The organism is Actinacidiphila acididurans, assembly GCF_016918855.1.
Taxonomy (GTDB): Bacteria; Actinomycetota; Actinomycetes; order Streptomycetales; family Streptomycetaceae; genus Actinacidiphila; species Actinacidiphila acididurans.
The window spans coordinates 1-57,671 of the sequence record NZ_JADKYB010000004.1; the positions used below are offsets into that span (position 1 = coordinate 1).

Genomic DNA, 57,671 nt, shown 5'->3' on the forward strand with positions numbered 1-57,671 from the left:
ATACACCTACGAACTCGACAGCAACGGCAACCCCTACGTATCCGATCCCGCCAGTCCCCCGCAGCCCCCCGTCTTCGGTGACCCGAACGTCGCGTTCGGCATCGCCGTCCTCATGCAAACGGCCCCCAATTAATCCCCTTGAGGAGGTTGCTGTGGTTGGTCTTGGTCTTGGTCCTGTCCTTGGGGCGCGTACCTTTCGCCGGAAGTCTTTCCGGGGCATGCGGAGCATGCTGGCGGCGAGCCTGGGGCCGGTGCTGACGGTGGGCGGGATGGCGTTGCCCCCGGCCGCGGTGGCTGCCGCCGGCGTGACGGGGGCGGCAGTTGTGGCCGCGGCCAGCGTGGCGGCGGCGCCGCCGGCAAAGGCGTCCACCCCGCCGGGCAAGGCGCTTGTGCTGCTTCAGAACGGCGAGACGACCGCCCCGGAGACGCCCGCGCTCCAGGCGGCGGGGTGGGCGGTGACCCAGGCGACGCCGGCGCAGTGGCTGGCGGACTCCGCGAGCACCTTCGAGTCGTACGCGGTGCTGGTGATCGGCGACCCGTCGACGACGAGTTCCTGTTCGACGCTGACGCCGACAACGGCCACGTCGGGCACGGACGCGATCGGGACAACGTGGCGGTCCGCCGTGACAGGGAACGTCGCGGTGCTGGGAACCGCGCCGGCGGCGGGCACGACGGCGGCGAGCAACCTGGTAGACGCCTCGGTGGGGTACGCGGCGTCCGGGTACTCGTCGGCGGCGGGCACGGGCACCGGCCTGTACGTGTCGTTGAACTGCGAATACAAGACCGCGGCGGCGAAGACGGCGGTGCCGCTGCTCAGCGGCGTGGAGGGCATCGGCACGGCCGGCGGCCTGACCGTCCAGGGGAGCCTGTCGTGCGGCGACCCGGGCACTGTGAACAAGTGGGCGGCAGCGGCAGCGGGCACGTTCGGCGCGGTCACCAACAGCTCGCTGGGGACGGGATCGTGGGCGTCGCCCGGGTGCCCGGTGCAGGAGGCGTTCAACTCCTGGCCCGCGATGTTCACCCCGGTGGCCCTCGACGCCGCCCCGGACGTGACGGCCGACTTCACCGCCTCCGACGGCGTCTCGGGGCAGCCGTACGTGCTGCTCGGGCAGCCGGTGTCGGCCGCGACCACGGCGCTCGCGCCGGGTGCGGGCGGTGAGGTGCTGGCGGGCACCACGGCGGGCAGCGGGAACGCCGCGGCGCCGGGTGTGGTCCAGGCGACGGCGGCCGATCCGGTGAACACCGAGAACGGCGACTTCACGCAGTCGTCCGCCGACTTCTCGGTCCCGGGGTTCGGCCCGGCGCTCGATTTCACCCGGACGTACGACGCGCAGGCCGCCCGGCGGCAGACGGTGGCCGGGCCGCCCGGGCCGCTGGGCTACGGGTGGACGGATGACTGGGCGACGTCGCTGACGCTCCAGCGGCCTGTGCCGGGTGACATCTACACGGTGAACCCGGCCGGGGTATACCCGTTCGAGCCGGTTGACATGGTGTCGGACGCCGCCGGGGACGTGTTCTACGCCGATGCCACGGCCAACGACGTGGTGGAGGTCGCCGCGGCGAGCCACACGCAGTTCGGGATCTCGATGACGGCGGGGCACGCGTACGTGGTCGCGGGCAGTTCCTCGGGGGCGTCCGGCCACTCCGGCGACGGCGGGCCGGCCACCTCGGCGCTGCTGAACGAGCCGTGGAGCCTGACCCTCGACGGCTCGGGCAACCTGTTCATCGCCGACATGCTCAACAACCGGGTCCAGGAGGTCCCGGCGGCGACCGGGACGCAGTTCGGCATCGCGATGACCGTCGATGACATGTACACGGTCGTGGGCAGCGCGAGCGGCACGGCGGGCTCGTCCGGCGACGGCGGTCCGGCCACCTCGGCGAGGCTTGACAACCCCGCCAGCGTGCGGACGGACGGCGAGGGGAACCTGTACATCTCCGACAGCCAGAATTTCCGCGTCCAGGAGGTGCCCGTCGCCACGGGCACCCAGCGGGGGCAGTCGATGACCGCCGGGGACATGTACACGATCGCGGGGAAGGCCGGCACCAGCCAGTATTCGGGGGACGGCGGGCCGGCCACATCCGCCAGGTTCATCTCCCCCTCCGGAATGACGCTGGACGCCGCGGGTGACCTGTACATCGCCGACGACTACGTGAACGTGGTCCGGGAGATCCCTGCGGTGACCGGCACCCAATGGGGCCGGGCCATGACGGCCAGCGACATCTACACGATCGCGGGAAGCTCGTCGGTGGAGGGGACGGGCGGCAGCGCCGGGGATGGCGGTCCCGCTACGTCGGCGGACCTGAACGGGCCGGACGGCGTCGTGACGGACACGGCCGGCGACCTGTACATCAGCGACGGCAACAACAACCGGCTGCAGGAAGTCCCGGTGGCCAGCGGAACCCAGTGGGGCCAGTCGATGACCGCCGGCGACATGTACACGGTCATCGGCTCGTCCATGGCGGCGGGCGACACCGGCGACGGCGGCCCGGCCACCGCGGCCGAGATCAATTCGCCCGGGCCCGTCACCTTCGACACCAGCGGCAGCATGCTGGTCCCTGACCCCATCGACTCCAAGATCCGCGAGGTCTTCGCCACCACCAGCCAGCAGTTCAACACCGGCCCGGCCGGCACCGGGATCACCGTGAACCAGGCCGATGGCTCGAAGGTCACCTTCTACCCGAAAAGCGGCGGCACCTGCACCACCCCCTATGTCGCAGCCAGCGGCAGCACCTACTGCACCCTCCCGCAGAACGTGAACGCCACCCTCACCTACAGCTCCTCGGGCGGCACTTACACCTACACGCCCACCCCCGGCACCAGTTACACCTACTCCGCCAGCACCGGCGCGCTCGTGTCGGAGTCCGACGCCGTGGGCGACACCCTGACGGTGACAGCGGGCAGACCATCGCCCGGCAGCGGGAACTGCCCGTCAGCGGCCGGCTCCTGCACGATGATCACCGCGGCCTCCGGCCGCTCGCTGGTGCTGGGCAGCAACTCCGGCGGCCTGGTCACCTCCGTCACCGACCCCCTCGGCCGCCGGTGGGCCTACGCCTACAATTCGGCCAGCCAGCTTGTCTCGGCCACCGACCCGATGGGCAACGTCACCTCTTACACCTACGGAGCAGGCTCCACCGGCAACCCGCAGCTCGCCAGCGACCTGCTCACGATCACCAGCCCGAACGCCCAGCCCGGCGGCCCGGACGCGGGTGATTCCACCGTCAACGTCTACGACTCCCTGGGCCGGGTGACCTCGCAGACCGACCCGATGGGCTATCAGACCACCTTCAACTACTGTGCCAACGCCGCCACCGGCGACTGCATGAACCCCGCCACCGGCACCGGCATCGTCACCGTGACCGACCCTGACGGCAACTCCACCGTCTACTCCTACCAGCAGGGCACCCTCGCCTCTACGTCCACCTTTACCGGCACCACGCTGACATCGGAGACCGACGAGCAGCCGAATACGACGAGCGGCACGCTGCTCGATGCGACGAGCACTGACGGCGACGGCAACCAGACCACGTACAACTACGACAAGACCGGCGACCTGACGTCATCCACCGATCCGTCCGGGACCACTACGACCAGCACCTACACGGCGCCGGGCGAGAACAACTGCAACACCGAGGGCGCGGCGTCCGCAGCGTGCTCCAGCGACGCGCCGCCGGCAGCGGTGGCACCGGGTGGCCCGATCGGCGCGCCGACTTCCGCCCCGCCAAGGGGTGTCACGTACACCCTGCACGACACCGACGGAAACACGCTGTACACCGATACCGGCGTGTACGAGCCCGGCTCGTCGACGGCGGCCTATCAGCAGGTCACGTACACCCTGTACAAGGGCAACTCCGTCACCGTGGGCGGCACCACGGTGTCCTGCACGGCCACCCCACCGAGCCAGGCCCTACCGTGCGCGAAGATTGACGCCGACGGGGTGGTCACCCAGCTCACGTACAACTCGGCAGGAGACCTGACGTCGTCCTCGACCCCGGACGGCAACGGCTCTGAGGTCGCCATCACCAGCTACGCGTACGACGGGGACGGCGAGCAGACCAACCAGACGCTGCCAGACGGAAACCTGTCCGGAGCGAACGCCGGAAACTACACCACCGTCACCGCCTACAACGCCGACGGCAAGAAGACCTCGGTCTCCGCCGGGGCGGGCAGCGGCGCGACGGTTACCGCCCGCACCACCACCTACGGATACGACGCCGACGGCAACCAGATGTCGGTCAAGGACCCGCGGGGCTACACCACCACGACGGCCTACACCGCCAACGACAAGGCCACGCTGGTCACCGACCCGGACGGCCACGCGACGCTCACCTGCTACGACGGTGCCGGGAACGCCGCCCAGACCGTCCCGGCGACCGGGGTCGCCGCCAATGGCCTGAATGCGGCGTCCTGCCCTACATCGTACCCGGCGGGCTACACCGAGCGTCTGGCATCCGACGCCACCACCACCACCTACAGCGCGGGGGGCGAGAAGACCGCCCAGACAGCCCCTGCCCCGGCGGACCAGTCCGGCACCGAGACCACCACGTACACCTACGACTCAGCCGGCCGCACTACCAAGGTGGTGGCCCCGCCGACCAGCAGCGCCTCCGGCGCGCCCGGCAACGTCACGACCGAGACCTACACCCCCGAAGGAGCCATCGCGACCCAGACGACCGGCTACGGCACGTCCACTGCGGCCACCACTGTCTACTGCTACGACAGCGATGGAAACAGGACGGCTGTGATTCCCGGTGACGGGAACACCTCCGCCGCCACGGCCTGCTCCGGGTCTTCCCCGTTCGCAACGACCTACGCCTACGACTCCGCGGGGGAGAGGGTCTCCCAGGTCACCCCGGACACCAGCGCGGACAGCGCCGGGGGTACCACCACCTGGACCTACGACCCGGCCGGCAACCCGCTCACGACTACTGACCCAGCGGGCGTGACCACCACCTACACCTATACCCCGGCGGGCAAGGAGGCGACGGTCAGCTACTCCGGCTCCGCCGCCCACTCCGTCACCCTTGGCTACGACGCCGACGGCAGCAAGGTCTCGATGGCCGACGCCACCGGGACCACCACCAGTATCTATGACCCGTTCGGCGAGCTGACGTCCACCACCAACGGCCACGGCCAGAACGTGGGCTACGGCTACGACGCCGCTGGCAACACGACCGGCATCACCTACCCGCTGCCGTCCACCGCCACCTGGGCCACGACGCACACGGTGGGCTACGCCTACGACCACGCCGGCAACCTCACCGCGGTCACCGACTTCGCGGGCAATGCCATCGGCGTGACCAACAACGCGGACGGCCTGGCCACCAAGCGGACGCTCGGCGCGACCGGCGACACCATCACCACCGGCTATGACAACTCGAACCGGACCTCCTCGATCTCCCTCGAGAACTCGTCCGGCACCACGCTGCGGTCACTCGCCTACGGCGACGCCCCCGACGGCAGCATCCTCACCGAGACCGACTCCCCGACCAGCGCGGGAACGTCGAAGACCTACGCCTACACCGCGCAGGACCAGCTGTCCTCGGAGGTGAACTCCCAGAGCGTCGGGTACGCATACGACGCCTCCGGCAGCCTGACCGGCCTGCCCGGCAAGGCGACGGGGAGCTACGACAACGCTGGCGAGCTCACCAGCTCGACCAAGTCGGGGACGGTCACCAGCTACACCTACAACGCGGACGGTCAGCGCACCCGCGCCACTACTGGCGGCGCCACCACCGGGGCGGCGAGCTGGAACGGGGCCGGCGAGCTGACCAGCTACACCGACAGCACCGACGCAATGACCGCGGCCGGCTACGACGGTGAGGGCCTCCGCGCTGCCAGCACCGACTCCGCGGGCACTCAGTACTACACCTGGCGGAACACCGGCGCGAGCACGCCGGAGCTCCTGATGGACGGCTCGAACGCCTACGTTTACGGCACCGACGGGTCCCCCGCCGAGCAGGTCGACCTGTCCTCCGGGACGGCCGGCTACCTGATGACGGACTCCCTTGGCTCCGTCCGCAGCACGATCAGCGCCAGCGGCGCCCTCACCGGCAGCGCCACCTACGACGCCTACGGCAACCCCCTGACCCCCGGTGGCCTGACCGCCACCACCCCGTTCGGCTACGCGGGGTACTACACCGACGGAACCGGGCTGGACTACCTCGTCAACCGCTACTACGACCCGGCGACCGGGCAGTTCATGTCCGTGGACCCGCTGACGTCCACCACCAACGCCCCGTACGCGTATGCCGCGGGCAACCCCGCGACCTACACCGACCCCAACGGCCAGAGCGCGGTCAACTGCAATTGGTGGGGCGGTTTCGGCTTCAGCAAGTGGGGCGTCAACATCAGGATCCCCGCCGGACAGCTCTGCTCGGAGATTCACGGCAGCGGGCACTGGGTCAGCTACGTCCGGGGCACCTTCGTGGCGGCGTACGTTATCAGCGCCTTCTCCTACGAGTACCGGTTCGCCCACACGAACAGGTCCGTTTACTGGACGTTCTGGAGCGACCACTACTGCTGCTCCGCCATCTCCAACAACGACGCCTACCACTACACGAACCGGAACCTGTCGGACGGTCCCTTCTGGACCACCTTCTGGGTGGACTGGCGGGCCCGCAATACGGTCACCACCACCAGCAACATCATCGGCTAGCGCATCATCCGCGCTGGCGAGCCGGGTTAAGGGGCTGGGGAGGCCACCACCTCCCCAGCCCCGCCGTACAGAGATCGGCCTGGACACCCGCCATGGGAGTGCCTGATAAACGGCCCTGCGTGTGCACGGCTGTCACTGGCGGATGGTCGCGGACGTGCCGGTCGACGGCCGCTCCGGCGCTGTGCGGGGCGATGCGGGGCGGTGGCACGTAGCGGCTGGCGGCCGAGTGGACCTGCTCGGCCGACCACTCGGGAGGGTCGGCGCGCAGCCGGTCCGCGTACTTCTCGGAGTGCTCCCGTTGCAGCGCGGGCGGCCGGTCCCCCTCGACGAACAGCAGGCGCAGGCCCCGCGGCAGCGCCTCCCGCGCCCGCAGCAGCCGTTCAAGGACACCTTCCCGAAGATGCGCGACGGCACCCGCCGGGTCGTTCTCGCGGCCGTCGACGAGCAACGAGCCGTCGCGGCGGACGTCCACCAGGCTCTCACCGCACTCCACGACGGGTATGGCGGCGACCTTCGGACCCGACATCAGGACGCTCTCACTCATGGCGGCGTCATGCCGCAGCCCGCGCCGGGCCCGGTGCTCGTACGCGCTCCTCGTACGGCCGGGGAGGCGGCCGGAACCGGCTGTCGAAAGTTTCGACATCGCTGTCCGCAAACCCCTTCACCAGGCAGGTCGAGACCCGATCGAAGCCGTTCACCCCATTCCACCTCTCCCCGTCGTGAACTGGATGAACCTGCCTCCCCGAGCCCGCCACGCCGGACCGACTCTTTCGAAATAATTGCCGAAACCGTTGACACTCCATGCGGTCGAACCAACACTGTCGGCATCGACAGACCGCAACCGCTGTCGATACGGGCCGCCACGCGCGGCCCGGTCCTCTGGCCGCCGGGCGCCACGACGACCGGCCAGTCCGGCTGCGCCGTACGATCCGACGCGCCTCCTCGCATCCGGGCCGTGCGGGCACCCGCCCGGTACCCCCCACGCCAGTCTTCAGAGGAGGAATCAGTACATGAACCACGCGCTCGCACATCCCGACCACCGCAGACGGGGCCGCGCCCAAGTCCTGCTCAGCGGCGTCTGCGCCGTGGTGCTGGCCACCCTGGCCGCGCTGCTCCTGCCCGGTACCGCCAGCGCCGACACGGTCGTCAACTCGAACAGCACCGGCACCAACAACGGCTACTTCTACTCCTTCTGGAGCCAGAACAGTGGCCAGGCGTCCATGACCCTGAAAGCCGGTGGCGAGTACAGCACCACGTGGAACAACGTGACCAACTTCGTGGCCGGCAAGGGCTGGAACCCGGGCACGACAGCGCCCGTGACCTACTCGGGCACCTGGAACTGCAACGGCAACTGCTACCTGTCGCTCTACGGCTGGACCACGAACCCGCTCATCGAGTACTACATCGTCGACAACTACGGCAACTACAACCCGAGTTCAGGCACCACCAAGCTGGGCTCGGTCAACAGCGACGGCAGCACGTACGACCTGTACCGGACCCAGCGCGTCAACCAGCCGTCGATCATCGGCACCGCGACGTTCTACCAGTACTGGGCGATCCGCCAGGCGAAGCGCACCGGCGGCACCATCACCGTGGCCAACTTCTTCAACGCGTGGGCGCAAGCGGGCCTGAACCTCGGCACTCCGAACTACGAGATCCTGGCCACTGAGGGCTACGGGTCCTCCGGCAACTCCGACATCACCGTCGGCTCGGCCGGGGGCACGACCGGAGGCACCACGGGCGGGACCACGGGCGGGACCACCGGAGGCACCACGGGCGGGACGACCGGCGGGACCACCGGAGGCACGACCGGCGGCACCGGCTCCGCGTCCTGCACGGTGAGCTTCACCCCGCAGAGCTGGAACGGCGGCTTCACCGCCAACGTGACGGTCGCGAACACCGGTTCCAGCGCCATCGACGGCTGGAACGTCGGCTTCACGCTTCCCTCCGGCGAGGCGGTCACGAACGCCTGGAACGCCACCATCAGTCCGTCCTCGGGCTCGGTGACCGCCACGAACGTGTCCTACAACGCCCAGATCCCAGCGGGCGGAAGCCAGTCCTTCGGCTTCCAGGGCACGGATTCCGGCTCCTTCAGTCCGCCTACGGCCTTCACCCTCAACGGCACGGCCTGCACCACTGGCTGATCCCCGCCTGCCCGGGCGCACCCGCGCCCGGGCACACCGGCCGGCCGACAGCACCGGCGTCGGCCGAGCGGACGCGTGCGGGCGGGCAAACCCGCCCGCACGGACTCGGTGTTCGCGCCGACACCGGTCCCATGACCGCGGCGACGAGGGAACCGCTGCCGGGCGGCGCCCTCGTCCTGGCCGTACCCGCAGGCCGGCCGGGACCGCCCGGCCTGCGCTTCGAGGACGCCACGAGCCGAACACCCGCTGATCCGGGCCCGGTCTGAGGGCGGCTGCTGCTGCCACGACCTCCACCTGCACCGCCTGCCGGGCCACCGCTCGAATAACGACCAGATGATCCGGACGAAACGGCCTAGTCACAACGTGAGGACGCAACTGACGCGTCATCAGTCCCATCCAGCACCGATCCAGCGCTCGTACCCATGACCAGCGATGACGACAGCTGACGAGGTGTCGCCTACACGTTGAACCGGAACGTTGTGGGCAACGCTGCAATCTGCAGCGATGGCCAGAAACGGCGCGCGATCCAGCACGGATCCAGCTATAGGGCTTCATGAAATGCACGGGCCCGTCAAAGGATCAGGGCCGCGATGCAGGTGAGCCCATAAAGGAGCGCGAAGCACACGGGCACCAGCTCCTCCAGCCTCGTGAGAGTGAGATAGCGACTGCCCCATGACGACGACAACAGCCCCCGCTCGGCGTCGGACCAGGCACGAACCGGCAGCAACCGCTCAAGCGCCCCGACAACGCGCCATTTGACGTCGCTCAGTCGTCGATACGCGTGGATGGTGGCCGCCCAGAGGAAGCACTGGATCAGGAGAGCACACGTCAGACTGCCGATCGCCCACGCCGAAGCGTGATGCGCGCCGAGGCCGACGGCCACGTTCACGGCCGCGGTGGCCCCGGTGTTGATGGTCAGAAAGAAGGCGTTGGCGACACCGCGCCGGGCGCTGACACGGTCGGCCATCTCGACATAGAGCTTGTACTGCTCCAGCAGCGCGGCACGGTGGAGCCGCGACGGCCCGTCCGCGTACTGAGCGGGCCCGACCGTGGAATTCGCCAGCATGTGATCCAGCGCGGCAGTGCTGTGGTGCATGGTCGTACTCCCTTCGAGTCAACGGAACCGGCCCCACCGTGGGCGGGGCCGGTGTCGGGCGATCAGGCGGCGGGGGCCAGTTCGGGCGCCTCCGCCGGGTCAGGAACCTCCTCGACGGTCACCCGTCCGCTGCGCGGGTCGGCGGTCAGGACCCGCACGGAGATCAGTTCACCGAGCTGGATCTGGCCGGAGTTCAGGTCCGCGCGCAGTTCCTCGCTCATCGCCGTGCAGTGCAGCAGCACCTTGCGCGGCAAGCCCTTCACGCCGAGGAGGAGGAAGCCGCCGCTGCCCTCGGGCTTGACGCAGGCGACCTCACCGTCGAAAAGGTCTCCCACCCGGGGGAAAGCCGTGGGGGGGTTCTCGGGCCCGGTCGTCGGCCAGGGACCGGCCGTCATGGGCCTGCGCAGGAACCGCAGCGCGATGCGGCGCTGCTGCGCGTCGATCCGGACCACGGCGACGTCGAGCTGCTCGCCCTTGACCAGGTCGCCGGGGAGCTGAGCCGCCGGAACCAGGCCGTTGACGTCGTGGGCGACCCGGACGAACGCGCCGGTGCCGGGTAGCACGTGCTGGACGACGCCGGTGAACTCCCGCCCCTCCGGGTAGGCCGACACCAACGCCGGCCACGGGTTCGTCTCTCCGGCCAGCAGGGTGTAGCGCATGTCGCCCTGGGCGCTGACGTGAAAACTCCCGTTGACCCGTGTTCCCCGGGGGAACTTGGCCGACATGTCGTGGATGATCCGGGCGTAGTCCACGTCCGAGGCCGACAGCACGCCGTGCCGGCCGTCGTCCGTCCTGATCACCGCGTGGTCCTCCGTCGCGGAGACCACCATGCCGGGCGCGGGCGTGGCGCCCGTCGTCGGCATCGGCACGAGCATCATCTCGGCGCTGGGCTCCTCGCGCATCGTCTCGAGGGCGGCGAGCAGTTCGTCGCGCATGCGGTTCATGTCGGCAAAGTTGGAGCTGTACCTGATGGTCCGCAGCCCCCGCACGTCGCTGGGCAGATCGTCCGAGTCCTGCGTGAGGTAGATCATCTTCTTGCCGATCAGGTAGGCCATGGCGAACTCGAGCGAGACGTTCGTCGAGGCCGGGGAGAACACGATGAGCACGATCTCCGCCTGCTGGATGCCGCGCCAGACGGGCTCGATCACGGTGTCGCCGCCGTGCATGGCGTCGGCACGCTGCATCGACATGCCAGCCTGGGCGACCGTGGGCACGAGCACGCCCTGGTACATCTGGTCGTAGTCGAAGGGGCGGCCCTGCGCGTCGGGCTTGACCCCGTACGGCATGACCATGAAGACATTCCCCGGGTTCATGCCGTGCTCCCGGGTGAGACGTTGCGGACTCATGGAGTGCTCCTTCAAGAGACGTGGCCGCATGGCCGTCGGACCGTGGTGGCCAGGGCCGCGACCCCTGCCTGCCGGCGGGCGGACCGGCCACCATTTCTTCGTGAGCCGAGCATCGATCCCGGTCCGCTGACACAGCCAGGCGAACGTGCGATGACATTCCGGCGGGCCGGCGGGTTCCGTCAGCGCCGCCGTCAGCGCCGCCGTCAGCGGCACATCGACGAGCGGAGCGGCATTTTGGGGCACTCGTCCCCAGGAGTCCGGTTGTCGGCCTAGGCTGAGGGGGTGGTGGACAGACCGGACACGGCCTCCGTGAGTGTTCAGGACGACAAGCTGCGGATCGATCTGCTGGGACCCCTGCGGCTGCGGCGCAACGAGCAGGAACTGCGCGTGCCCCCACGTAGCCCCGCGCGGTTGCTGGTCCATCTGGCGCTGATCGACAGACCGGCGGGGACCCGGGAGCTGTGCAAGCTGCTCGGCATCACCCGGGACAACTTGAACAAGCTGGTCGAGCGCTTACGACAGCACGATGTCCCCATGGCCCCCACCACGCACGACGGACTCTACGCACTCGACCGCGACCGGGCCGAAGTGGACGTCTGGCAGTTCGTCGGCGCCTTGGCACCGTCCGCCCCGCTGTTGGCGCCGGACGCTCTGGAGCGCCTGCTGAGCCTGTGGCGGGGTGATCCCAAAGCGACGTATTACGAGGACGTGGCCGAAGTCCACTGGAGTCGCGTGGATGAGGCCCGCGCCCGGATGCTCGACCTCATAGGCCAGTTACCGGTGGAAGGACGGCCGGCGGGGCTGGCGAGATTCGTCGGGTACTTCCCGCTGGACCGTCGTGCGGCCGACCTGTTGCCGGTACGTCAACGACCGGGGTACAAGCGGCTGCTGGTGGTCGACGACACCCACGCCGAGGCGATCAGGGACATCCTCTCCGGGGACTACGACGTCACGACGGTGGATTCGGTCGACGGGTGGCTGAGCCTGCGCGACGGGGGCGAACTCGAACACTTCGACGGAGCCGTGGTCGACCTGTATCTGACCGACAACCTGGGGGGATACGGACACCGCATCGTGGACCACCTGCGAGACCGCACGGACATCCCGTGTGCGCTCATCTCCCGGGATCCGCCCGCCGCCGCGGGCGACCCGAGCGGCAGGTATTTCGCGCAACACCGCGTGCTCTACGCCCTGTCGAAGGGATCCAATGACCGCAACCTCGTCGACGCGCTGCCCGAGATCGCCGACCGGCTGGTCGGCGAGAGCCCCGTAGCGGAGACGGCTCGGTTGCGCTGCTGGCTGAACTGGGCCTGCGAAATGTTCGTGGGGCCGGTGCTGCTCAGCGAGGGCAGCAAGTCGTCTCGCGTGACCGCCGTGTACCAGGCCAAACGAAAGGCGGAGCAGGCACTGGACGAGGGCCGGCTGCCCGAGGCCCGAACGCTGGTGGACTCCTTCTGTCGAAAATACGTCGGGCGTGGCGGCCCCCGCGGCTCCCGTCCGGCGGGCAAAGCGGCACAACCGCGCCGCTCACGCTGAGGGGGGCGGACCGCTCACGGCGTGAGCAGCGGCAGCCAGACCCGTACATGGCCACCGCCCACCCGCTCCGACCGGCCGACCAGTTCGAGCTCACCGCGGTAGTACTCGGCGAGGATCCGCGAAAAGTACACGCCCTCGCCGGTGCCGTTCGGCCGGGTCGTCACCTGCTCACCACGGCGCAGCCGCTCCAGCACCTCCACGTCGAAGCCGACGCCGCTGTCCTCGACATCGACAACGCACCACGGCCGCTCGTCACCGGCGCGTCCCTGCACCTTGTGCACGGTCAGCCACACGAAGTCCCGCTCATGCGGCCGCGCGTGTATGGCATGACGCGCGTTCTCCAGGAGATTCCAGAAAAGCTGGAACAGCAGCCACTCGTTGGCGAACACCGTCAGGCCCTCGGCCCCGGTGAGCCGAAGGTCGTCCGCCTGGCGGAATTCCTGTTCGTACACGGCGAGCGCCGCCCGCAGCGTGTCGTCGAGCGAGAGGCGGGTGTTCGGGCGCTGGGCCCGTTCGACCATCTCGGTGAGATTGCCGAGCTGTTGTTGCAGCTCCGAGAAGCGCGCGAAGATCGATGCCCGCTCGTCGTCCGGCGCGTCGACCATGGCCTGGACGAGTTGGTTGGCCCGGCTCTGCCGGTTGCGATTGAAGTGGTCGACGATGCCGGCGATGTGCCTGGCGATGTCGAGCAACGTGCCCGCATGGGCTCGTTCCTGCAGCCGGCGGCGGGCCGACACGGCTGCCCAGATGAGTTCGTGCAGTTCGGACTCGGTCAGGTCGACAAAGAGGATCAGCAGTCCGTAGGCCGCGAGACCGTACAGGCCGCCGTCGTGTGCGCGCAGCAGCCGCGTGGCCACCAGACGGGACAGGGTGTCCTCGACCTCGACCAGCGTCGCCAGATCGGCGCTGTCGATGTCCTGACCCTGAGCGCGTGCGATCTCCGCCAGGGCGGCCACCAGGTCGTCGCCGTCGAACGTACGCCGGTGGTCGCCATTGCTCAGCCAGACCGCCGTGTACAGCACTGCCAGATCGGCCGCGTTCGGCTCGTACGGCTGGAGCACCATGTCCCGGGTGCGCTGCCGCCAGCCACGGTTGAGCCAGAGGTCGTGCAGACCCGCCGGGGTGGGCTCGACCGTACCCGCGCGCCGGACGGGCGGGCACAGGGCCGTGATCACCTCGCGGAGCAGAATCGGATGGGCACCCGTCTCGTAGAGCAACTGTTCGAGGAATACCTGGTCCGGTGCCTCGCCGATCAGATCGAACACCCAGCTCAGGGTCAGGGCCGGCGCCTGTCGTCCGGACAGGTCGAGCCCGGCGGACGACTGCTCACCCGGTCCGCGCAGCAGATGATCGGCTCCCAGCTGGTGTCCGATCAGCCGCAGGAGCCCGATCCGCCGCACCGCGGTCGCCTGGGCGGGCAGCACCCCGGTGGGCGCGGCCAGCCGCAGCAGGTCCTCGACGGTCAGCCGGACGCATCCGTTCGGCCCGGCCTCGGTGACCGTGCGCTCCGGCACGACCCAGAGGAACGGCCGGTCCAGTTCGTCGGGCGGAAGGTGGTCGGCAGGCGCCACCCACATCGGGGTGTGAGTGCGTTCCAGCAGGCCGAACGCCGGGAAGCGGCTGTCACCGGGCCATCGGAGCTTCACGACGACGCCGCCGGGACGCGTCGCGGCCACCGCGGGTTCGTCCGCCGTGCCGATGCATTCGTGCAGCGCGTCGACCAACGCCTTGGCGGCCGACTCGTTCTCGCGCGGACCGGGCGACGTGGCGTCCTCGTCCGTCGCCGGGGGCGCCACCAACGCGCGTAGCGCCTCCACCAGGTGCCAGGCGGGGACGTCGTCCCGCTCGGGCAGCCAGCCGGCCAGTCGGGGGACGGTCCGTCCGACCACCGGCGACTCCCGTTCGTACCATTCGAGCACTTCGGCTGCCGGAATGCCCGGGCGTGGCAGGGGTGCGACAAGACCGGGCACCGACTGCGGCCCCGCGTTCTCGGGCGGACTGGGCCGGCCGCTCTCGATGAGGTGCTCGGCGGTGTCGAACTGGCCGGCGGTCAGGCAGTCACGGATCTGCTGCGCAAACGTCGCCGAGACGGAGCCATCCAGCCGTGCCGTGTCGAGCCGTTGGAGAATGCGCCGGGATCGTTCGTTCTCCTCTGCGTCGGCATCACGCTCCCAGCCGCGTATCAGTTCGGTGGCCTGTTCCGGCTCGTCCGCCAGCAGCATGTCGAGGAGTTCTCGCTCCGTATCATCGCGGTCGGGCCACGCCACGACCCCCAACCGCCGGGCACGCAACTCCAGGGTGGTCAGCACTCGCCCGTGCGCCATCCGCAGATCACGCCTCGCGGCGTCGATGGCCCGGGAAAGGAGGTCGGCGTCGTCGCCACCGAGCCGGCTGTCGGCGCGAATGCGGTCGGCGAGCGCGAACTCCCCTTCGGCCAGCAACGACTCAGCCGTCTGAACCGGGGTGTGCGGCTCGGCCAGGCCTCGCGTGACCAGTTCGGCGAGCACGTCCGGCGCCACGGCCCCGGCTTCGGACAGCGTCCGGGCCCGGTCCGGATGGGACCACCGCCCTGCCCAGTCGGCGGCCGCCTGGTCCAGCAGCCGGTCCGCGGCCGTCATTCCGGTCCCCCCTGCCAGGCATCCTGCGCCGCCTGCCCGTCCAGGAGATCGGCGCCGGGACCCGGCCCCGTGTTCGGGGAGGGCTCGGGCGCGAAGCCGAAGTCGTCGTCCAGGTACTCCCGCACGGCCCGGATCACTCTCTCCTCGACATGACCGGTCGAGCCGGCGGCCGACTGCTCGCGACGCGCCTGCTGGTAAGCAGTGCGCAGGGTTGCCGTCAGCTCGCGCTCCTCGTCACTGAGTCCGGAGCGCGTGCGATCGCGCTCGTCCTGCGCGGCGTACAGCGCATGGCATGCCTGGACCGCCTGCTCCAGCCGCCCCAGGTACTTCGGCCGTGGCTTCCCGAACAACTGGGCGTCCTGGTGGCTGCCCCTGACCTGGTCCCAGACCTCGTCCACCAGCCGCTCGACTTCGGCCGCACACGGCTCGCCCAACGGAAACCGCTCCTCGGTCAGCGCCCGCAAGGTGGCCGGGTCGCGAAGGCGGGCGGCGGCCACGATCCGGCCGAACTCACCGTTCGGGCCGAACAGCAGGCCGTGGGCGCGTACGGCCTTCCCGACGTACTTCGCCTGTTGCCCGGCGAGCCGCAGCGCGTCGTCCAGCGTGTTCCACGCGTCTTCGAGGCCGCGAGCGTAACGGTCGTTGTGGGTTGCGCGGCGCACGACCGGTTCGAGGGCCCTTTGATGGGAGTCGCGCCAAGCAGTGAGCAACGCCTCGCCGAATGCCTGCCACCCCGCAGTAGCCGCACTCGCCACTTCCGTGACTACGGCTGCCGAGTCCGCGTCGCCGGAGCGCAGCAGCTCGGCCACCGCGATCGCGTGCACGGCAGCCCGCTCGTCGGGTCGCAGTTCGGCCTCCACGAGGACCTCGGTCAGCGCGGCGCCGGTCAACGGTCCGCCGAAGGCGGCGGCGATCGCCGCCAAGTGCGGCGTCGGACGAGAGTCGGGAGAGGGATCGAGCCGACGCAGCGCTGCCGCCGCGAAGAAGTCGCCTGCCTGCCAGCGCAGTTCCATGAGCCGGTGACGCCAGATCGGCAGGGCCTGCGGATCGGCCCGGTCGGCGTGGTCGATGAGACACTGCGCGACAGCGGCCTCGCGCAGCGCGTCGTCGGTCGCCGCGTAGATGCTCTCGAGCAGCGCCCACGGGTCGGCCGCCCGGGCCAGTTCGGCACGCACGTGCCGGCTGCCTTCCTGCCCGGGACGGAACTGTTCGACGAGTCGCTGCCTGGCGAGCAGGACGTCGATGTCACCGCCGGACGTCTGGAGCGGGTCGCTCTGCGGCGAAGCGACCAGTGGTCGACGCGAGAGCGGGGCGGGGCGGTCCGTCTGTGCGGGTCCGGCCGCAGCGGCGGTACGGAAGTGCTCGCAGACTTCGTCGGCCAGCCGCGCGTCCTTCATCCGCAGGCCGAGTTCGGCCTGTCGGCGGTGGCGCGGCCGGGATGCCTCACGGCGTCCCCGTTGCAAGAAGTCGAAGCTGCCGACGACGACCTCGTCGTCCCGGACCAGCACACGTCCGGCGATCCGGGACAGTACGAGCCTGCCGGGGTTGGCCCGGGACAGCCGGTGCAGTTCCTCGGCGGGACCTCCTCTGTCCGGCGCCAGGGACGGACTGGAAACGGTGACGTGGACCCCCTCGTTCAGGCGCTCTGTGAGATACGCCAGGAACCGTTCGTCCACGACCTTCTCGTCCAGCCGCTCCGTGGCGACCAGCAGCCGGTGCTCGGCGCCGCGAGCGGCCTGCCAGAGCAGATCGCTGTGCGCGGCGTCCTCCACCAGCTCGGCGGACGGGTGCGACCGGGACCGCAGCCGCAGCGCCAGCGCCGCCGCGTACCCCTGCCAGGCCTCGTACCAGGCGCGGACCTTCTGGCCGGAAGCGGTCTGCTCGTCCGGGGCAAGCGGCAGTGCCAGCGGATTCGGGAGAGCGGACTTGTGCCCCTTCGCGGCGAACTCGTCCTCACTGATCAGCACGAGGCGGCTCGTCCACCCGTCCGGCACGGTACGGCCCACCCACGACAGTAGATCACGCACGGCCGCAGACCCGTGACCGTCGGTGCTCCGTATCGTGATCGCCGGTGCGTGCTCGGCTCGCGACGGCATGAGCACCGGCCGCGAGGTCAGCAGCGCGGCACGATCGTCGGCGACGACCACCCCGACCCGGACGGAGGCCGAGGTCTCCGGCAGCAGGAACAGGCCGGCTCCCTCCCGCCGTACCAGCCGCATCATGGCGGTGTGCACGTGCTTGGGCAGGCTGTCCTGCTGATTCGCCCCCCAGAGCACCAGGACCTGTACTCCCTTGTCCAGGAGATGCTCCACCGTCTCCTCCACCCGGCTCCATTCCAGGTGTCCCAGGCTCGGGGTGCACAGCACCAGTTGCCGCTCGGCGGAGGCGATCACCTCCATCACGTGATCGAGTTGACGGTCACCGGTCACGAGTTCCGCGGACACCTCCGTACGGATCCGATTGTCCGCCATCGCGGCGCACAGCCGTGCGTCGTCGCACAGTTCCAGGTGCCGCTGGAGACGCCGGCCGGCCGGGACGGTCGGCAGTTTGTGCACCGCGGCGGTGAGGTCCGCGAGCAGGGTGTCCAGGGCCAGCGGGTTCACCATGGCGCGCCGAGCGGTGCCCCGCAGTATTCCGGCGACCTTCGACGCGGGTTGCTCGGCGATGAGCTGGGTGAGCCGTACTCCCGCCGCGGCGCGGTGGGCCGACGGGTATTCGCGGTCGATCACGGTCACCGCGACCGCGCCGTTGTCGGCGTCCTCCTCCACTGTGACGTCGAGCGGGATCCACCGCTGCTCGCCGATCGGCGCTGCCCCGCCCTTGCCCAGCCGATAGGACTGGACCCGGGGCCGACGGTCCACCGCCTTCGGATGCAGGTTCGCGGGTCCCGACGGCTGCATGAGCGAGGCGTCCTCAATGGCACTGCCCCCCTGCCGCTCGCGGTTTCGCCGATGGAGCACGCGTTCGAGCGAGGCCACCAGTTCGGAGCCCGGCACCCGCGCGATCAGGCCGTCGTCCTGTTCCACCTCGACCGCGTAGCCGGGCAGCAAGGGCCGCGGGCTGCCGCCCTGCGGCCAGACCGCGCCGGTGAGCCGGTCGACCATCAGCTCGACCGAGTCCTCCCCCAGTTCCGCTCCCGGGAGCGAGCCCAGGGTGCCCTTGAGGATCGCATCGGCCACCTTGGCGGTGGTGAGCACCTCGCCGGACTCGAAATCGAGGACCACGTACTGTTTGCGCCACAGGTCGTGCAGCAGATCGAGGGTCACGCGCAGGCCGAGACCGAGAATCTGCGCCAGGCGCTCCGCCGACGTGATGCCCCCGTCGTGGCCATGGGCCGAGCGTTCCCTGCGGTCGCGGGCCAGGGCGTCGATGACGCGCAGCGCGATCTGCTCCATGGCGGACAGACCGTCACCGAATCCCACCCTGACCTCGACGGTGATGCAGTCGCACGGGACGTACAGCGTCACCGCGGAGTTGTGCCGGTCGGGCATCAAGCACCGCCCCGCCAGGGGTAGAGGTCAGCGGCCTTCACCACATCGCCGTGGGCCGCGAATGCCGAGCAGACATCGGGCCAGAAGGCCCCGCGCGTGTCCTGACCGGGCTCCACAGCCCGTGACCGTGGCGTGGGAAGCCGTGCCGGGCGAGCCGGAGCCAGCCCGGCCAGAACCGCGGGTGTGGGCACCGGCGACTTCGGGGACCCGGCGACGGACGTCGGGGAGGCCATCGCGGCCGGCTGCGCGATCGATGAGAAGTGCGTGAAGTTGCCGACTACCACGAGGAGTTGACGAGCCCGGGAGAGCAGGACATTGGTGAGCTGCGCGCTGCTCAGATGCCCCAGACCGGCCCAGGGCGCGGTGCGCGTCTCACGGCGGGAACGGTCCCGGACGAGCGAGACCACGATGATGTCCGCCTCCCGGCCCTGGAACGCGTGGATCGTGTGGAGAACCGGACTCACTCCGTCGAACCGCTGCAGCAACTCGTTCTGCCGACGGTAGGGGCTGAGGACGGCCAGGCCAGGAGGCGCGACGCCATGCGGGGTCCGAAGGGCACCGGTGATGTCCGCGACGAGGTCGCGGACGATCCTGGCCTCCCCGGGGTTGCGCCATTGCGGCTCGTCACCACAGTCCGCGACCCCGTCCGTGTCGAGCCACACGAGCGACCGGCCGGACAGCCAATGGGAGGGGTCGATCGGCGCCTCGGGAATACTCCGCCCTGTGCTGAGCATGCCGGGCCGAAGACCGGTTCCGTCCGGCTGGGCGCCCGGGCGCGGGTAGAACACCCGCCCCACGACCTCGCAGATCTGGGGACGCATGCGGTACTGGGTCCGCAACGTCGCGAGCGGGCGATTGACCGCCGACGGCGGCTTGGTGAGGTCGGCGCCCTCGTCTCCGGACTCCCGGAACAGGGTGCGGAACAGATTGAACGCGCGCAGGTACTCGTCGCGGTCCTTGGCCGACACCGCCACATTGGGATCGGGGTCGGCGATGCAGCTGTCGAGGAACCGCTCTACATCGTCGTGCCGGTGAGCCGGCAACTGGTTGTGGTCCCCGATCAGTGTCCACCGCGCCCCCCGGCACAGCGGTACGGCGAGCTCGGTCGGCCATGCCTTCGCCGCTTCCTCCACGACCACCCAGTCCACCGAGCTGCGGCTCCCGGACGGTGTCACCCGTTCGGCCGTGGCCATGGAGCAGGTCGCGAAGACCAGGTTCGCCGCGCGCCGCAGACGGTCGCCCAGTTCGGGGAGCACACTCTCTTCGGCGGTTTCGCGCAGCATGTTGTGCCAGTCCTTCAGGACCGCCTGCGTGCGCGCACCTACGTCGCGTCCCGTGGGGGGACGGTTGCGGATCTGCCGGGCCCGTCGGTCGGCAAGCCGGTCGCCGGTCCAATCCCGCATCACCGGGTCGAGACGTTCGGTCTCGCTCGGAGAGATCCGCAGGGCCACCCCGTCCCAGTCCTTCGTCGAGTTCCCGTCCGGGTGGATGGCGCCGACCCGTTCCAGGATCCGCCGCGCAAGGTTGTCCAGGGCGTAGTTGGACTGTGCCGAGACCAATACCCGAGCGCCGGGATTGACCTGGAGATAGTGGGCGACCGCCTCGGCCGCCACGGTCGTCTTGCCGGTACCCGGCGGCCCCTGGAGGGCGAAGAAGGGCTCGTGGGTCAGGATCGAGCGCACCGCCTCCTTCGCGTCGTCGCCGGACAGGCCGGCACCGGCCCGCCGCCAGCGGTCGGGGAGCATACGGATCGACATGGGCCGCCGGAGCTGCGCCAGCAGCGGCCTGTTGTCGAACAGGTCCCACCGCCCGTCAGCCTGCCGCCGCAGCGCGACCGTCGTTCCGCGGTCGTCGCCAGGACTGATCCAACATTCCTCGGGCACCGGCGCTCCCGGGTCACGCAGCCGGAGCCGCACCCGGTCGGGGCCTGCCAGTCCGTCCACCCAGGCGCGGATGCCGGGTGCGTTGCGCGAAGGACGCCCGCGGTCGTCGGGCACCAGGCGTACCTCGGTGCCTCCCTCCTCGTTCAACGACGCGAAGAAATCGCCGAGTTGGGGACGCAGACGCGAATTGCCGTTGAACTTGCCGAGCATGGGCGACTGCGCGGAGTACCTCCCGTCCCGTGCCGGGTCGAAGACCACGGTGAGCATGGTCGGCGTACGGTCCACCGCTGTGCAGGCGTACGTCCGGGAACGGAGCTCGACGCCCTGGTACTCGAGCAGCCAGTTGATCGCCTGTTCGTACTTGAGCTCCTGCTCGGTGACGGTACGCCCGACTGTGATCGGCTCGAACTGTTCACTCCACGACTGCCCGTCGGCGACCTCGGCCTGGAGCCATTCGGGATCCGTGTCGGTCGCCACGGCCACGATGTGCCGCAGCGACGCGGGCTGGTAGCTGCGGAACAGGTCGTCGAGGCGGTCACGCACTGCCTGGCGTTCCAGCGGCGCCACGTATTTGATGACGACCAACTGGTCCATGGGCGGACCGAATCGTCCGCCAAGGCCGGTCCGGAGCCGGAACGGTGTACAGAACCAGGCGGCTCGCTTGCCCAACAGCAGATGTTTGGCGTCCCGCAGCAGTTCCGGATCCACGTCCCGGATGAACGGCTCGGCCCCGTGCGGCGAGTAATAGAGCTTGGCGTCGCGCAGGTCGGTCTCGATCAGGGACCGGAGTTCCTCCCGGCCGGTTCGCTCGGTGGGCGGATGGTCCAACCAGTTCCACTGATAGATCGTCGCCGTGGACTCGGCCGGCATGAACGCCACGTACATCGGGCCGCCGCTCGTGTCCGGCCGCCAGTGGGCGAGGATACGCGCGTACTCACGGGTCAGCTCGTGCAGTACCTCGGAGGCCGATAACCGGTGCTCCGGATTCTCCTCCAGCATGCCGCGCAACAGCGCCGTGAGCTGTCGCGGCAAATGCCGGGCCGGACTTCCGAACGCGGCGTCCAGGTGCTTTCGGAGCTGATCGTACTGATCGCCGATGCTGACGGGCGCGCTACGGTCCGGGATCAGGTCCTCGGGGAGCGGACCGCAGAACCATTCCCAGACGATGACGCCCAGACTGTAGACGTCGGCCTTCTCGTTCTCCGGAACCTTGGCCAAACCGGTCTCCGGAAAGAGGAACGGGATCCGCTCCGGTGGGCAGTACGCGAAGGAACGTAACGGCTGCTGTTCGTACACCGAGCGCAGTACGTTGCCGCCGTCCCGGTCAAGCGCGTCATTGTTGACCAGGTTGGCCAGCAGGGCGCTCATCTCGAAGCGGGCGATGCGCAGTTCGAGGCCCTGGTCGTCCTTGGCGTTGATGGTGCCGGGCCACAGGTTCCGGTGCCACACTCCAAGGTCGTGCAAGACCGCGAGCGCTTTGGTCAGCACCATGAACTGCCTGAGCGCTTCGCGGCGGCGGGACGGCTCCGCCATGTATTCCGTGTTGCCCTCGGACGCGAGACTGGAACTCGATCCGCGCGTGGCGACGAACGCCACGCCCGGGGCACCGCGTGTGGGTAGTACACGATCCACACTTCGGTGGTCCTGGAAGCCGCCGCCCAGGATCTCCGGCAGTCCGGGGTGACCGCCCATCGCCACCTTGAGCAGCACCCTTATCTCCTGCTCCCACAACTGGCCACCCAGTCCGACGATGCCGGTGTAGATCTGGAGATCCACCGGCAACCCCTCGGTGTCCACCAGTCGGTAGCGGTAGAGGCTGCCCGGAATGAGTTCGGTATGTACAAGCCTCCCGGTGCCGTCCCCGACGAGCGGCCGGTACGGCCCATACTGCGCGGTGCTTGGATTGATGCAGAAGTAGCGCACCAGTTCGTCGACGTCCACGGATGCGAATGCCACGCGTTCCCCCAGCGATGTCTCCCCGCCCCTGCACATCAGAGTGCCACACAGGCGGAGCAGCGTCAGGGAATCAGCGACTCCGGCAGCATGAGAGGCCGTACCTCGCCCGCCCAGCTTCCGATGTGACGGCTGTGCACGCCGCCTGGAACCCGCCCGTCGCAGGGGTGCCGCCGGGGCAGTGAAAGACGGAGGTATGCGACGGCTCGCGCCGCAGGAGCCGCAGCGGCAACGACCTCGAACGCCGCCCCCGTAGATCGACCCACACATTGAGGCAGAATTCCTGCGAGGGTGCCACGACTTGCAGTGATCTACGGCGCAGCCTGCAATTCAGCACAACTGTAGCGAGGAGAAACCATATCCGGAACATGAATGCCAGCACACACGCAACTCCAGCCCCCGCGGTTGTCACCATGTACGGCGCCCCGCCCAAACACCCGCCTCGGACGGTGAATACGTTCAATAGGGCATCACCACGTTCCGGCCCGCGAGGTCAGGCGAGCGCACAAAGTTGACAGTTTCCAGATTGTTGCGGACCACGTCGGCTGGCTCGGCCGATTCCTGGCACGTACCGGGGCGGCCGGTCTGGCCGCCTTCTCAGGAGGCGGGCAGAGCGCGGCCCCCTACCTCACCTGCCAAGAACGAGAACGCTACGAAGTGCCCGCCTTCTCCGTCGCATGGGGCGGAAACCCCGAAGCCGGCGGGTGGAGCGGGCCCATCCCCAACCATACCGACGGCACCGTCATGGTCTTGAGAATTCTGCCCGTCCGCAAAAGACGCACCCCCTGAATCCTCCGACGGACCCCCCAGTTCGGCGCAACGGCTGCGCAGGCTCCGGACTCTCTGCCGGTTTCGAACCGTTCGCGAAGCACGCGCCGCACTTCCTTGGAGACGCCAGTCGAATACTGGCCGTCACCCACTATCGGAACCAGTCGGGCGTCCATCCGCCCGTCGCCATCCGACCGACCGACCAGGCGGGCGGGCGGGCGGGCCAAGCGCCTGACGGTACGTCAGGAAATTCAGCACCGATCCAGCACCCGCAAAGCCCGCCCAGATTCAACTACTGATGGCCGACGAGCTGACCTGCGCAAACGCAATCCCCACTCGCGTTGGATGAGCAATCCGACGTTCCCCCAGAACGCACGAAAACCAACGTCACTCACAGCTAGAAACGCCCCCTGACCTGCATCAATACCAGCCCAGGGGGACACGCCCAAATAACTAAACGTTGAAGCGGAATTCCACCACGTCGCCGTCCTGCATGACGTATTCCTTGCCCTCCATGCGGGCCTTGCCGCGGGCGCGGGCTTCGGGGACGGAGCCGGCGGAGACGAGGTCGGCGAAGGAGATGACCTCGGCTTTGATGAAGCCGCGCTGGAAGTCGGTGTGGATGACGCCCGCGGCCTCGGGGGCGGTGGCGCCGCGCTTGATGGTCCAGGCGCGGGCTTCCTTGGGGCCGGCCGTGAGGTAGGTCTGCAGGCCGAGAGTTTCGAAGCCGACGCGCGCCAGCGTGGCCAGGCCCGGCTCGTCCTGGCCCACCGACTGGAGGAGTTCCAGCGCTTCGTCGTCGTCGAGCTCGGCGAGGTCCTGCTCCAGCTTGGCGTTGAGGAAGATCGCCTCCGCCGGGGCCACCAGGGCCCGCTGCTCGTTCTTGAAGTCCTCGTCGACCAGCTCGTCCTCGTCCACATTGAAGACGTAGAGGAACGGCTTCGTGGTCAGCAAGTGCAGGTCGTGCAGCAGCACACCCTGGTCCGTGCCCTTGGTGATGCCGTGCGAGAAGAGAGTGTCCCCCGCCGACAGGATCGCCTGCGCCGACTCCACCGCGGCCAGCACGGCCACCTTCTCCTTCTGGAGCCGCGCCTCCTTGGTCAGCCGCGGCAGCACCTTCTCGATCGTCTGCAGGTCCGCCAGGATCAGCTCGGTGTTGATCGTCTCGATGTCGTCCTTCGGCGACACCTTGCCGTCCACATGGACCACGTTCTCGTCCTTGAAGGCCCGGATGACCTGGCAGATCGCGTCCGACTCCCGGATGTTCGCCAGGAACTTGTTGCCCAGCCCCTCACCCTCCGACGCCCCGCGCACGATGCCCGCGATGTCCACGAAGTCCACCGTCGCCGGCAGCACCCGCGCCGACCCGAAGACCTCCGCCAGCTTGGCCAGCCGCGGGTCGGGCACCCCCACCACGCCCACATTGGGCTCGATCGTGGCGAACGGGTAATTGGCCGCCAGCACGTCGTTCTTGGTCAGGGCGTTGAAGAGCGTCGACTTGCCGACATTGGGCAGACCGACGATTCCGATGGTGAGCGACACGTGACGTCTTTCCCGCGCTTCGATGAGAGGACGGGCCCCAGTCTACGGCCCGCCTCCCCGCGCCCGGGCCCCCGTACGAACCCCGCCGCACGTCCCCGCCGTACCCACCCATCCCCCCAAAGGGGCGCAATCCGCGTGTCCCACCCCTATTCGCCCCACTCCGGGCGCCTACGTTACGCAGGTGGACCAGCACAGTGCGCCTCCGGGGCCGGGCCCCGCCCCCGCCTCGCCCGCGCCCGCTCCCGGCGGAGAAGCCGCCGCAGGGGTGTACCGCGGCCCGAGAACCGCCGGCCCGCCGCCCACCAATCCCGTCGCCGTCGCCGTGCGCCGCCTGCGCGCCGTCAAATGGCCCCGGGCCCGCCTCACGGGCCTGGGCACCGGCCTGCTCACCACCGTCGTCACCGTGCTCGGCGGGGCCGTCGACTCCTTCCTCTTCGACGGCCCCGGCGTGCTCTTCGGCGTGGTCTTCGTCGCCGTCAGCATCGTCGGCGCGGTGTACGTGCGCCCGTACGACCTGGTGGCCGCCCCGGTCGCCGCGCCCATCGCCTTCGCCGCCGGGATCGCCCTGACCGCCGACGACGGCAACGGGGGCCTGGCCGGGCACCTGATCGGCGTGTTCACCGGGCTCGCGCTGATGACCGGCTGGCTCTACACCGGCACCGTACTGGCCGCGCTGATCGTCGCGGTCAGAGCTTTGCTGCGGCCATCGCGGCGCCGACGATCCCGGCGTTGTTCTGCAGCTCCGCGGGGACGATCCGGGCGGTGATCCCGTCGATCAGCGGCAGGAACTTCTCCGCCTTGCGGCTGACGCCGCCGCCGATCACGAACAGGTCCGGCGAGAACAGCATCTCCACGTGGGCCAGGTACTTCTTCAGCCGGTGCGCCCAGTGCTCCCAGGTCAGGTCGCCGTCCTCGCGGGCCTTGGCCGAGGCGCGCTTCTCCGCGTCGTGGCCGTTCAGCTCCAGGTGGCCGAGTTCGGTGTTGGGCACCAGGCGGCCGTCGACGAAGAGCGCGCTGCCGATGCCGGTGCCCAGCGTCAGCAGGATCGTCGTACCGCCCTGGCCGCGCCCGGCGCCGTAGGTCATCTCGGCCACCCCGGCGGCGTCCGCGTCGTTGAGCACCACCACGGGCGCGCCGAGCCGCTCACTGATCAGCCGGCGCGCGTCCAGCCCGATCCAGCCGGGGTCGACGTTCGCGGCGGTACGGGTCACGCCGTCCACCACGACCCCGGGGAAGGTCACCCCCAGCGGCCCGGTCCAGCCGAACTTGGTGACGACCTCGTGCACCGCGTCGATCACCTTCTCCGGGGTCCCCGGATGCGGCGTGGGCACCTTGTACCGCTCCTCGGACAGCTCGCCCCGGTCCAGGTCCACCGGAGCGCCCTTGATGCCCGTACCGCCGATGTCCACACCGAACACGCCTACGCCCTCCAGGTCCCGCGAACCGACGAACCGACCTCTGACCGAACCGCCGCCCGGGCCTCCGACCGAAGCCGTAGCCCTGACGACTCAGTGACCGAAAAACGTCACCTCTTTGCCGATTCCCCGGTGGCCAGCTCCGCACGCAGATCACGGCGCAGTTCCTTGGGCAGGGAGAACTGGATGGACTCCTGCGCGGACCGGACCACCTCGACGTCCCCGAAGCCGCGCTCGGCCAGCCACTCCAGCACGCCCTCGACCAGGATCTCCGGGACCGAGGCGCCGGAGGTGACGCCGACCGTGCCGACGCCCTCCAGCCAGGCGTCCTGGCACTCCTCGGCGAAGTCCACCAGGTACGAGGCGCCGGCGCCGGCCTGGAGGGCGACCTCGACCAGCCGGATGGAGTTCGAGGAGTTCTTCGAGCCGACCACGATCACCAGGTCCGCCTCGGGGGCGAGCTGCTTGACCGCGACCTGGCGGTTCTGCGTGGCGTAGCAGATGTCGTCGCTGGGCGGGGAGACCAGCTGAGGGAAGCGGGTCTTGAGCGCGTCCACGGTCTCCATGGTCTCGTCCACCGACAGGGTGGTCTGGGACAGCCACACCACCTTGGACTCGTCGCGGACCGTCACCTTCTCCGCGTCGGCGGGGCCGTCGACCAGGTGGATGCGCTCGGGCGCCTCGCCCATGGTGCCGATGACCTCCTCGTGGCCGTCGTGGCCGATGAGCAGGATGTCGTAGTCCTCGCGGGCGAACCGGACCGCTTCCTTGTGCACCTTGGTGACCAGCGGGCAGGTCGCGTCGATGGAGGCGAGCCGGCGCTCGGCGGCCTCCTCGTGGACCACGGGGGCCACGCCGTGCGCCGAGAAGATCACGATGGAGTCCTCCGGCACCTCCTCGGTCTCGTCCACGAAGACCGCGCCCTTCTTCTCCAGGGTCTGGACCACGTACTTGTTGTGGACGATCTGCTTGCGCACGTAGACCGGGGCGCCGTACTGCTCCAGCGCCTTCTCGACGGTGATCACGGCACGGTCCACGCCCGCGCAGTACCCCCGGGGGGCGGCGAGGAGGACGCGGCGGGAGGTCTCAGCAGTCATGGCCCCATCGTACGGGCAGCGCCCGGCGCCCTTGCGGGGCGCACTAGGGTGCGGGTATGGCTCTGAACACCTCGGCGGAAGCGCCCATTCCGGTCGGTCAGGTGTCCCGGCTGATCGGGGACTGGATCGACCGGCTGGGCGCGGTGTGGGTCGAGGGGCAGATCACCCAGATCAGCCGCCGGCCGGGCACGTCGGTGGTGTTTCTGACCCTGCGCGATCCGGCGCACGACATCTCGATCGGCGTGACCTGCTTCCGTACCGTGTTCGAGGCGGTCGCGGACGTGGTCGGGGAGGGCGCGCGGGTCGTGGTGCACGCCCGGCCCGAGTGGTACGCGCCCCGCGGCCAGCTCTCGCTGCGGGCCCGGGAGATCAAGCCGGTCGGGGTCGGCGAACTGTTGGCCCGCCTCGAGCAGTTGAAGCGGACGCTGGCCGCCGAGGGGCTGTTCGCGGTGGACCGCAAGAAGCCGCTGCCCTTCCTGCCCGGGCTGATCGGCCTGGTCACCGGCCGTGCGTCGGCGGCCGAGCGGGACGTACGGGAGAACGCGCGGCTGCGCTGGCCCGCGGTCCGCTTCGAGGTGCGCAACGTGCCGGTGCAGGGCGCGACCGCGGTGCCGCGGGTGGTGGAGGCGATCCGGGCGCTGGACGCGCACCCCGAAGTGGACGTGATCATCGTGGCGCGCGGCGGCGGCAGCGTGGAGGACCTGCTGCCGTTCTCCGACGAGCGGCTGGTGCGGGCGGTCGCGGACTGCCGCACTCCGGTCGTCTCGGCGATCGGGCACGAGCCGGACTCGCCGCTGCTTGACCTGGTCGCCGACCTGCGCGCCTCCACCCCGACCGACGCGGCCAAGCGGGTCGTGCCGGACGTCCGCGAGGAACTGGCCCGGGTGGCGGCAGTACGGGACCGGGCGCTGCGGGTGATGCGCGGGCTGCTGGAACGCGAGGAGCAGGGGCTGCGGGCGGCACTGAGCCGGCCGTCGATGGCGGCGCCGTACCGGATGGTGGACGAGCGGGCGGCCGAGGTCGCGGACCGGCTCGACCGCGGACGGCGGGCCCTGAAGCACGCGCTGGACCGGGCGGACGCCGACCTGGCGCACACCCTGGCCCGGGTGGTCGCCCTCTCCCCGGCCGCGACGCTGCGGCGCGGCTACGCGGTGCTCCAGCGCGCGGACGGCGCGGCGGTACGGGCCCCGGCGGAGGTCCACCCCGGCGACGACCTGCGGGCCCGGGTCGCCGAGGGCGAGTTCCCGGTACGGGTGCTGGGGTCGGCGGGGCCCGGGGAGCAGGAGTGAGCCGGGCCGCCGGTACGCGGTGACCAGCACTGTCCTTCCGCCCGCCTAGGCTGGCCCCCATGGCAGAGCAGAACTCCACGATGGGCTACGAGCAGGCCCGCGACGAACTCATCGACGTAGTGCGCCGGCTGGAGGCGGGCGGGGCCACCCTGGAGGAGTCCCTCGCGCTGTGGGAGCGCGGGGAGGAGCTGGCCCGGGTCTGCCGGAACTGGCTGGAGGGCGCGCGGGCCCGGCTGGACGCGGCGCTGGCCGCCGAGGAGGCGGAGGAGCTGGCCGCGGGTGAGGCGGAGCAGGCGGCGGTGGACGCCGAGGAGGCCCGGCGCGGGCGGGCGGGCGACGAGCGCTGACCCTGCGCGCGGTCACCGGCAGCTGATCACATAAGGTCGGAAACCCCAGGTCAGAGGCGTGGGTACTCGTGACTCCAGTCACAGTTGAAGAGGGAATGATTGAACTCTCACCCACGTTGTGAGGGGTGTTTCACGGGCGCCACCCCCCGGGGCGCCCACGTATGACCCTTTGTGACCGGAAGAGGTTCCCATGACTCTCGCCCTCGACTCCGCCGCCCAGGACCTGCTGTTCCGCGAGGCCCGGACCGCGAACACGTTCACCGACGAGCCCGTCACCGACGGACAGGTGCAGGCGATCTACGACCTGGTGAAGTACGCCCCGACCGCCTTCAACCAGCAGCCGCTGCGGGTCGTGCTGGTCCGCTCGGCCGAGGCCCGCGAGCGCCTGGTGGGGCACATGGCCGAGGGCAACCGGCCCAAGACCGCCACCGCGCCGCTGGTCGCCATCCTGGCGGCGGACAACGAGTTCCACGAGGAGCTGCCGACCCAGTTCCCGCACTTCCCGCAGGCCAAGGACGTGTTCTTCGGCGAGCGCCCGGTGCGCGAGAAGTCGGCCGCCCTGAACGCGTCCCTCCAGGTCGGCTACTTCATCATCGGCATCCGCGCGGCCGGCCTGGCCGCGGGCCCGATGACCGGCTTCGACGCGGACGGCATCAACAAGGAGTTCTTCCCCGAGGGCGACCACTCCGTCCTGGCCGTCGTCAACATCGGCAAGCCCGGCACCGACGCCTGGTTCCCGCGCTCGCCCCGCCTGACCTACGACGAGGTCGTCACGACCGTCTGACCACGACTCGACGGGGGCACGCCCTCCGCCGGACGGAGTCCGGATGGCCGACCGAAGCCGGTGAGGCCCGCCAGGGCCGAGCGGTGCGAGGACGGCAGAAAAAACTCAGTGGCCGCCGCGCAGCTTCAGCGCGGCGGCCATTTGCGTGAGCTGGGAGTCGGGAGCCGTGCCCATGACGACGGTGGTGACGTGGGGCTGGCGGTTGACGAGGGCGGTGTAGCGGCCGCCGGTCCACCGCTCCCAGGTCAGGCCGCCGGCCTGGACCGTACGCGTGCCGTCGCGGTGGGAGTCCAGGGTGACCGACGCGACGAACGGGTCGGTGCGGGTGTTGCCCTGCTCGACCGCGACGTACTGCTGCTCGGGGTCGACGAAGCCGATGTGCCAGGTCGTGTCGGCCGGGTCGGCGCCGTTGAAGGTGACCGAGGTGGACCGCCAGTCGGCGCTCAGCCCCTCGGGCCCGGCGACCGGGAAGGGCGCGACCCGCCGCGCCTGGCCGAGCTCGACGTTGTACGGCACCACCTTCACCGGGTCCGCGTGCGAGTCGTGGGGCACGAAGAGGTAGATCACGAACACCACGAACCCGAGGACCACCAGCGACAGCAGGAGGTCCCGCACCGTCTTGTTGCCACGTTTGTCTGCTGCCACGCCCCTATCGTCCCCCATGCCCCGCCCGGCCCCCGCCGCCGGGGTGCCGCCGCGCGGGGCCGCGGTACGGGTCGCGGCGCGTACGACCACCCGTCCGCTCATGTGACGTACACCCTGCTCATCTTCGCGGGTAACAGTTATGGTCACAACACCCTCATCTACGGCCGTCCTCGTACAGAAAGGTGCGCTGCGATGACCGAACAACAGCACTTGCCGCCCGCTCTTGAAGTAAAGCCCGAAGCCCCCGACCGCAACCTCGCCCTGGAGCTCGTCCGGGTGACCGAGGCCGCCGCGATGGCCGCCGGGCGGTGGGTCGGCCGCGGCGACAAGAACGGCGCGGACGGCGCGGCCGTCCAGGCGATGCGCACGCTGGTGCACACCGTGTCCATGAACGGCGTGGTGGTCATCGGCGAAGGCGAGAAGGACGAGGCGCCGATGCTCTTCAACGGCGAGCGGGTGGGCGACGGCACCGGTGCGGAGTGCGACGTCGCGGTGGACCCGGTGGACGGCACCACGCTGACCGCCAAGGGCATGCCCAACGCCGTGTCGGTGCTCGCGGTGGCCGAGCGCGGCACCATGTACGACCCGTCGGCCGTCTTCTACATGGACAAGCTGGTGGTGGGCCCGGAGGCGGCCGAGTTCGTCGACATCGACGCGCCGACCGAGGTCAACATCCGCCGGGTCGCCAAGGCGAAGGGCAGCGTCCCCGAGCACGTCACGGTGGTGGTGCTGGACCGGCCACGGCACGAAACACTGGTGCGGGAGATCCGGGAGACCGGCGCGCGGATCAAGTTCATCTCCGACGGCGACGTGGCCGGCGCGATCATGGCGGTCCGCGAGAACACCGGCGTGGACATGCTGATGGGCATCGGCGGCACCCCGGAAGGCATCATCTCGGCCTGCGCCATCGCGTGCCTGGGCGGCGTGATCCAGGGCAAGCTGTGGCCCAAGGACGCGGACGAGCGCCGCCGGGCGCTGGACGCGGGCCACGACCTGGACCGGGTGCTGCACACCGGCGACCTGGTCTCGGGCGAGAACGTGTTCTTCGCCGCGACCGGCATCACGGACGGCGAGCTGCTGCCGGGCGTGCGGTTCCGCGGCGAGACGGCGTCGACGTCCTCACTGGTGATGCGGTCGAAGTCCGGCACGATCCGCCGGGTCGACTCGGTGCACCAGCTCTCCAAGCTGCGCGCGTACAGCTCGATCGACTTCGACCGCGGGTCGCACTGAGCCTGCCGCCGAGGCCGCGGTACGGACCCGCGGCCTCGGCGTGCGCGCGTACGCGCATGCGCCGGCCGCGGGTGCACCTGTACGTGCGTACGCGCCTGCGTGACGGCCGTGCGGATCCCTACCGGCCCCGCCGGGTGAACCGCCGGCCGTACGGACGGCACGTGCCGCGGTACGTACGTCGCCAACCGCCCGGACCGCGGGTGCGCACGTACCCGGCACGCCGTGACCGGCACGCCTGCCGCCGGGCCCCCAACCCGGACTGCCGGTGGCGTGCGCCATCGCCGGCCGAACCGCTCGCCGTCCCTCCGCGCCGGCCGCGAACCCGGGGCCCCGTCACCCAGGGGCGCGGCCGGAGGCCGGAGGGACGGCGCGGTCAGCCGGCCGCGGCTATCTGCGGCGCGGGCCGCTGCAGTTCGACTTCGCGGCGGCGCCGGCGGGCGAGGACCACCCGGCGCTCCGCCGCGGTCATGCCGCCCCACACTCCGTACGGTTCCGGCTGGAGCAGGGCGTGTTCACGGCATTCGAGCATCACCGGGCAGCGGGCGCACAGACGTTTGGCCGCCTCCTCCCGGGACAGTCGAGCCGCTGTGGGCTCCTTGGAGGGCGCGAAGAACAGCCCCGCCTCGTCACTGCGGCAGGCGGCCTCCGAGTGCCAAGGACCGCCCAGATACCGGGGGTGGCCCGGTGGGAGGGCGGGGTCCACGACGGGCTCGATCGGTTGAAGCACGGGAAACTCCTGACGACGGCTTGGCGATTGCCATGCTTTGCCCGTCGCCGACGGCTTGCGGGCAGGGGGTGCCGTGCGGCCGTGCGGCGGCGTGCTCGAACCCCTACCCGCTGTGCGCAAGTTCATGCGCACCGTGTCCGGCACCGAGTGCCCAGCGGCACCCCTTCCGACCTGCGGTTGGCGTGAACACGCAACACCACTGGCGCACACACGCACCATGCGCCGATCACTGGCCCGCGTTCAGCGATTCGACTCTTTACCACCCGCTCGGCTTCATCCGTCGCTGGCCGTACATTCACCGCGGGGCCCGCCGGCGACCGGTTTCCCCGGGTCCGCCCGTGTTCAGGAACCGAAGACGCTTCAGCCCTCGACGGCCTTCTTCGTCCAGTCCTTGACCTTTTTGCCGCGCTTGGCCTTGGCCTCCACGCCGCCCCAGATCGCCAGGCCGTTCACCCGGACCACCGGGGCGCCGGGGTCCTCCGACTCGAACGCCTTGATGTCCGAGCCGCCCATGATCCCGACCACGCCGCCGCCGCGGAGCGTCACGTTCTCCGGCAGCCTGATGCTGATGCCGCCCATGATCGCGGTGCAGTGGATGACCAGTTCCGGGGCGGTGAAGGTGGCCTCGGTCAGGTCGATCTCCACGCCGCCCACGATCGCCACGGCGTTGATCCGACTGCCCACCCGCCAACGGCCCTTGCGCTCGGCGCCGCCGATGATGCCGACCAGGTTCGGGTTCTCGCCGGTCAGCCCGTAGTCCTGGCCGCGCCCGGCGGCCGGGCCGGCGCCGGCCGCCCGGCCCGCCGGCAAGTCCCGGACCAGCGGCTCCAGTTCGCCCATCGTCTTGGCCGCGTACGTACGGTCCAGCCGCTCGGCGTGCTCGCTCGCGTCCAGCCGCCCCTCGGCGAGGGCGTCCCGCAGGATCTCGGCGATCCGGTCGCGGTCCGCGTCCGACGCGCGCAGGTCCTTTTCCGACGCCCTCAGGTCCGTGTCCCCGTTGCCCTGCGGGCGCTTTTGGAGCTCCTTCTCATCCACAGGTGTCACGGTACCCAATCGCGATAGATCGCAATACCCTGAAACCTTTCGCTTCGTCCCCTAGGGGACCGTCCTCCGGGCCCCGGCCCGGGACCGGGATTACGCGGGTTTTCCGGGATGCGGCTCCCGGCGTCCGGCTCGGGCCGCCTGCGCCGTTGCCGACTGCCGGCCCGTTGTGGTTCTCGCGCAGTTCCCCGCGCCCCTTGGGTACTCCGGGCGCGCCCCCGGACGCCCCCTTCGGCCAGGGGGCGGAGAAGCGCAGTCAGGTGCGGGTCTTACCCTGAAGACGCTTCCCGGAGCCCCTCAGAGTCGAAGGAAAACCATGCCCGAGTTCGCGTATACCGATTTGTTGCCGCTCGGTGAGGACACGACGCCGTACAGGTTGGTGACGAAGGAGGGCGTGGGGACGTTCGAGGCGGGGGGCCGGACGTTCCTGACCGTGGAGCCGGAGGCGCTGCGGTTGCTGGCAGCGGAGGCGATGCATGACATCTCGCACTATCTGCGGCCGGCGCACCTGGCGCAGTTGCGGCGGATCATGGAGGACCCGGAGGCGAGCCCGAACGACCGGTTCGTCGCACTGGACCTGCTGAAGAACGCGAACATCGCGGCGGCGGGGGTGCTGCCGATGTGCCAGGACACCGGGACCGCGATCGTGATGGGCAAGCGCGGCCAGCAGGTGCTGACGGAGGGCGGTGACGAGGAGGCGCTGGCGCACGGCATCTACGACGCGTACACCAAGCTCAACCTGCGGTACTCCCAGATGGCCCCGCTGACCATGTGGGAGGAGAAGAACACCGGCTCCAACCTGCCGGCCCAGATCGAGCTGTACGCCACGGACGGGGGCGCGTACAAGTTCCTGTTCATGGCCAAGGGCGGCGGCAGCGCCAACAAGTCGTTCCTGTACCAGGAGACGAAGGCGGTGCTGAACGAGGCCTCCATGATGCGGTTCCTGGAGGAGAAGATCCGCTCGCTGGGCACGGCGGCCTGCCCGCCGTACCACCTGGCGATCGTGGTCGGCGGCACCAGCGCGGAGTTCGCCCTGAAGACGGCGAAGTACGCCTCGGCGCACTACCTGGACGCGCTGCCGGCGGAGGGCTCGCCGACCGGGCACGGCTTCCGCGACAAGGAACTGGAGCAGAAGGTCTTCGAGCTCACGCAGAAGATCGGGATCGGGGCGCAGTTCGGCGGCAAGTACTTCTGCCACGACGTACGGGTGGTGCGGCTGCCCCGGCACGGCGCGTCCCTGCCGGTGGCGATCGCGGTGTCCTGCTCGGCCGACCGCCAGGCGCTGGCGAAGATCACCGCCGAGGGCGTGTTCCTGGAGCAGCTGGAGACCGACCCGGCCCGCTTCCTGCCGGAGACCACCGACGAGCACCTGACCGACGACGTGGTGCGGATCGACCTGAACCGGCCGATGGCCGAGATCCGCGCGGAGCTGACCAAGTACCCGGTCAAGACCCGGCTGTCGCTGTCCGGGCCGCTGGTGGTCGCCCGCGACATCGCGCACGCGAAGATCAAGGAGCGGCTGGACGCGGGTGAGCCGATGCCGCAGTACCTGCGCGACCACGCGGTCTACTACGCCGGCCCGGCCAAGACGCCCGAGGGCTACGCCTCCGGCTCCTTCGGGCCCACCACGGCGGGCCGCATGGACGCGTACGTGGAGCAGTTCCAGGCGGCCGGCGGCTCCATGGTGATGCTCGCCAAGGGGAACCGCTCCCGCCAGGTCACCGAGGCGTGCGCGTCCCACGGCGGCTTCTACCTCGGCTCCATCGGCGGCCCCGCGGCCCGCCTCGCCCAGGACTGCATCAAAAAGGTCGAGGTCATCGAATACGCCGAGCTCGGCATGGAAGCGGTCTGGCGCATCGAGGTCGTCGACTTCCCCGCCTTCGTTGTAGTGGACGACAAGGGGAACGACTTCTTCACCGACCCGGCGCCCGCCCCGACCTTCACCTCGATCCCCCTGCGCCCGGGGGCCTGACGCCTGCCGGCGGCAACCGTCCGCCGGACGGAGTCCGGCGCGGCCGCCCGAAGCCTGTGAGGCCCCCCGGGGCCGAGCAGTGCGAGGGCGGCCATCGAAAATGGTGTCAAGGGGAACGACTTCTTCACGGACCCGGCACCCGCTCCGACCTTCACCTCGATCCCCCTGCGCCCGGGGGCCTGACGCCCGTCGGTCGGCAATCGGTCGTGGGTGAGCCGATCTCCCTTCAAAAAAAACTTTGGCACCCTCGAAGCATGAGCGATGACTTCCGGATCGAGCACGATTCGATGGGTGAGGTACGGGTGCCCGCCACCGCGAAGTGGCGGGCCCAGACGCAGCGGGCGGTGGAGAACTTCCCGATCTCCGGGCAGCGCATCGAGCGGGCGCACATCGAGGCGCTGGCGCGGATCAAGGCGGCCGCGGCGAAGGTGAACGCCGAGCTGGGGGTGCTGGACAAGGACGTGGCGGAGGCGATCCAGGAGGCGGCCGGGGAGGTGGCGGCCGGGAAGTGGGACGAGCACTTCCCGATCGACGTCTTCCAGACCGGCTCCGGGACCTCGTCGAACATGAATACGAACGAGGTGATCGCGACCCTGGCCACCGAGCGGCTGGGCCGCGACGTGCACCCCAACGACCACGTCAACGCCTCGCAGTCGTCGAACGACGTGTTCCCCTCCTCCATCCACATCGCCGCCACCGCCGCGGTGACCGGGGACCTGATCCCGGCGCTCACCCATCTGGCGCAGTCGCTGGAGGCGAAGGCGGCGGAGTTCGCCGACGTGGTGAAGTCCGGCCGCACCCATTTGATGGACGCCACCCCGGTGACCCTCGGCCAGGAGTTCGGCGGATACGCGGCGCAGGTCCGCTACGGCGTGGAGCGGCTGGAGGGGACGCTGCCGCGGCTGGCCGAGCTGCCGTTGGGCGGGACCGCGGTGGGCACCGGGATCAACACCCCCAAGGGCTTCCCGCAGGCGGTGATCGCGGAGGTGGCGCGGGCCACCGGGCTGCCGCTGACCGAGGCGCGTGACCACTTCGAGGCGCAGGGCGCGCGGGACGCGATCGTGGAGACGTCGGGGCAGCTCAGGACCATCGCGGTGGGCCTGACGAAGATCGCCAACGATCTGCGGTGGATGTCCTCGGGGCCGCGCACGGGCCTGGCCGAGATCGCCCTACCGGACCTCCAGCCGGGCTCGTCGATCATGCCGGGCAAGGTCAACCCGGTGATCCCCGAGGCGACCTTGATGGTGGCCGCGCAGGTGACGGGCAACGACACGGCGATCACCGTGGCCGGCGCGGCGGGCAACTTCGAGCTGAACGTGATGCTGCCGGTGATCGCCCGCAACATCCTGGAGTCGGTGCGGCTGCTGGCCAATGTCAGCCGGCTGCTGGCGGACCGGACGGTGGACGGCATCACCGCGAACGTCGAGCGGGCCCGGGAGTACGCCGAGTCCTCGCCGTCCGTGGTCACCCCGCTGAACCGCTGGATCGGCTACGAGGAGGCCGCGAAGGTGGCCAAGAGGTCGCTGGCCGAGCGCAAGACCATCCGGCAGGTGGTGATCGAGGGCGGTTACGTCGAGCGCGGCCTGCTCACCGAGGCGCAGTTGGACGAGGCGCTGGACGTACTGCGCATGACCAAGCCGTAACCGGCACGTCCGCGGCCGGCCGTCTCGTAAGCGACCCCGCCGTAACAGTCGGTCCGTAAGCTCTGTTCATGACAGCCGACATCGTCACCTCGATCCCGAACGGTCACGACTCTCCCGGAACTCCCGGATCTCCCGGTACCGCCGGTTCGCCCGGACCGAACGGGCACCGTCGGCGCGGCGGTTTCTGGGCCCCCGGCGAGCAGGTGCTGTGGCGCTACCGCGGCAACGGCACGCAGCGGGTGCACATCTGCCGGCCGGTGACCGTGGTGCGCGACGACGAGGAACTGCTGGCGGTGTGGACGGCACCGGGCACGCCCTGTGTGCGCCCGGTGCTGGCCGACGGCACGCCGGTCCACCGCGAGCCGCTGGCCAGCCGGTACGTCAAGCCGCGGGTGCTGCAGGTGCTGCCGTGGCGGGGAACAGGCGTACTCAAACTCGCCCGTCCGGGTGAACCGTGGTCCGTATGGCTGTTCTGGGAGCCCGGCTGGCGGTTCAAGAACTGGTATGTGAACCTTGAGGAACCGCTGCGTCGCTGGTCGGGCGGGGTGGACTCGGAGGATCACTTCCTGGACATCTCGGTCGCGCCGGACCGGCGCTGGCAGTGGCTGGACGAGGACGAATTCGCGCAGGCGCAGGCCGACGGCCTGATGACGGCCGAGCTCGCGGCCCGGGTGCGGCAGGCCGGGCAGCGGGCGGTGGCCGCCATCGCGGCCTGGGACGCGCCGTTCCGGGACGGCTGGCCGGACTGGCGTCCGGACCCGTCGTGGCCGGTCCCGGCACTGCCGGCCGACTGGGACCGGCCGGGGGTCTGAGGTAACCGCGGGTACGGCCGAGCCCCTTGTTGCGTCCCTGACCGGCAACCGTAGGATCGTGCCCCGGAACGCTGCACGATTGCCCACTGGGGCCTAGAGTTTGACGCTACGTCATGAACCCGTGATCCGCCGACGCCTCCGCCGTGGCGTCGCCTACGCCCGGCCGAGCAGTCAGGGAGGCTCAGAGCAGTGGAAACCGGCGACCATCAGTACACGGGCGGGCCTCCTGGTGCCCGGGACCGGACCGGCCAGGCGGAGGCGTTCGACGCCATCGGCGACCGGTACGACGAGGCGTTCCCGCACAAGGAGGGCCAGATCACGGCCGGCGCCTGGCTGGCGGCCTCCCTGGAGCCCGGCTCGCGGGTGCTCGACCTCGGCTGCGGCACCGGACTGCCGACCGCCCGCCAGTTGGTGACGGCGAAGATGCGGGTCACCGGAGTGGACCTGTCGTCCGGGATGCTGGCCCTGGCCCGGCGCAATGTGCCCGAGGCGGACCTGATCCGGGCCGACATCGCCGACCTGGTCGACGGCGGGCCGCTGGCCACCGGCAGTTTCGACGGGGTGACCGCCTTCTTCTCGCTGCTGATGCTGCCCCGGCCGGAGATCCCGTTCGCCCTGGGCGCGATCCGCGACCTGCTGCGGCCGGGCGGGCTGCTGGCGCTGTCCATGGTCGAGGCCGACGTGGACGACATGATGATTCCGTTCATCGGTCACACAATCCGGGTATCCGGTTATCTACGGGACGAGCTGCACCATGTGGTGTCGGACGCGGGATTCGACGTGATCAAGGAGGATTCCTACGCGTACGCGCCGGCGACCATCGATGTGCCGCCGGAGGAGCAGATCTTCCTCTACTGCCGACGTGCCTGACCTGACCAGGCCCGAGCGCGGCCGGACCGCTGCGGCCGGCGGCGTACCGACGGATGGAACGACACGCGTGACCAGCGACCCTCCACGACCGCCCCGCCCTCCCGCCGCGCCGCCCCCGGACCCGCGCGGCGCAGTCACCGTGCCCGCCGACGAGCCGCCCGGGCCGGGCGGCGACCCGGCCGGCGAACGGCCGCCGGTCGTCGCGCCCACGGCCCGAACGGACGGACCGCCGCCGGACGGGGACGACGGGCACGGCCTCCACGAGGACCACGAGGGCAACCACCCGCACGCCGGACCCGGTGGCGGCCCGCGCTCGCACGAGGAGCCGTACGGGGACGGGTACGGGGAGTCGTACGAACCGGGTCCGGGGCCGTACGGTGGACCGCACACACGCGACGGGGCGGGTGGGCCGGCGGATCCGGAGCAGGGCGGTCCGGACCAACCGGAGCCTCCCTACCCGCCGCAGCCGCAGTCCGGGCCGCAGTACGCACCGCCTTACACCGAGCAGCCGTTCGGACCGCCGTACGAACCGCCGTACGGGCAGCCGTACGACATGGGGGCGCTGCCGCCGATCCCGGCGCACGGGACCGGCTGGGTACCGGGAGAGGGGAGCGAGACCTTGGCGTCGTTCGTGAGCACGCCGCCGCGCGGCACCCCGCCGGCTGCGGCCGGGCACCCGGGGGACGAGGACTCCACGGGGTTGCGCATCCCGATGCCCGTGCAGACCGGTCCGGAGGCGGACCGGCTGCGCTACGTGGGGGCCGCCACCCGGCGGATCGCCCGCGGCCTCGACCTGGACGAGATCCTGCTGGGCCTGTGCCGCTCGGCGGTGCCGGCCTTCGCCGACGCGATCCTGGTGTATCTGCGCGACCCGCTGCCGGTGGGCGACGAACGGCCGTCGGGCCCGCTGCGGTTGCGGCTGCGCCGCGCGGACGGCGGGCTTGACGGGCCGTCGGACCCGCCCGAGGACGCGCCGGTGGGCGTCGGCCCGGTACTGCCCGCGCTGGAGGCCGGATACGGCGCCGAGAGCATCGCTGTGCTGCTGGACGGGCCGCTGGCGGAGGTGCTGCGCGGGGTGCGGCCGGTGTTCGCGGACTCCCCGCGCGCCGCCGACGCGATCGCGGAACTGCTGGGCCGTTCGGAGACCCCGCTGCCGACCGGGCGGCGCGCGCTGCTGGCGCCGCTGCGCGGCCGGAGGCGGGTGATCGGCGCCGCCGTGCTGCTGCGCCGCACCGACCGCCCGGCGTTCGAGACCGACGACCTGCTGGTGGCCGCCCAGCTCGCCACGCACACCGCGCTCGGGGTGGACAAGGCGGTGCTGTACGGGCGCGAGGCGTACATCGCCGACGCCCTCCAGCGCGAGATGCTGCCCGACTCGCTGCCGCAGCCCACCGGCGTGCAGTTGGCCAGCCGCTACCTGCCGGCCGCCGAGTCGGCGCGGGTCGGCGGCGACTGGTACGACGCGATCCCGCTGCCCGGCAGCCGGGTGGCGCTGGTGGTCGGCGACGTGATGGGCCACTCCATGACGTCGGCGGCGATCATGGGCCAGCTGCGCACCACCGTGCAGACCCTGGCGGGCCTGGACCTGGCGCCGCAGGAAGTGCTCTACCACCTGGACGAGCAGGCCCAGCGGCTCGGCCAGGACCGGATGGCGACCTGCGTGTACGCGGTCTACGACCCGATCGCGCACCGCCTGGTGGTGGCCAACGCCGGTCATCCGCCGCCGGTGCTGCTGCACGCCGACGGTCTCGCGGAGGTGCTGCGGGTGCCGCCGGGCGCGCCGATCGGCGTGGGCGGGGTGCCGTTCGAGGCGGTGGAGCTGCCGGCGCCGGCCGGGGCGACCCTGCTGCTGTACACCGACGGCCTGGTGGAATCGCGCAGCCGCGACGTGTGGGGCGGCATCGAGTTGCTGCGGGAGCGGCTGCACGACGCGGCCGGCGTGGTCTCCCCGCCGCCGCTGGAGCCGCTGTGCGACGAGGTGCTGGAGATCCTCGGCCCCGGCGACCGGGACGACGACATCGCGCTGCTGGCCGCCCGGTTCGACGGGATCGCGCCGAGCGACGTCGCGTACTGGTTCCTGGAGCCGCAGGCGCAGACCGCCGGCCGGGCCCGCCGCCTGGTCCGGCAGGCGCTGCGCCGCTGGGACCTGGAGGACCAGCTCGACGCGGCCGAACTGCTGGTCAGCGAGATCGTCACCAACGCGGTGCGGTACGCCGAGCGGCCCATCACCCTGCGGCTGCTGCGCACCGACGTGCTGCGCTGCGAGGTCGGTGACGACGCGCCCCTGCTGCCCCGGATGCGCCATGCGGCGCCCGAGGAGGAGGGCGGCCGCGGGCTGTATCTGGTCAACCGCATGGCTCAGCGCTGGGGCGCCACCCGGCTGGGCGCGGGCAAGGTCGTCTGGTTCGAGCTGCCGCTGTAATCGACCGGAATCGTTTCCCGGGACGGCCCGCACACGGTGTGTGCGGGCCGTCCCGTGTCACCACCCGGGTGGGCGAGGGCGGGGGCGCAGGCGGGTGGTTCCGCGGATGCCGGGCCGTGAGTCCGGTGCGAGTGTGGGTAGCAGCCATCCCGACGCGACATCGCAACGTGCCCGGCGCACCGCCGGACGGGAGGACCCACCCGATGAGCACACCGAACTTCCAGCACACCACGAACAACGCCGGAATCCCCGTGGAGAGCGACGAGCACTCGCTGACCGTGGGCCCGGACGGCCCGATCCTGCTCCAGGACCACTATCTGATCGAGAAGATGGCCCAGTTCAACCGGGAGCGGGTCCCCGAGCGGGTGGTGCACGCCAAGGGCAGCGGCGCGTACGGCCGCTTCGAGGTGACCAACGACGTCAGCGACTTCACCAAGGCCGACATGTTCCAGCCCGGTCGCAGCACCCGGATGCTGGCCCGCTTCTCCACCGTGGCCGGCGAGCAGGGCAGCCCGGACACCTGGCGCGACCCGCGCGGCTTCGCGCTGAAGTTCTACACCGAGCACGGCAACTACGACCTGGTCGGCAACAACACCCCGGTCTTCTTCGTGCGGGACACCATCAAGTTCCAGGACTTCATCCGCAGCCAGAAGCGCCGCCCGGACAACGGCCTGCGCGACAACGACATGCAGTGGGACTTCTGGACCCTCTCCCCCGAGTCGGCCCACCAGGTCACCTGGCTGATGGGCGACCGCGGGATCCCCCGCACGTACCGGAACATGAACGGCTACGGCTCGCACACGTACATGTGGATCAACGGCGCCGGCACCAGGTTCTGGGTGAAGTACCACTTCAAGACCGACCAGGGCATCGACTACCTGACCCAGGAACAGGCCGACGAGACGGCCGGGCAGAACCCGGACGCGCACCGGCAGGACCTGTGGCAGGCGATCGACCGCGGCGACCACCCGTCGTGGACGCTGTGGGTGCAGATCATGCCGTTCGAGGACGCGGCGGACTACCGGTTCAACCCGTTCGACCTGACCAAGGTGTGGCCGCACGGCGACTACCCGCTGATCGAGGTCGGCCGGATGACGCTGGACACCAACCCCGAGGACTACTTCGTCCACATCGAGCAGGCCGCGTTCGAGCCGGCCAACATGGTGCCCGGCATCGGCCCGTCGCCGGACAAGATGCTGCTGGGGCGGCTGTTCTCGTACCCGGACACGCACCGCTACCGGATCGGCCCCAACTACGCCCAGCTCCCGCCGAACCGCCCGCACGTGCCGGTGCACTCCTACGCCAAGGACGGCCCGATGCGGTACGAGCCGAACCGGGTGGGGGCGCCGTACGCGCCGAACTCCTACGGCGGCCCGGCCGCCTCTCCGCAGGCCTACGGGGACATCACCGGCTGGCAGACCGCCGGTGAGATGGTCCGCGAGGCGTACACCATGCACCGCGAGGACGACGACTTCGGCCAGCCGGGCACGATGGTGCGCGAGGTGCTGGACGACGCGGCCCGCGACCGGCTGGTCTCCAACGTGGCCGGGCACCTCATGCAGGGCGTGAGCACGCCGGTGCTGGAGCGGGCGCTGGAGTACTGGCGGCTGATCGACGCCAAGATCGGCGACCGGATCGCCGAGGCCGTCTCGCCCCGCTGAGCGGAACCGGGCCGCCGCGCCCGGCCCGACAGGCGCAGCCCCGGGGCACGTGAGGTTGTCCCGTCCCCCGGGGCTGCATGTCCGGCCCCGGGAGGACCTGTGCGGGGTGCTGTGCGGGTTCGCGGGCACTCCCCGCTGCGCGTATACACGCGGTGTATACCCATGGTGTAGTGTCCTCGGCATGTCAATCGGCCACACCCTGCTCGGACTTCTGGAGTCCGGGCCGCGCCACGGTTACGACCTCAAGCGCGCCTTCGACGAACGCTTCGGACACGACCGGCCGCTCGCCTACGGCCAGGTCTACGCCACGATGGCCAGGCTGCTGAAGAACGGCCTGGTCGAGGTGGAGGGCATCGAGCCCGGCGGCGGCCCGGAACGCAAGCGGTACGCCATCACCGAGGCCGGCGTCACCGACGTCGAGAGCTGGCTCGCGCAGGCGGAGAAGCCCGAGCCGTATCTCCAGACCACCCTTTACACCAAGGTGGTACTCGCCCTGCTCACCGGCCGTTCGGCGGCCGAGCTGCTGGACACCCAGCGCGCCGAACACCTGCGGCTGATGCGCGAGCTGACCCGGCGCAAGGCCGGTGGCGACTTGGCCGACCAACTCATCTGCGACCACGCGCTGTTCCACCTGGAGGCGGACCTGCGCTGGCTGGAACTGACCGCGGCCCGGCTGGACGAGCTCGCCGCGGAGGTGACCGCGTGAACGAGGCCACCGACACCGACCTGCTGGTCGGCACCGGCGTGCGCAAGACGTACGGCCACACCGCCGCCCTCGACGGCGCGAACCTGCGCATACGGCCCGGCGAAGTGGTGGCCGTGATGGGCCCGTCCGGCTCGGGGAAGTCCACCCTCCTGCACTGCCTGGCCGGGATCGTCCCGGTCGACGGCGGCCAGGTCCGCTACCGCGGCCGGGACCTGGCGGCGATGTCCGACGCCGAACGCAGCGCCCTGCGCCGCACCGAGTTCGGCTTCGTCTTCCAGTTCGGCCGCCTGGTGCCGGAACTGACCTGCCTGGAGAACGTGGCGATACCCCTGCGGCTGGCCGGCACCCGCCGCCGCGCCGCCGAGGCCGAGGCCGCCGCGTGGCTGGACCGCCTGGAGGTCGCCGACGTGGCCGGCCAGCGCCCCGGCGACATCTCCGGCGGCCAGGGCCAGCGTGTCGCCGTGGCCCGCGCGCTGGTCGGCGGCCCCCGGGTGATCTTCGCCGACGAACCGACCGGCGCCCTGGACTCCCTGAACGGCGAGCGCGTGATGCGCCTGCTGACCGACGCGGCCCGCGACACCGGCGCCGCGGTCGTCCTGGTCACCCACGAGGCCCGGGTCGCCGCCTACTCCGACCGGGAAATCGTCGTGCGGGACGGGAAGACGCGCGACATGGCGAACGCGTCATGAGGGCGGAACACGAGCCCGGGGGCGGCTCGGGGGGTGGCCGCGGGGGGTACGGGGGCCGTGGCGGTCACGACGACAGCGGCGATCGCGCGGGACACGGCGGACACGCGGGCCGCGGCGGCCAGAGCGACCCCGGCGTCCACGGCGGTCACACCCGCGAGGCCGCCCGGCCGTCAACCGGGGTGCGGGCCTGGGGCCGGGACCTGTCGCTGGGGGCGCGGTTCGCGGCCGGGGGCGGGCGCGAGGGCTGGATCCGGACGGTCCTCACGGCCGTCGGGGTCGGGCTCGGCGTCGCGCTGCTGCTGCTGGCCGCGGCGGTTCCGGCCATGCTGAACACCCGGCAGGATCGGGAGGAGGCCCGCGACGTCTTCCTCGGCGCGCCTGTGACCGCGGCCACCAGCCGTACGCTGCTGGCCGCCGACGGCTCCACCACGTACCACGGCAAGGACATCGCGGGGGTGCTGCTGCTCGCCGAGGGGGCGCAGGCCCCGCACCCGCCGGGCACCCGGGCGGTGCCCGCGCCCGGGCAGATGGTGGTCTCCCCCGCGCTGAAGAAGCTGCTGGCGGCCTCGCCGCTGCTGCGGGCCCGCCTGCCGTACAGGATCACCGGCACCATCTTGCACGCCGGGCTGGCGGGCCCGGCCGAGCTGTACTACTACGCGGGCAGCGACCAGTTGGTGGCCCGCGACGCCCATGGCCGGGGCAACGCCCAGCGGGTGGACGCCTTCCGGAACACGAACGGCCCGGAGATGCTGGGCCCCACCTTCCAGCTGCTGCTGGTGACCATGCTGGTCGTCCTGCTGCTGCCGGTCGCGGTGTTCATCGGCACCGCGGTACGCCTGGGCGGCGAGCGGCGCGACGCCCGGCTGGCCGCACTGCGGCTGGTCGGCGCCGACATCGCGGCGACCCGGCGCATCGCGGCCGGCGAGGCGCTGGCCGGGGCGCTGGGCGGCCTGCTGCTCGGCGCGCTGTTCTTCCTGGCCGGCCGTCAGCTCGCGGCGCACGTCACCATCCACGGCATCTCCGCCTATCCCGCCGACATCCGGCCCGGCGCCGCGCTGACCGTGCTGGTGGTGCTGGCGGTGCCGGCCGCCGCGGTGGCGGTGACCATGCTGACCCTGCGCGGCACGGTGGTCGAACCGCTCGGCGTGGTACGGCAGAGCGCCGTACGCCGCCGCGCCCTGTGGTGGCGGCTGACGGTCCCGGCGCTCGGCCTGCTGCTGCTGGCCCCGCTGTTCGGCACGGTCGGCACCTCGGGAAGCGGCCCGGGAAACGTGAGCACCTACCAGATCGCGGCCGGCACGGTGCTGCTGCTGTGCGGGGTGACCGCGCTGCTCCCGTGGCTGGTGGAGACCGTGGTGGGCCGGCTGCGCGGCGGCCCGGTCGCCTGGCAGCTCGCCACCCGCAGGCTCCAGCTGAGCAGCAACGCCTCGGCCCGCCTGGTCAGCGGCGTCACCGTCGCGGTGGCCGGGGCGATCGCCCTGCAGATGCTGTTCGCCGGGGTGGGCGACGACTTCGTCCACGACACCGGCGCCGACCCCGCCCGCGCCCAGACGATGGTCTCGGCCGACATCGCCGACGGCGGCCGGGCACGAACCGTCACCGAGGCAGTCGCGCACACCACCGGGGTCACCCGGTCGTACGGCTGGATCACCGCCGACGCCACCGGGGCGGACGCCCGGCGCTCCCCCGAGAACGCCCTCTACGTGCCGCTCGCGGTCGCCGACTGCTCGATCCTGACCCAGCTGGCCACCATCGGCTCCTGCGCTCCCGGCGGCGTCTACGCCGTCCCGATGCCCGGGGGCGAGGGGCCGGCCATGCCCTCCTACGCCCGGGCGGGCACGCGGCTCGACCTCAACCTGCCGGAGGGCGACACGTACACCGGCCAACCCCGGCCGTGGACCGTCCCGGCCGGCGTCCGCCCGGCGACCACCCGCGCCGACTTCTTCGGCAACCGCTTCCGGGGCCTGCTCGTCACCCCGCAGGCGATCGACGTCCGCGCCCTGACCGAGCCGACCGTCCAGGTCGCGGTCCGCCTCGCCCCGGGCAGGCCCGACGCCGTCGAGTACCTGCGCAACACCGCCGCGCGCCTGGGCGTCGGCACCCGGGTGGCGCCCATCAGCATCACGGTCACCAAGCGCAGCTACGTCCAGTTGCGCAGCGGCCTGTTCGCCGGCGCGGCACTGGTGATGGCCCTCATCGGGGCGAGCCTCCTGGTCACCATGCTGGAGCAGTTGCGGGACCGCAGGAAACTGCTGGCCGTCCTGGTGGCCTTCGGCACGAAGCGGACGGTCCTCGCCTGGTCCGTGCTCTGGCAGACCGCGCTTCCCGTGTTCCTCGGCCTCGTCCTCGCCTGCGCCGGCGGCCTCGGCCTCGGCGGCGCGCTTCTCGCCCTCGCCGGACGCCCCTTCCACGTGGACTGGGGCAGCGTCCTCGGCATGTCGGCGATCGGCTCCGCCGTGGTTCTCGGGGTGACCTTGCTCAGCCTTCCGCCTCTGTGGAGGTTGATGCGGGCGGACGGTTTGCGGACGGAGTAGCTCTTCCCTTGCTACCGACCCGGAGGGGCAGTTGCTGCCGTCTCCGGGTCGTCGGTCGTGGTCGGTTGCTCGCGCTCACGCGGCGCCAGCCGCACATCAGACTCAGCCTCGCGCCCCTGGGGTGCCGGCTCCGCCGGCGGTTCGACCGCTTGGGCACCGTAGATCTCCTCGGCAGCCCTCGCGGCGGCGAGTTGCTTGGAGTAGGCCCGCAGGTAGGAGACGACCGTGTTGCCGACGGCCACCAGGGGGACGGCGGTCACCGCGCCGCCGATGCCCGCGACGAGCGAACCCGCGGCGACGGAGAGGACGACCGCGAGGGGGTGGACACGGACCGCGCGGCCGAGGATGAAGGGCTGGAGGATGTGGCCCTCGATCTGCTGGACCGCGAGGACGACGCCGAGGACCATGAGGGCGCTGACCGGGCCCTCGGTGACCAGGGCGACGACGACCGCTATGGCACCGGAGGTCACCGCGCCGACGAGGGGCACGAAGGAGCACAGGAAGATCAGGACGGCGAGCGGCACCGCCATGGGGACGCCGAGGAAGAAGATGCCGATGCCGATGCAGATGGCGTCGATGAGGGCGACCAGGACCGTGCCGCGCACGTAGTGGGTGAGGGTGTTCCAGGCGCGGGGGCCTGCGCCGCCCAGCCCCTCGCGGGCGTTCTCGGGGAACAGCCGCAGCACCCAGTTCCAGATGTTGGGGCCGTCGTAGAGCAGGAACAGCGTGCTGAACATCGTCAGCAGCATGCCGGTGATGAAGTCGACGAGGAAGGTGACGCCCTGCAGCCCGGCGTCGGTGAGCTGCTTGGTGTTGTGACTCAGCGCGTTGCTGAGGTTGTTGGCGACCTGGTTGATCTGGTCCTCGGTCACGTGGAAGGGGCTGTTGAGCAGCCACTTCTTGCCCTCGGCGATACCGTCCTGGAGGCTGCTGGACAGGTTGTCGACGTTGTCCATGACCTGCCAGACAACGAACCAGCCGACCAGGCCGATGATGACGAAGCCGCTGATGCAGACGATCGCGGTGGCCAGCCCGGCCGGAACCCCGGACCGTTTGAGCCGGGCCACGAACGGCTGGAGCAGGGCGGTGATGAGCAGCGCGGCGGCGAAGGACAGGACCACCAGCCGGATCGCGCCGATCACCCGCATCAGCACCCAGACGGTGCCGGCCAGGATCAGCAGCCGCCAGCCGATCTCGGCGGCGACGCGCATGCTCCACGGGACCACGGACACCGGGTCGGTGACCGGTCCGGTGCGCTGGGCGGGCAGCGAGACCCTGGGCGGGGCGGTGAACGGGCCGGCGTCGACCGGGGCCTCGGCGGCCGGGTCGGCGGCGGCGTTGTCCTTGGTGCGAGCGTTGTCCTTGGCGCGCGGGGAGTCCGGAGTTGCTGGTGCCGGAACGGGCTCGGCGGTCGCCTCCGGTACGGGTACCGGTGCGGCGACCGCCGATGCGGCTGCGGATGGTGCCGGGTCGAGGTGCGGCTCGCGCTCCTCGGCGTCCCGCGCGGTGATCCTGGCGTGCCGTTCCTCCAGCCGTCCGGCCAGATTGGCCAGTCCGGCGGCGAGCGCGGCGCTCCAGTGACGCTTGTCCGGCATTCCCCGCTCCCCTGTCCCCTTCGGCCGCCTGTGGCACTGCTGTGAGAGACGACGTTACCCGGGGCGAGGGTTGCTCAGGCCGAGGGCAGGGCACCCGGCCTGTGGATCGGCCTAGTAGTAGTGGTTGGCCTGCCAGAACGACCAGGCGCCGCAGGGGCTGCCGTACCGGCTGTTCATGTAGTTCAGGCCCCACTTTATCTGGGTGGCCGGATTGGTGCGCCAGTCGGCCCCGACCGAGGACATCTTGGAGCCGGGCAGTGCCTGGACCAGTCCGTAGGCGCCGGAAGCCGCGTTGGTGGCCGTGTAGTTCCAGCCGCTCTCGCGCGTCACGATGTTGGAGAAGCAGGTGAACTGGCCGGAGCCGACGATCTGCTGGGCCATCGCCTGGACCTGCGAGATGCTGTAGGACGCCTGGACGGCGAAGCTGGCCGACGGGTCGCCGGTGCTGGCGGCCAGTGCCTTGGCCTTCGCCTCCGCGGCGGCCTTGGCAGCCGCCTCGTCCGCCGCCTTCTTCTTGGCAGCGGCGTCCTTGGCTGCCTGCATACGGGCGGCCTGCTCGGCATTCTGCCGGGCCGTCGCGTCAGCGGCGTCGGACTGAGCCTGTACCTGCTCGGTCAGCGATGCCTGCTGAACCTGCTGTCCCTCGGGGATTTCCGCGAGGAGGGTGGTCGTGCCGGCCGCTTCGACGGGCTCGCTCGTGCCGCCCTTTTCCGCACCCGACGCGACGCCTACGACGGCGCCCACAGTGGTGACCGCGGTGGCCGAAGCCACTGCGAGTCCCCGGACCGAGATCCGGCTCACACGGTTTCCTTCCGGAAGCGCCCGCTCGGTGACCGCACGGACGCAATCGTGCCCCTGGCACTGACCCCAAGGACCGGTCCGCCGTACGGGCCGGTCGGTCACGGGGGTACTGGCCCGGTGCGAAGTCCCTCGCGGGGTCCGCGTGATGCTCGGGCGGCTCATGGCGTCGCTGTGTACTTGTGTGGTGAAGCCGAACCCGGGTCCACAAGGGACACGGGAGTGCCATGAGCGGGGCCTGACAGCCCCACACCCTGCCGTACGCAGACGCGTCGCGGCAATTTCCGGTTGAGTGGCAAAGTTCACATGCTGCGGACGAAGGCAAATACCTGCGACCCGGAGCCGGAAACGCTAAGCTGCTGCGCCCTCTTGGCAGGACGCAGCAGCTTTTCGGCGTTTTTCCGGGTACTCAAATCATACGAGGAGGGGGCAGACTACCCAACAGTCACCCCGCGGCGGGCCCTCGTTCAGCCCACACCGTCCTCCAGCATCTCCGTGACGAGCGCGGCGATCGGGGACCGCTCGGAACGGGTGAGCGTCACGTGGGCGAACAGCGGATGGCCTTTCAGCTTCTCGACCACCGCGACCACTCCGTCGTACCGCCCCACCCGCAGGTTGTCGCGCTGGGCCACGTCGTGGGTGAGCACCACCCGGGAGCCGGCGCCGATGCGGGACAGCACGGTCAGCAGGACGTTGCGCTCCAGCGACTGGGCCTCGTCGACGATCACGAAGGCGTCGTGCAGCGAACGGCCGCGGATGTGGGTCAGCGGCAGCACCTCGAGCATGCCGCGGGCCACCACTTCCTCGATGACCTCCTTGGTGGTCACCGCGGACAGCGTGTCGAAGACGGCCTGCGCCCACGGGCTCATCTTCTCCGCCTCGGTGCCCGGCAGGTAGCCGAGTTCCTGGCCGCCGACCGCGTACAGCGGCCGGAAGACCATCACCTTGCGGTGCTGGCGGCGCTCCAGGACGGCCTCCAGGCCCGCGCACAGCGCGAGCGCGGACTTGCCCGTGCCCGCGCGGCCGCCCATGGAGACGATGCCGACGTCCGGGTCGAGCAACAGGTCCAGGGCGACGCGCTGTTCGGCGCTGCGGCCGTGGATGCCGAACGCCTCGCGGTCGCCGCGCACCAGCCGCACCCGGCCGTCGGCGGTGACCCGGCCCAGCGCCTTGCCGCGCTCGGACTGGAGCACCAGGCCGGTGTGCACCGGGAGTTCGCGGGCCTCGGGCAGGTCCACCACGTCCTCGGCGAACAGCGTGTCCACGTCCTCGGCGGAGACCAGCAGGTCCGCCATGCCCGTCCAGCCCGAGGTGATGGCCAGTTCCGCCCGGTACTCCTCGGCGAGCAGGCCGACCGAGGACGCCTTCACCCGCAGCGGCAGGTCCTTGGATACGACCGTGACGTCGTACCCCTCGGCCTGCAGGTTCCTGGCGACGGCCAGGATCCGCGAGTCGTTGTCGCCGAGCCGGAAGCCCGCCGGCAGCAGGGCCGGGTCCGAGTGGTTGAGTTCCACCCGGAGCGTGCCGCCGAGGTCCCCGAGCGGGATGGGCGCGTCGAGCCGGCCGTGCCGGATCCGGAGCTCGTCGAGCAGCCGGAGGGCCTGGCGGGCGAAGTAGCCCAGTTCGGGGTGGTGGCGCTTGGCCTCCAACTCCGTGACCACGACGACCGGGAGCACGACCTCGTGCTCCTCGAAGCGGGTGACGGCGTTCGGGTCGGCGAGCAGCACGCTGGTGTCGAGTACGTACGTACGCCGGTCGTGATCACGGCGATTTTTGCTGGTCACCACGTGTGGACGAACCCCCTCGGGTGAGGTGAGTCTGCGGGGCCGACAGCCGTGGCCGGCTGCCGGTCTGCCAGTGATATGCCCTGGAAATCCCGCACCCATGCGAATGCATATGACAGTCATCCGACGGTCATCGGGTGCTCACCGACTGCTCACCGCGGTTTCGGTGCGGGCCTGGCCCACCGTAACTCCGCAGGCAGGAAGGTTGCGAGACCTTTTTGTCCGTGCTACCGCGCGGTCACGCGCCGTAACGCCGGTGCCGGGCGGCGTAGTCCCGCAGCGCCCGCAGGAAGTCCACCTTGCGGAAGGCGGGCCAGAAGACCTCGCAGAAGTAGTACTCGGAGTGCGCGCTCTGCCAGAGCATGAACCCGGACAGCCGCTGCTCGCCGGAGGTGCGGATCACCAGATCCGGGTCGGGCTGGCCGCGGGTGTAGAGGTGCTCGGCGATGTGCTCGACGTCCAGGATCTCGGCCAGGTCCTCGATCGAGGTGCCGCGGCCGGCGTGCTCGTGCAGCAGCGACCGCACGGCGTCGGCGATCTCCTGCCGGCCGCCGTAGCCGACCGCCACGTTGACCAGGATGCCGGTGACGCCGACGGTGGCCTGCTCGGCCTCCTTGAGCACCCGCTGGGTCTGGCCGGGCAGCATGTCCATGGTGCCCACGTGGTGCACCCGCCAGCGGCCGGTCGCGGCCAGCTCGGTGACCGCGTCCTCGATGATGCCCAGCAGCGGGACGAGTTCCTCGGCCGGCCGGTCCAGGTTGTCGGTGGACAGCAGCCACAGGGTGACGACCTCGACGCCGGTCTCCTCGCACCAGCCCAGCATCTCGGCGATCTTGTCGGCCCCGGCCCGGTGGCCCTGCACGGTGGTGCCGCCGGCCGCCTTGGCCCAGCGCCGGTTGCCGTCGAGGATCACGCCGATGTGCTTGGGGGCCCGGTCCACGTCGAGTCTGCGTTCCACCCTGCGGGAGTACAGCCCGTACACCAGGTCGCGCAGATTCATCGCCTACCAGCCCCTCCTCGGCTCGGCGCCCGGCGGCCACACTACTGCGGAATCGGCCGCATGGACGAACCGGGAGAACGGGGGGCGGCGGCGGCCGGTCCGTAACCGGTTCAAGCGCGCGTGATAAGCAAGGTCTGTGAACATCCGTACCCTTTACCGCGCCTCCGACGAGCGCTACGACTCGATGGAGTACCGCCGCACCGGCCGCTCCGGCCTCAAGCTCCCGGCCGTCTCGCTCGGTCTGTGGCACAACTTCGGCGACGACCGCACCCTGGACTCGCAGCGGGCCATCCTGCGCCGCGCGTTCGACCTCGGCGTCACGCACTTCGACCTGGCCAACAACTACGGCCCGCCGTACGGCGCCGCGGAGGCCAACTTCGGCACGCTCTTCGCCCAGGATTTCCGGGCATATCGGGATGAACTGGTCATCTCCACCAAGGCCGGGTACGACATGTGGCCGGGCCCGTACGGCGAATGGGGCTCCCGCAAGTACCTGCTGGCCAGCCTCGACCAGTCGCTGTCCCGGATGGGCCTGGACTACGTCGACATCTTCTACTCGCACCGCTTCGACCCGGAGACGCCGCTGGAGGAGACCATGGGCGCGCTCGCGTCCGCGGTCCAGCAGGGCAAGGCGCTCTACGTCGGCATCTCCTCCTACGGGCCGGACCGCACCCGCGAGGCCGCGCGCATCCTGCGCGAGATGGGGGTGCCCGCGCTCATCCACCAGCCCTCGTACTCCATGATCAACCGGTGGATCGAGGACGAGGGTCTGCTCGACGTCCTGGCCGAGGAGGGCATGGGCTGCATCGGCTTCGTGCCGCTGGCCCAGGGCCTGCTGACGGACCGCTACCTCAACGGTGTCCCGTCCGACTCGCGGGCCGCGCAGGGCAAGTCCCTGGACCCGGCCCTGGTCAACGACGAGACGATCGCCCGGCTGCGCGCCCTCAACGAGGTCGCCCGCTCGCGCGGCCAGTCCCTGGCGCAGCTCGCCCTGTCCTGGGTGCTGCGCGATCAGCGCGTGACCTCCGCGCTGATCGGGGCTTCCTCGGTGGCCCAGCTCGAGGCGAACGTCGCCGCGGTGGGGGCCGCGCCGCTCACGGAGGAGGAGCTGGCGGAGATCGATCGTCACGCCGTTGAGCCCGAAGGGGTCAACCTCTGGTCGGTCAGTAGCGAGGCCTGATTCCGGGTCGGGGCCGGGAGGGCGGGACTCCGCGGTTGGGGGTCCGTTCCTTCCGGCCTCGGCTTTTGTCCTCAATCGCCGGACGGGCTTGATTTTGTGCGGCTCGGGTGACTTGCGGATTCCGCTCGGGCCGTTCGTCCCCTTGCGCTCAAACGCCGCGCGGGCTTGATTTGGTGCGGCCTTGCGGGTCAGGTACGCGCCGCGTGGAGGAGAGCCGTGAGGGCGCCGAGGAGGAGGAAGGGGCCGAAGGGGTAGGGGGTGGTGCGGGTGGAGCGGCCGGTGAGAAGGAGGGCGAGGCCGGCCAGAGCGCCGAGGGCGAGGGCGGCGAAGGTGCCGAGAAAGGCGGCGGGCCAGCCGTACCAACCAAGGGCGAGGCCGAGGGTGGGGGCGAGCTTGACGTCGCCCAGGCCGAGGCCGGCCGGGTTGAAGAGGTGCAGGACCAGGTAGAAGGCGCCGGTGGCCAGGGCGACCAGGAGGGCGCGGGGCCAGGAGCCGTGGTGGGCCGGGAGAAGGGCGGCCAGGCCCAGAAGGGCGGCGGTGCCGACCAGGGCGGGCAGCGTGAGGACGTCGGGCAGGCGGAATTCGACCAGGTCGACCCGGGCGAGAACGATGCCGACGGGGACCAGCAGCAGCCAGACCGCCAGCTCGGGGTGCGGGCCCACCTCGTACGCGAGCGCGCCCGACGCCAGGGCGGCGGCGAGCGCGGTGGCCCGGGTGGGGGCGTACCAGGCGTCGTACGCGGGGGGTGCCTGCGTGCACGCCGGGCAGCGCGAGGGGCCGAGCCAGCCCCGTATCGGATGACCGGCCGGGCACGCCGCGGCCCACGGCTCCTCCGGGGGAACGGCCAGCCGGTAGGCGGCCCGCGGCACCAGGAGCAGCCCCGCCGCGAAACCCCATACGGCGGCGCCCGCGATCAGATAGACATGCACCGGCCGACCGTACACGCGGATCGTGGCCGAAGAGCAGGACCGGCGGCGGTCGGGGCTTGCCCGTGGAATCCGGCTCCCCCGGGCGGCGCGGGACGGGCGGGACGGGCAGGCACCGTCCGGGGAGGGCAGGGCGTATGGGCCGCCGCCGGTCGGGTCCCGCCTCTGGGGTCGGGCGTTCCTTCGGGCGCTACGGGCCGGACGGGATGTGGCAGGCACGATCGGGAGGGCAGGGCGTATGGGCCGGCGCCGGTCGGGTCCCGCCTCTGGAGTCGGGCGTTCCTTCGGGCGCTACGGGCCGGACGGGACGTGGCAGGCACGATCGGGAGGGCAGGGCGTATGGGCCGGCGGTGGCGGGACGGGGACGGGACGCTGCGGGCGCCGCGGGCGGAGGTGCCGCTGCGGGTCGCGGCGTCCTATCGGGCCCGTACGCGGGGGCTTTTGGGGCGCGACGGCTTCACCGGCGCCCTGCTGCTCACCCCTGCCTCCAGCGTGCACACCATCGGGATGCGCTTCCCGATCGACGTCGCCTACCTCGACCGGCGGCTGCGGGTCCTGGCCGTCCGCACGATGCCGCCCGGCCGGATCGGCCGCCCGCGCCTGCGCGCCCGGCATGTCCTCGAAGCGGAGGCGGGCGCTCTCGCGGGGTGGGGCGTCGCCAAGGGGGTCCGCCTGGAGGCGGTCCTGACGATGGGTGGGCCGGAGGGGTAGCCGTCCCTACCGCTGCGGGGCGAATTGGATGCTGTTGACGATTTCGCGGAGCAGGGAGGGATCGTCGGCGGTGCCGTCGACGGCCCAGGCGCGGATGAGGACCGGGTGGCCGTGGGGGTCGGTGGTGCGGACCTCGATGTGGCCGGCCGGGCGGCCGTCGGCGGCGGGCTGGGCGTAGCTGAGGATCTGGGACGGGCGGCCGTCGATGCGCAGGGCCTCGCGGCGGACGTAGCCGGGGGCGGGGACACCGGCGGGCTGGTCCAGGACCTCGGCCTTGCGCGCGGCGGTCTTGGGGTTCCCGCCCGCCGGCACCGTCTCGGCGTTGCCGGCCCCGCCGCCCGCGGTCACGGAGAAGGCCGCGTCGGTCCGCCCGTGCCTGCCGTGCAGCACCGCCCCGTCCCGGGTCTCCCGCCAGGTCTTCGGGTGGGCGACCTCGACCGCGCCCGTGGTCATGTACCGCCACCCGTCGGGCGAGCCCTGGCCGACCGAGCACCCCGCGGCGGCCACGAGCCCCGCGACGAATGCCCCGATACGTACCGCTTTGCTCCGCATGTCGGCAATCTACGACGCCCGGGGAAAAGAAAACGGGCCGGCTCGCAGGGGGGGAGAGCGAACCGGCCCGAGGGGGGGAGTTACACCGTACCGCGTCTGAGCGGCTGCTCAGTACGTTACGCGGCAGGTGGCGTAAAAGTGATCTCGACCCGGCGGTTCTGACGGCGGCCGGATTCGGTGGAATTGTCCGCGATTGGGTAGTCCTCGCCGTAGCCCCGGACCTGGAATGTGTGGGATGCGTCACCAAGCCTTCCCAGTTCCTCCGCCAGGATGGCGTACACCGCCTGGGCGCGCTGCTTGGACAGCACCAGACCGTGTTCGCTGCTGCCCAAATCGTCGGTGAACCCGAAGACACGGATGGGTGACGTCACGTGTCGCGCGTTGATGTCGGCCGCGATCGCCCTGATCCGGCCGCCCGCGGCCGGTGCCAGTACCGCGCTGTCCTTGCCGAACAGCACCTCGGCCTGGAGCGCGTAGGTGACCGTCGAGTTCGACGTCTCCTGCCGCTGCTCTGGCTGGCTGGCGGCCACCGAGCTCTCGTCGGAGACCGAGACGATGTCGAGCACCTTGGGCGGGGCCAGCGTGGCCCCGGGGGGCAGTTTCAAGCCAGGTGCGGTCGGGTTCACCGAGACCGGCGCGCTGGGCGTGTCCACGGTCGGCGAGGGCCCCGGCGCGCCGTCCGCGACCGCCGGCCCCCCGGCCGCCGTGGCGGCGGCCAGCACCAGCACGAGCGCGGCCGGCACAGTGACGGCCGCGCGGCGGGAGGGGCGAAGGGGGCGCCGGCGCCCCGGCCGCGAGGCGGGCTGCTCGCTGCCGCTCTCGGGCGGCTCAGTGTGCTGTGGGTTCACCTCGCGCTCACCCCTGGGAGATGGTGATCTTGGCGGGGGGCATGGTGGGGAGCTCGAAGTCCACTTGTGTGGTGCCGGCCGGGGGGGCCGGGAACTGGGCGAAGAAGGGGCGGGACTCCTGGGGCTGGATCAGGAGCAGGCCGGTCGTGCACAGGCAGGTGCCGTCCGTATCGCGCAGCACGTAGTAGCGCTTCTTGCCGGCCTCGTCGACCAGCACCGCGCCGGCGACGGACGGCCCGGAGGGCACCAGGGCCATTTCGGTGCCACGCCAATAGGACGCGGTGAACGGCTGGTCGCCCTGGTTGGTCAGGGTGCCCTGCACGGTCACGAAACCGCCGGAGTCACGTACGGCGGAGTTGATCACCACCTCCATGCCGCTGTCGCCCTTGATCTGGGCGAGGACCTGGGTCGGGGTGGCGGACGGCGTGGCGCCGGCGGTGTCGGTCGCGGCCGGTGCGGAACTGCCGGCGGGTGCAGACGGGGTGGCGCCGGCCTTGTCGGTGCCACCGCTTCCCCCGCCGCTGCCGCCACCGCAGCCGGTCAGCGTGAAGACGGCCGCGGCGGCGCAGGCCGCCAGAGTCGTCACTGTGCGTCGCATCGTTCCCCGTTCCCTCATCGGTTCGGCCCGCCCGTCAGTTCGTCAGGTGGACGGCGTAGAAGTCGGACAGTTGCAGGGTGAAGCCGGGCGCGGTGGGGTCGAGCGTCAGGGAACCGTCGTCGCAGGTGATGTCGAGGCCGTGTGCGCCGTCCTTCGCCACCCCGCCGCCGCACCGCGGCTCCACCACGGCGGTTGCTGTGGCCACGGAATGGATGTCCTCGGTCCCGTGCACCACGGAGCGCCCGACCGAATCGTTGGCCTGCACCTGGACGGTGAAGGAATTCCCGTTCACCTGGACGGAGCCCTGGAGCGTGGCGCCGTTGGCGGCCGCGTAGTTGCTCGCCGCCGTCTGCGCGGCGCCGCCGTCGTCCTGGCCGATCAGCGTGAGCAGGTGCTGCAACTCGGTCAGGTCGCCGGCATTGAGCGCGGCGAGCAGGTCGTCCTTGATGTGGTCACGTTCGGCCCGCGCTGCTGCCAGTGCGGCGGCGTCCGCGGCGGTCTGCGCGCTGTTGCGGTTGACCGCGGCCTGCCCCACCGCGAAGTAGGCGAAGGCCAGGAAGAACAACGCCGAGATCGACACGATGTAGATGCCGACAGTCTGGCCGTCGTCCCGTCGTAATGCCGTCCGCAACCGCTCCGGAAGCAACGCCCGCCCCGGCAGCTGGCCGCCCGTCCGGACCGCCCGTCCCGGGGCCGCCGGGTGCCTCACTTGCCCCCGCCGCCGCCTCCGCCCGAGATCCGGCCGATCACGCTGATGATCGC

Annotated in this window: 42 protein-coding genes (1 of these 42 running past the window's edge); 20 read left to right on the plus strand and 22 right to left on the minus strand. The window is 71.0% G+C overall.

The features are described 5' to 3' along the window. The first annotated feature begins 218 nt into the window (after positions 1-218). On the plus strand, positions 219-6,656 hold the full coding sequence (locus tag ITX44_RS07815; RefSeq protein WP_205356337.1) for an RHS repeat-associated core domain-containing protein: 6,438 nt from the start codon (positions 219-221) through the stop codon (positions 6,654-6,656). Positions 6,657-6,660: 4 nt separating this feature from the next. Here the strand turns inward: ITX44_RS07815 and ITX44_RS07820 are convergent, their stop codons facing one another. After that, on the minus strand, positions 6,661-7,200 hold the full coding sequence (locus ITX44_RS07820; RefSeq protein WP_236060260.1) for a M15 family metallopeptidase domain-containing protein: 540 nt from the start codon (positions 7,198-7,200) through the stop codon (positions 6,661-6,663). Between the two features lie 466 nt (positions 7,201-7,666). On the opposite strand from ITX44_RS07820, the gene ITX44_RS07825 reads away from it, so the two are divergent. Further along, positions 7,667-8,800, plus strand: coding sequence for a glycoside hydrolase family 11 protein (locus ITX44_RS07825; protein ID WP_205356338.1), 1,134 nt, complete (start codon positions 7,667-7,669; stop codon positions 8,798-8,800). A 131-nt stretch (positions 8,801-8,931) separates the two neighbouring features. Then, on the plus strand, positions 8,932-9,066 hold the full coding sequence (locus tag ITX44_RS42115) for a hypothetical protein (protein ID WP_265934193.1): 135 nt from the start codon (positions 8,932-8,934) through the stop codon (positions 9,064-9,066). 305 nt (positions 9,067-9,371) lie between these two features. On the opposite strand, the gene ITX44_RS07830 is transcribed toward ITX44_RS42115, so the two are convergent. Together ITX44_RS07830 and ITX44_RS07835 are read right to left on the minus strand one after the other, a co-directional pair. Continuing rightward, a complete protein-coding gene (locus ITX44_RS07830; RefSeq protein WP_205356339.1) occupies positions 9,372-9,896 on the minus strand; it encodes a RipA family octameric membrane protein in 525 nt (174 codons plus the stop codon). Positions 9,897-9,958: 62 nt separating this feature from the next. After that, the gene (locus tag ITX44_RS07835; RefSeq protein ID WP_205356340.1) at positions 9,959-11,242 is read right to left on the minus strand and encodes a S1 RNA-binding domain-containing protein; all 1,284 of its coding nucleotides are present in this window, start codon (positions 11,240-11,242) and stop codon (positions 9,959-9,961) included. A gap of 309 nt (positions 11,243-11,551) precedes the next feature. On the opposite strand from ITX44_RS07835, the gene ITX44_RS07840 reads away from it, so the two are divergent. After that, positions 11,552-12,778, plus strand: coding sequence for an AfsR/SARP family transcriptional regulator (locus ITX44_RS07840; protein ID WP_205356341.1), 1,227 nt, complete (start codon positions 11,552-11,554; stop codon positions 12,776-12,778). 14 nt (positions 12,779-12,792) lie between these two features. On the opposite strand, the gene ITX44_RS07845 is transcribed toward ITX44_RS07840, so the two are convergent. The 4 genes from ITX44_RS07845 to ychF all read right to left on the minus strand — a co-directional run bounded on the left by ITX44_RS07845 (position 12,793) and on the right by ychF (position 25,033). Continuing rightward, positions 12,793-15,396: a sensor histidine kinase gene (locus ITX44_RS07845; RefSeq protein ID WP_205356342.1), complete on the minus strand. Its 2,604-nt coding sequence runs from the start codon at positions 15,394-15,396 to the stop codon at positions 12,793-12,795. After that, a complete protein-coding gene (locus tag ITX44_RS07850) occupies positions 15,393-18,887 on the minus strand; it encodes a phospholipase D-like domain-containing protein (protein ID WP_205356343.1) in 3,495 nt (1,164 codons plus the stop codon). Before ITX44_RS07850 ends, ITX44_RS07845 begins: the two co-directional genes overlap by 4 nt. After that, the gene (locus ITX44_RS07855) at positions 18,887-22,711 is read right to left on the minus strand and encodes an AAA domain-containing protein (RefSeq protein WP_205356344.1); all 3,825 of its coding nucleotides are present in this window, start codon (positions 22,709-22,711) and stop codon (positions 18,887-18,889) included. Before ITX44_RS07855 ends, ITX44_RS07850 begins: the two co-directional genes overlap by 1 nt. A 1,233-nt stretch (positions 22,712-23,944) precedes the next feature. Then, the gene (ychF, locus tag ITX44_RS07860) at positions 23,945-25,033 is read right to left on the minus strand and encodes a redox-regulated ATPase YchF (protein ID WP_205356345.1); all 1,089 of its coding nucleotides are present in this window, start codon (positions 25,031-25,033) and stop codon (positions 23,945-23,947) included. A 181-nt stretch (positions 25,034-25,214) separates the two neighbouring features. Between ychF and ITX44_RS07865 the strand changes: the two genes are divergently transcribed. Beyond that, positions 25,215-25,799, plus strand: a complete 585-nt coding sequence (locus ITX44_RS07865; RefSeq protein ID WP_205356346.1) for a DUF6542 domain-containing protein — start codon at positions 25,215-25,217, stop codon at positions 25,797-25,799. Here the strand turns inward: ITX44_RS07865 and ppgK are convergent. Together ppgK and ITX44_RS07875 are read right to left on the minus strand one after the other, a co-directional pair. Beyond that, positions 25,720-26,451: a polyphosphate--glucose phosphotransferase gene (ppgK, locus tag ITX44_RS07870; protein WP_307795156.1), complete on the minus strand. Its 732-nt coding sequence runs from the start codon at positions 26,449-26,451 to the stop codon at positions 25,720-25,722. The genes ITX44_RS07865 and ppgK overlap by 80 nt on opposite strands. Before the next feature lie 107 nt (positions 26,452-26,558). Next, positions 26,559-27,545, minus strand: coding sequence for a 4-hydroxy-3-methylbut-2-enyl diphosphate reductase (locus ITX44_RS07875; protein ID WP_205356347.1), 987 nt, complete (start codon positions 27,543-27,545; stop codon positions 26,559-26,561). 56 nt (positions 27,546-27,601) lie between these two features. Between ITX44_RS07875 and xseA the strand changes: the two genes are divergently transcribed. The 3 genes from xseA (at position 27,602) to ITX44_RS07890 (ending at position 29,965) form a co-directional block, all read left to right on the plus strand. After that, a complete protein-coding gene (gene xseA, locus ITX44_RS07880; protein ID WP_205356348.1) occupies positions 27,602-28,834 on the plus strand; it encodes an exodeoxyribonuclease VII large subunit in 1,233 nt (410 codons plus the stop codon). Positions 28,835-28,893: 59 nt separating this feature from the next. Next, positions 28,894-29,181 carry an exodeoxyribonuclease VII small subunit gene (locus ITX44_RS07885; RefSeq protein WP_205356349.1) on the plus strand — a complete coding sequence of 96 codons (288 nt, stop codon included), beginning with the start codon at positions 28,894-28,896 and terminating at the stop codon, positions 29,179-29,181. Positions 29,182-29,371: 190 nt separating this feature from the next. Beyond that, on the plus strand, positions 29,372-29,965 hold the full coding sequence (locus tag ITX44_RS07890; protein ID WP_205356350.1) for a malonic semialdehyde reductase: 594 nt from the start codon (positions 29,372-29,374) through the stop codon (positions 29,963-29,965). 105 nt (positions 29,966-30,070) lie between these two features. On the opposite strand, the gene ITX44_RS07895 is transcribed toward ITX44_RS07890, so the two are convergent. Beyond that, positions 30,071-30,610 carry a DUF4245 domain-containing protein gene (locus tag ITX44_RS07895; protein WP_307795157.1) on the minus strand — a complete coding sequence of 180 codons (540 nt, stop codon included), beginning with the start codon at positions 30,608-30,610 and terminating at the stop codon, positions 30,071-30,073. A 192-nt stretch (positions 30,611-30,802) separates the two neighbouring features. Between ITX44_RS07895 and glpX the strand changes: the two genes are divergently transcribed. Then, complete coding sequence (gene glpX / locus ITX44_RS07900; protein WP_205356351.1) at positions 30,803-31,840, plus strand: class II fructose-bisphosphatase; 1,038 nt, start codon at positions 30,803-30,805, stop codon at positions 31,838-31,840. Between the two features lie 373 nt (positions 31,841-32,213). Here glpX and ITX44_RS07905 read toward each other — a convergent pair whose 3' ends face one another. Further along, complete coding sequence (locus ITX44_RS07905; RefSeq protein WP_307795189.1) at positions 32,214-32,555, minus strand: WhiB family transcriptional regulator; 342 nt, start codon at positions 32,553-32,555, stop codon at positions 32,214-32,216. Positions 32,556-32,927: 372 nt separating this feature from the next. Further along, positions 32,928-33,602, minus strand: coding sequence for a DUF1707 SHOCT-like domain-containing protein (locus ITX44_RS07910; RefSeq protein ID WP_205356353.1), 675 nt, complete (start codon positions 33,600-33,602; stop codon positions 32,928-32,930). Between the two features lie 322 nt (positions 33,603-33,924). On the opposite strand from ITX44_RS07910, the gene ITX44_RS07915 reads away from it, so the two are divergent. The 9 genes from ITX44_RS07915 (at position 33,925) to ITX44_RS07955 (ending at position 46,917) form a co-directional block, all read left to right on the plus strand. Then, on the plus strand, positions 33,925-35,580 hold the full coding sequence (locus tag ITX44_RS07915; RefSeq protein ID WP_205356354.1) for a fumarate hydratase: 1,656 nt from the start codon (positions 33,925-33,927) through the stop codon (positions 35,578-35,580). Between the two features lie 254 nt (positions 35,581-35,834). After that, positions 35,835-37,223 carry a class II fumarate hydratase gene (locus ITX44_RS07920; RefSeq protein ID WP_205356355.1) on the plus strand — a complete coding sequence of 463 codons (1,389 nt, stop codon included), beginning with the start codon at positions 35,835-35,837 and terminating at the stop codon, positions 37,221-37,223. A gap of 68 nt (positions 37,224-37,291) precedes the next feature. Beyond that, complete coding sequence (fomD, locus tag ITX44_RS07925; RefSeq protein WP_205356356.1) at positions 37,292-38,035, plus strand: cytidylyl-2-hydroxypropylphosphonate hydrolase; 744 nt, start codon at positions 37,292-37,294, stop codon at positions 38,033-38,035. A 189-nt stretch (positions 38,036-38,224) separates the two neighbouring features. Further along, positions 38,225-38,905 carry a class I SAM-dependent DNA methyltransferase gene (locus tag ITX44_RS07930; RefSeq protein ID WP_205356357.1) on the plus strand — a complete coding sequence of 227 codons (681 nt, stop codon included), beginning with the start codon at positions 38,225-38,227 and terminating at the stop codon, positions 38,903-38,905. Positions 38,906-39,458: 553 nt separating this feature from the next. After that, positions 39,459-41,327 (plus strand): ATP-binding SpoIIE family protein phosphatase, encoded by a 1,869-nt coding sequence (locus tag ITX44_RS07935; RefSeq protein WP_205356754.1) that lies wholly within the window; start codon positions 39,459-39,461, stop codon positions 41,325-41,327. 203 nt (positions 41,328-41,530) lie between these two features. Continuing rightward, positions 41,531-42,988, plus strand: coding sequence for a catalase (locus tag ITX44_RS07940; protein WP_205356358.1), 1,458 nt, complete (start codon positions 41,531-41,533; stop codon positions 42,986-42,988). A gap of 181 nt (positions 42,989-43,169) precedes the next feature. Beyond that, positions 43,170-43,694, plus strand: a complete 525-nt coding sequence (locus tag ITX44_RS07945; RefSeq protein ID WP_205356359.1) for a PadR family transcriptional regulator — start codon at positions 43,170-43,172, stop codon at positions 43,692-43,694. Continuing rightward, positions 43,691-44,383 (plus strand): ABC transporter ATP-binding protein, encoded by a 693-nt coding sequence (locus ITX44_RS07950; protein ID WP_205356360.1) that lies wholly within the window; start codon positions 43,691-43,693, stop codon positions 44,381-44,383. Before ITX44_RS07945 ends, ITX44_RS07950 begins: the two co-directional genes overlap by 4 nt. After that, positions 44,380-46,917: an ABC transporter permease gene (locus tag ITX44_RS07955; protein WP_236060261.1), complete on the plus strand. Its 2,538-nt coding sequence runs from the start codon at positions 44,380-44,382 to the stop codon at positions 46,915-46,917. The genes ITX44_RS07950 and ITX44_RS07955 overlap by 4 nt, the downstream gene beginning before the upstream one ends. An 11-nt stretch (positions 46,918-46,928) precedes the next feature. Here the strand turns inward: ITX44_RS07955 and ITX44_RS07960 are convergent, their stop codons facing one another. From ITX44_RS07960 to ITX44_RS07975, 4 genes are all read right to left on the minus strand, one after another. Then, complete coding sequence (locus tag ITX44_RS07960) at positions 46,929-48,512, minus strand: AI-2E family transporter (RefSeq protein WP_205356361.1); 1,584 nt, start codon at positions 48,510-48,512, stop codon at positions 46,929-46,931. Positions 48,513-48,623: 111 nt separating this feature from the next. Then, positions 48,624-49,313 (minus strand): aggregation-promoting factor C-terminal-like domain-containing protein, encoded by a 690-nt coding sequence (locus ITX44_RS07965; RefSeq protein ID WP_307795159.1) that lies wholly within the window; start codon positions 49,311-49,313, stop codon positions 48,624-48,626. A gap of 464 nt (positions 49,314-49,777) precedes the next feature. Beyond that, on the minus strand, positions 49,778-51,097 hold the full coding sequence (gene phoH2 / locus ITX44_RS07970) for an RNA 5'-3' helicase PhoH2 (protein WP_205356363.1): 1,320 nt from the start codon (positions 51,095-51,097) through the stop codon (positions 49,778-49,780). A 235-nt stretch (positions 51,098-51,332) separates the two neighbouring features. Continuing rightward, positions 51,333-52,094, minus strand: coding sequence for an isoprenyl transferase (locus tag ITX44_RS07975; RefSeq protein ID WP_205356364.1), 762 nt, complete (start codon positions 52,092-52,094; stop codon positions 51,333-51,335). A gap of 136 nt (positions 52,095-52,230) precedes the next feature. Here ITX44_RS07975 and mgrA point away from each other — a divergent pair, with 136 nt between their 5' ends. Continuing rightward, the gene (gene mgrA, locus ITX44_RS07980; protein ID WP_205356365.1) at positions 52,231-53,274 is read left to right on the plus strand and encodes an L-glyceraldehyde 3-phosphate reductase; all 1,044 of its coding nucleotides are present in this window, start codon (positions 52,231-52,233) and stop codon (positions 53,272-53,274) included. Between the two features lie 188 nt (positions 53,275-53,462). Here mgrA and ITX44_RS07985 read toward each other — a convergent pair whose 3' ends face one another. Next, the gene (locus tag ITX44_RS07985) at positions 53,463-54,203 is read right to left on the minus strand and encodes a prepilin peptidase (protein ID WP_205356366.1); all 741 of its coding nucleotides are present in this window, start codon (positions 54,201-54,203) and stop codon (positions 53,463-53,465) included. A gap of 336 nt (positions 54,204-54,539) precedes the next feature. Between ITX44_RS07985 and ITX44_RS07990 the strand changes: the two genes are divergently transcribed. Beyond that, a complete protein-coding gene (locus ITX44_RS07990; RefSeq protein ID WP_205356367.1) occupies positions 54,540-54,911 on the plus strand; it encodes a DUF192 domain-containing protein in 372 nt (123 codons plus the stop codon). A gap of 6 nt (positions 54,912-54,917) precedes the next feature. On the opposite strand, the gene ITX44_RS07995 is transcribed toward ITX44_RS07990, so the two are convergent. The 5 genes from ITX44_RS07995 to ITX44_RS08015 all read right to left on the minus strand — a co-directional run. Then, positions 54,918-55,463 carry a hypothetical protein gene (locus ITX44_RS07995; protein ID WP_205356368.1) on the minus strand — a complete coding sequence of 182 codons (546 nt, stop codon included), beginning with the start codon at positions 55,461-55,463 and terminating at the stop codon, positions 54,918-54,920. Between the two features lie 116 nt (positions 55,464-55,579). Then, positions 55,580-56,191 (minus strand): OmpA family protein, encoded by a 612-nt coding sequence (locus ITX44_RS08000; protein WP_307795160.1) that lies wholly within the window; start codon positions 56,189-56,191, stop codon positions 55,580-55,582. A 127-nt stretch (positions 56,192-56,318) separates the two neighbouring features. After that, positions 56,319-56,909 carry a hypothetical protein gene (locus ITX44_RS08005; protein ID WP_236060262.1) on the minus strand — a complete coding sequence of 197 codons (591 nt, stop codon included), beginning with the start codon at positions 56,907-56,909 and terminating at the stop codon, positions 56,319-56,321. Between the two features lie 34 nt (positions 56,910-56,943). Then, on the minus strand, positions 56,944-57,540 hold the full coding sequence (locus ITX44_RS08010) for a pilus assembly protein TadG-related protein (protein ID WP_205356371.1): 597 nt from the start codon (positions 57,538-57,540) through the stop codon (positions 56,944-56,946). 74 nt (positions 57,541-57,614) lie between these two features. Then, positions 57,615-57,671: the final stretch of a hypothetical protein gene (locus ITX44_RS08015; protein ID WP_236060263.1), read on the minus strand. 192 nt of this gene lie beyond the right edge of the window; the window shows 57 of its 249 coding nt (coding positions 193-249); the start codon falls outside the window, past its right edge; it ends in the stop codon at positions 57,615-57,617.

What these genes read in the sequence shown, in the direction of transcription:
- ITX44_RS07815 (WP_205356337.1), top strand. Translation starts at nt 219, where the DNA reads ATGCGGAGCATGCTGGCGGCGAGCCTGGGGCCGGTGCTGACGGTGGGC.
- ITX44_RS07820 (WP_236060260.1), bottom strand. Translation starts at nt 7,200, where the DNA reads ATGAGTGAGAGCGTCCTGATGTCGGGTCCGAAGGTCGCCGCCATACCC.
- ITX44_RS07825 (WP_205356338.1), top strand. Translation starts at nt 7,667, where the DNA reads ATGAACCACGCGCTCGCACATCCCGACCACCGCAGACGGGGCCGCGCC.
- ITX44_RS42115 (WP_265934193.1), top strand. Translation starts at nt 8,932, where the DNA reads ATGACCGCGGCGACGAGGGAACCGCTGCCGGGCGGCGCCCTCGTCCTG.
- ITX44_RS07830 (WP_205356339.1), bottom strand. Translation starts at nt 9,896, where the DNA reads ATGCACCACAGCACTGCCGCGCTGGATCACATGCTGGCGAATTCCACG.
- ITX44_RS07835 (WP_205356340.1), bottom strand. Translation starts at nt 11,242, where the DNA reads ATGAGTCCGCAACGTCTCACCCGGGAGCACGGCATGAACCCGGGGAAT.
- ITX44_RS07845 (WP_205356342.1), bottom strand. Translation starts at nt 15,396, where the DNA reads ATGACGGCCGCGGACCGGCTGCTGGACCAGGCGGCCGCCGACTGGGCA.
- ITX44_RS07850 (WP_205356343.1), bottom strand. Translation starts at nt 18,887, where the DNA reads ATGCCCGACCGGCACAACTCCGCGGTGACGCTGTACGTCCCGTGCGAC.
- ITX44_RS07875 (WP_205356347.1), bottom strand. Translation starts at nt 27,545, where the DNA reads ATGACTGCTGAGACCTCCCGCCGCGTCCTCCTCGCCGCCCCCCGGGGG.
- xseA (WP_205356348.1), top strand. Translation starts at nt 27,602, where the DNA reads ATGGCTCTGAACACCTCGGCGGAAGCGCCCATTCCGGTCGGTCAGGTG.
- ITX44_RS07885 (WP_205356349.1), top strand. Translation starts at nt 28,894, where the DNA reads ATGGCAGAGCAGAACTCCACGATGGGCTACGAGCAGGCCCGCGACGAA.
- ITX44_RS07890 (WP_205356350.1), top strand. Translation starts at nt 29,372, where the DNA reads ATGACTCTCGCCCTCGACTCCGCCGCCCAGGACCTGCTGTTCCGCGAG.
- glpX (WP_205356351.1), top strand. Translation starts at nt 30,803, where the DNA reads ATGACCGAACAACAGCACTTGCCGCCCGCTCTTGAAGTAAAGCCCGAA.
- ITX44_RS07915 (WP_205356354.1), top strand. Translation starts at nt 33,925, where the DNA reads ATGCCCGAGTTCGCGTATACCGATTTGTTGCCGCTCGGTGAGGACACG.
- ITX44_RS07920 (WP_205356355.1), top strand. Translation starts at nt 35,835, where the DNA reads ATGAGCGATGACTTCCGGATCGAGCACGATTCGATGGGTGAGGTACGG.
- fomD (WP_205356356.1), top strand. Translation starts at nt 37,292, where the DNA reads ATGACAGCCGACATCGTCACCTCGATCCCGAACGGTCACGACTCTCCC.
- ITX44_RS07935 (WP_205356754.1), top strand. Translation starts at nt 39,459, where the DNA reads ATGGGGGCGCTGCCGCCGATCCCGGCGCACGGGACCGGCTGGGTACCG.
- ITX44_RS07940 (WP_205356358.1), top strand. Translation starts at nt 41,531, where the DNA reads ATGAGCACACCGAACTTCCAGCACACCACGAACAACGCCGGAATCCCC.
- ITX44_RS07945 (WP_205356359.1), top strand. Translation starts at nt 43,170, where the DNA reads ATGTCAATCGGCCACACCCTGCTCGGACTTCTGGAGTCCGGGCCGCGC.
- ITX44_RS07955 (WP_236060261.1), top strand. Translation starts at nt 44,380, where the DNA reads ATGAGGGCGGAACACGAGCCCGGGGGCGGCTCGGGGGGTGGCCGCGGG.
- ITX44_RS07960 (WP_205356361.1), bottom strand. Translation starts at nt 48,512, where the DNA reads ATGCCGGACAAGCGTCACTGGAGCGCCGCGCTCGCCGCCGGACTGGCC.
- ITX44_RS07975 (WP_205356364.1), bottom strand. Translation starts at nt 52,094, where the DNA reads ATGAATCTGCGCGACCTGGTGTACGGGCTGTACTCCCGCAGGGTGGAA.
- ITX44_RS07990 (WP_205356367.1), top strand. Translation starts at nt 54,540, where the DNA reads ATGGGCCGGCGGTGGCGGGACGGGGACGGGACGCTGCGGGCGCCGCGG.
- ITX44_RS07995 (WP_205356368.1), bottom strand. Translation starts at nt 55,463, where the DNA reads ATGCGGAGCAAAGCGGTACGTATCGGGGCATTCGTCGCGGGGCTCGTG.
- ITX44_RS08005 (WP_236060262.1), bottom strand. Translation starts at nt 56,909, where the DNA reads ATGCGACGCACAGTGACGACTCTGGCGGCCTGCGCCGCCGCGGCCGTC.